Here is a 57,671-nt window from a genome sequence, read left to right on the forward strand (position 1 = left end):
CTCAGCGAGGAGTTGATTGGCAGATGAAAGTTGATGATGCCAGAAGCAAGTTGACCTCTGTCTACCCTAAAATCAAGCTTTGACGCTGCACTAGGAGCAATAGTTATCTGGAGTTGTGGATGTTGCTCTGGCGATCGCTGACAACTGCGCCTTAACCTAGTTGCGGCTTTTAATAACTAGCCGATAGCCTCCTGCCGAATAAAGGTTTGAGCGACTTCGAGCAATAGTCGTACGCCTAAAAATAGTAGGAATATGGCAAAAGCGCGCTTGAGTTTGGGAGCGGCGATTTGATGGCAAAGTTGAGTTCCGAGGGGGGCGCCGAGCATCGTGAAGGGAGCGACTAACCCCACAGCGGGCCAGTAGATGGTGCCGGTTGCCAAGGGAATGCTCAAATCTTGAATGGTCAAAGTCAGGCAACTCAGGGTGCCAACGAGGGCGATCGGCAAGGTGAAAGAGGCGGAGGTGCCGCTGGCCTGACTCATCGGCAAACCAGAATAGAGCAGAAACGGCACGCTAATGGCCCCGCCCCCAATTCCCAAAACGCCAGATTTGAACCCCAAAACAGTGCCCACGGCGTGGGTGAGTGGCGGGCTCGGTTCACCCGGTTGGTCTGGTTTGGGCAGCCAATTAAACAAGATTTTGAGGGCAATGAAGACGAGGAAAAGGCCAAACACGCATTCTAAGCACTCGGAGTTCAAGTGATTGGCGACTAGCTTGCCGGCAACGACCCCGATCGCGATCGCGGGCAAGATGCGGCGAAAGAGGGACCATTGCACATCTCCCCGTTGATGATGCGACCAGGCCGAAGACGCCGAGGTAAAGACCATGATGCACATGGCACTGCCAGCCGCTAGGTGCATCACCCACTCATGGGGCAAATCCAGCAGTCGAAACAGATAAAACAAGCCGGGCACAATCACCATGCCGCCCCCGATGCCAAACAAACCCGACAAAATTCCTGCGGTCAGCCCCAACCCGGCAAACAACGTCATGTCTCCACCAGATAGCATCTTGAGTATGGCCACTCCTTTCGAGAGGTGTTTGGTGATGTCACCGCGATCGCCCCTGAGTCTTCATGCTCGTTTCATCGGTTGACTAGGGGAACCGACGTCTCGGTGACGATAGTTTCATTATTGCTTAACTTTTTGCCACTGTTTCAGCCAATTCACTGGCTCTGCTAGGAATGGTAAGTCGCGATCGCAATTCAGCGGTGTGATGACAAATCAACTGTAGTCAATCATTCGCAGGAAACTGCAAGGGTTGCTGTCATAAACATTGACGATATCACTCAGCGGCATCACTGTTCGGATTGGGCTTGCTCCATCACGGCACGAGCGACCGTGGCCACTCCACATACAGAAATGCCACAACGCCGCAGTTCCTGAGCCGCGATTTGAACCGTTGTGCCTGTCGTGTAGATATCATCCAACAATAAAACAGGCTGTTGTGGTCGCTGTTGAAACGCTTTTCCCATAGAGAATGCGCCTGCCAAATTTTGCCGTCGGGCCTCCATTCCCAGGCCAAATTGAGGCGCAGTGGCCCGTTGTCGCACTAAGCCCTGGCGTACCAGCGTCAAGCCCGTTTGATGGCAAAACGCTTTGGCGATTAGCTCGGCTTGGTTATAACCCCGCTCGCGCTGCTTTGCCGCAAACATCGGGATGGGTACGACCAGGGGCGATCTCCGAGTAAGGGGAGATTGCTGCCAACGCTGCCCCAGGGCCGAGCCGAGCGGCAACGCCAACTCAGGATGCTGATCATATTTGAGGGCTGCGATCGCCCGCTTTAAGGCTCCCTGATAAGTTGCCCAAGTCAATACGGGCAGGGCTTGGGGGGCAGTCTGAGATGGCTGCGATGGGGCGGTGCGACTAACCTGAGCCCAGCAATTAGGGCAAAGCGCCTGGGGAGAAGGGCGATCGCACAGCGGGCAGGGCTGCTGAAGAAAAAGATTAGTAAATGATCTTAAAGACTGGGTCAACATGATTGAGGAATTTAATAGAAGCGTGTCACGTTGCCTTTACTCACTGCTGCGGTATTTACCATTGTCTTGACACGAGAGTGTTTGCGCCTAGGGTAAAACTAACGATCTCAGACATCGATTGACTGAACGGTACAGATGCTTCAGCGTCTTTGCGGGTTGATACAAGCACCCGTGATTTACTGCCATTAAGTGAGAGCGCCCCTACACTGTTGGGCAGGGGCGCTGGGGTTGTCTTTGTGTAGACTCAGTTGCCGGCTATATGTCCTGTTTTTTGCCAATTACCCCCACGACTGATGTGCAGGCACCGCAAGTTGGGGAATCAGCCAGTCTGCTGCAGCGTGCTCAGCAGGCTGGGCACGCTGTGCCGCCAAGTTGGGTGATTCCGGCAGCGTATTTTCACCAGACCTTGCAGAAGCTCGAAGCGCGGGAGCCCTTGCTAACCGATTGGCCCCAGTTGTTGTGGCAAACCACCGAGCCCACCGGATATGCCGTGCAGCAAGTAGCAAAACGTCTGCGCCAACCGCTCCTCAATCTCCCACTGGACTTGTCCTGGGCCGAGCTACTGGCAGCCATTAATACGCCTGCCGTGCGTTTGTTGCCATCCCTATGGCTCGGCGAGCAAGTTGCTACTGTGCCCTGGGGACAAATGCTGGCGGCGCCCGTTTGTTGGGCCGACCCAGAAGCGTTGGAAGCCGCTCTCAAACAAGTTTGGCTTTCGGCCCTCGATGCTAAAAGCCTGACCTTTTGGCGGTTTTGGCGAGCAACTCAGGCCGACACAGAGGCGCATTATCCCGCCATGGTGAACTTGGCCGTGATCGTGCAGGCCGTGGAACCGGCGACTTTTTCCGGCACGTTGACCGTCCGCCCCGCTACGATCGCGATCGCCGCTGTGGAAGGTTTGCCTCAGGCCTTAGCGGAATGCTGTCCGGCAACCTTCTCTGGCAAATTGCCGCAGTTGCCCCATTTTCCCTGGCAAGTAGGCTTTCAAGAAACGTTCTACCGTCCGCCTAATCGCCCCGACGACAACGTTCCGGCGTTAATCGAGTCTGGGTTGACTAAAGTGGAGCGATCGCGCCTCCAGTTAACGGTGCCAGACCCAGTTGAGCAACCGTTGTGGAGTTTGGCACAGGAGCTGACCCAGTGGTCAGAGCAGCCGCTGCATCTGGAATGGCTGCAGCATGCCGAAAGTGGCACCCTGCAAATTTCGCAGCTGTATGCCTGGCCGCTGCAACCTTATGAAGCTCAGACCACATTATCAAAATCTGACAGCAGCGAGGCGCTGGCTGGGCGGGGTGCCGCCCCTGGCACTGCCCAAGGTCACGCCTTAATTTTGGCCCCCGATCAGCCCGCCCCCATGTCGGCCCATCGACAAATCATCATTGCGTCAGAAATCGCACCCGACCAACTTCCCCTGCTGAAAACGGCTAGTGGGGTGGTGGCTGAGCGCGGGGGGCTGACCTGCCATGCCGCTGTGTTGGCCCGCGAACTGGGGCTGCCAGCGATTGTGGGGTTGTCCCATGCCACCACTCGCCTGCAACCCGGTGAAGCCATCGAAATTGACGGCGATCGCGGACTCATTACCCGATTGCCCAATTTGCCCAGTGTGCCCCCGGCCCCAGCGTTGCCCACCGTGGAGTTAGCCCCGACCCAGACGGAAATTTGGGTTAACCTGAGCCAACCAGAGATTGCCGTTGCGATCGCGGCCCTGCCGGTCACCGGAGTTGGTTTACTCCGGTCAGAATGGCTGATGATGCCCGTCCTCGAACGCCAGCATCCCTATCACTGGCTAGCTACCGGCCAAAAAGAACTCTTGCTAAAACGACTGGAGCAGCAGTTACGCCCCATTCTCGAAGCGTTTCATCCCCGCCCTGTGCGATATCGCAGCCTCGATATTCGCACCAGCGAATTTGCCCAATTAGCCGGTGCCCCAGCGGTAGAACCCAATCCCATGCTGGGGGTGCGGGGGGCCTTTAGCTATCACCATCACCCCCAATTCTTTGGTTTAGAGTTAACGTTGCTCAAACGGTTGCAAGACCAGGGTTATGACAACCTGCAGCTAATCCTGCCCTTCGTGCGCACGGTAGAAGAAGTCCAATACTGCCAAACTGCGATCGCCGCGATGGGGCTACACCAGCAGCCTGACTTTGCCCTGTGGATGATGGCGGAAGTGCCGTCGGTGCTGTTTCAACTACCGCAGTATGTCGCAGCGGGCATCCAAGGCATCGCCATCGGCACCCACGACCTGACTCAACTACTATTGGGCATCGATCGCGACCAAACCGTGTTTACGGCTCCCTACGATGAAACGCACCCCGCCGTGCAACAAGCGATCGCGCAATTAATTCACACCGCTCAGCAGGCGGGCATTTCCTGCTGCCTCTGCGGGAGTTCACCCACCCATCATCCAGAATTTGTCGCGGCGGCGGTGCGCCAACAGGTGACGGGCCTTTCCGTCGATGTTTCAGCCCTCGCCCTCGCTGCCCAAATTGTCCAGCAGGCCGAAACCAACCGTTGATTGACAGGGCCAATTTCCCTCCCTGCGCACAGTCCCCAGAGCCGCGATCGCAGTTCTATAATCGTGATTGTGGCGCGGGGCAACCATTCCAGCTAAGTCATCTCGCCCCGAATGGCTGGGGCCGTGGCGAGATGCTCAGCCCCAGCTTGCATTGACGCAATATCCGCTTCTGACCAAAGACGCACTGATTGACAGTGATGGGCCACGAGCAACCCCCAAAGACCAGTCGGGATTAGTACCGGCACGACTAAATTCGCCCGTACTTGCAACTCACACAGAAAGTCGCGATGACAGTCGGCAATCGGTTCAGCTTCGATATCCGCGATCGCTCGCACTCGTCCGGCTAGATAAAGCTCTGCATATTCATCGTTAAAGCATTCATCGGGGCCGGTTGACCCAAAGATTGAATAGCGCGGGTCACTCAAGGCTTCAAAGGTGACCTGACCTTCCCATTGCCGATAAAAGTAATACAGCACCACCCGATCCACCTGTAGTTGATGCTGCAGGTCAGTCGTGACTTGCTCGACCATCGCATCTCGCTCTAGACTTTGCGCTAGGCGAATGAGGGTGTGGCGCAATCCGGGATCAGCGTCCGACCAGCTATGACGGGTAGACCTTTCAGGCATTGTTATGGATAAACCGAAGCGAACGTTATGATTACAGCTCAGTTCCACTTTAATCGGTCCAGTACCAGAGACCCGGTTTTGCTTAGAGCAGCTTCATAACTTTAGGCAAAGCTGTGATGTGTGTCAGCTTCATCGTTTTAGAGGGAGCCGAGGTTAGGAGCTAGATCCTAGAGCTGTGGGTCATCAGTCCCGAACGGTCATCCCCCCAATCGGCCCATCGTCCCGTGTTTACGGTCATCCCCCCAATCGGCCCATCGTCCCGTGTTTGAGGAACCTGAGCGGCTGCGCCAAATCATTGAGCAGGATGTGCTGGCAGGACAACCCGCCTCGCTGATTAGCATTAAGGAGCGACCTGCAATCCCCACGATCGCCCCGTTCCGCAAACCATCAGGGCGGTTCTATCGAGGCTCCAATCGATATCGGAGAAGTGATATGAATCCGGCAAATGATGGACGATTTCTCAACCTGTTGGGCTGCCTGGGCTTTCTGGCCCAGGGACTATCGGCCCAATGTCACTTTGTCCCCTCGGGCGAGGGCGCTGTGCACATCGAGTTCCAATCGACAGAAAAGCGCATCACCCCCCTGTTCAAAGCGATCCCACACCGTCAATGCACCCGTGCCGAGTACGACGGTACCCCCCTTACGCCTGAAGAGTTGCACCAGCTAGAGATGGCCGGGATGGGGGACGGTGTGCGGGTGCTCATGCTGACGTCACCCCCAGCGATGGAAACCGTGCTGGACTATGTGGTGCAGGGCAACACCGCCCAGTTCAATAACCCGGCGTTTATGGAGGAGCTGAAATATTGGATCCGCTTCAATGACCAGGAGGCAATCCGCACTGGCGATGGCCTGTCAGGACGGGCCACGGGCAATCCGCCGATTCCGCGCTGGCTCGGGGCTCTGTTGTCCAAAGTCTTATTTCGGGTGCAGCCAGAGAACGAAAAAATCGCCCGCTATATCCGCAGTTCCTCAGGCATTGCCGTCTTTGTCTCCGAGGTGGATGACCCGCCCCATTGGGTAGAAGCAGGTCGCTGTTACGAACGGTTTGCCCTGCAGGCAACAGCCCTGGGGATTCGCAATGCCTTTATCAACCAGCCCGTGGAGGAAGTGAATCTGCGACCCGCGTTTGCCAGGGCGTTGGGGTTGACTGCTGGTCGCCCTGATCTCGTGGTGCGGTTTGGACGGGGGGCCGAGATGCCCCGCTCCCTCCGGCGATCGCTGGATGCCGTGATCGGGGGTTGAGTAGTTTTTGAGCGCAAGTCTTTGGTCAGCAGTTCCAAAATCGCCAGCGCATCATCCTGAGCGGTTGCCTCCACATCCCTAGCAAAAGCCAGCAGGGTTGCTATCCGCCGGGACTGGGGCATCCGCTCAATCGTTTGGACACGCGAGGTGAATGCCTTCCGTTAAAGGACTATTAGCCGACTGGGTGGGACACTGGGGAGTACCCACTGACCAACCCCGATGGCGCGTATCCGCCGCAGCCGGTGAAGTGCCGAGACTACCGCCGGGGCACTGCGCCGTGTAGGAGAGCGTCTCAACTGGTCGAGACCAGTCGCTCTGGTATTCTTATCCAGCTTGAGCAACTTCTCTAACTGACGGCATTGCTCTACATTCAGCAAGCACGATAACAGTTTCCAAATCCGCTGTGAAACCCGCTCCCGCACAGTAGCGACCCAGCGCTCTAACCTGCTTACTCCCGGCAGCAAGGTCTTCTCAAACCCCTATACTGTTAAGCATTAATCAATCACCTCACTTAATCCTCATTTATTCCGCTCTATGACAGCTCAACTCACCGCGCCCGCCCCCCTGGAACCGTTGACCTGGAATTGGCAAGGCCATCGCATCTGTTACACCATCCAGGGCCAGGGCCAACCGCTGGTGCTCATCCACGGGTTTGGTGCGTCCATCGGTCACTGGCGTAAAAATATACCTGCCCTGGCTGCCGCTGGCTATCAGGTACACGCGATCGACCTGCTGGGGTTTGGCGCTTCTGATAAGCCCCCCCTGAGCTACACCCTAGAGCTGTGGGAAACCCTGCTGCAAGACTACTGGCGCGCCCATATCAACCGCCCGGCAATATTTGTAGGCAACTCGATCGGCGGCCTGATGACCCTGATGATGTTGGCCCACGCCCCCGAGATGGCCCAGGCCGGAGTGCTGCTCAACTGTGCTGGCGGGTTAAATCATCGACCCGAAGAGCTGAATTTACCATTGCGCATGGTGATGGGTGCCTTCAGCAAAGTTGTGAACTCCAATTTGCTCGGGCCGTTCGTCTTTAACGAAGTGCGCCGCAAGTTTCGCATTCGTGGGTCGCTGCAGCAGGTGTATGGCAATCGTGAGGCCATCACCGATGAGCTTGTCGAGATTTTATATCGCCCGTCTTGCGATCCGGGGGCACAAAAAGTGTTTGCCTCCATTTTGGCGGCACCCCCCGGCCCCAAACCTGAGGAGCTATTGCCCCAGATTCAGCAACCACTCTTAGTCCTCTGGGGCGAAGATGACCCTTGGACGCCGATCAAAGGGGCCGATATTTATCGCGAATTGAGTGAGGCGAATGACGAGAACGCTCCAGCCGTCACGTTTCATGCCATTGCGAATACAGGCCATTGTCCCCACGATGAACGCCCCGAGGTCGTGAATCCGCTCATCCTTGACTGGTTACAGACTCTGACTCCTGCGGCTTAGCGATCGCGGTCCATCTGCCCGGAACTTTTTCTAGCAAGAGCGTCATTCTACTTTGCGATGGTTGGCCTTGTCCCTGATGGCAAACCCGACCATCGCTTCTAGCAGCTTGATGATCAGCGCTCTCAGGCAAATTGCGTGTGTCAAACCTGATTGAGCCTTCAATAGGGTGTTCCAGTCGCCTGTGCATCTGGATTGGAATCGACTGGAAGCCGCTAGTGTGACTGTCACCAACTCCGAGTGTCACTGTCTTAAACCGGAATTAAACTCAATAAGGACTTCTGTTAATCTTTGACATAAGGTCTTTCGTTATTCTGACTGACAGGATGAGGCATCAGACTCTGCTGGATTAAAGCCCGCTTTGATTGCCAGAGTGACTCGTAAATTCCGCTTTCACTAGAGCCTATATGACGACTGTATTTGATTTTTTGGCGAGGGGTGGCCCCGTAATGGTGCCCATTTTGGGCTGCTCGGTCTTAACGATCGCCACTGCTTTAGAACGCACCTGGTTTTGGACAAGTTTGCTCAAACGCGAAAGCCAGGTCGTTAATGAAGTGTTGGAAGCCGCGCGGCAGGACTTGGATGAAGCGGCCGCGATCGCGGCCCGGGCTAACGATACCCCCGTCGGGCGCTTTCTATCGGCCCCCCTGCGGCTCAAAAATCCCTCCCCCGAGACCTTTCGGCTTGCCCTCGAAAATGCGGGCGACAAAGAATTTGTGCAGATGCGACGGGGTGACAAACTGCTCGAAACTATCGTTGCCGTGGCCCCGTTGTTGGGCTTATTGGGCACAGTGACGGGCCTCATCGCCACGTTTAATAATCTCAATATTGGCGGCGGCGGCAACACCGACACCTCCCAGGCCGCCGCCGGCATCGGGGAAGCGCTCATCACCACAGCGGCCGGCATGGTCGTGGCCATTCTAGCCCTGTTAGTGTTTCGCATTATGGTGACATTTCAAGGGCAACAGATGGACTATTTCTCCGAAGCGGGCAACGAACTAGAGCTCATTTATCGACAATATTGGTACGAACCGGCCCTCTCTGCCGTCGATCATCCCGCTCAGCCCCCGCGCTCCGAGCCCTTCGTGGCTGAGCGCTATTAACGCTTAATCCATTCGCCGCTATGCGCTTTCGCGAAACCCGAGACACTGCTCCCCCCCAAATTGACCTGATTCCGATGCTGACGGTCATGATGGGAGTGCTAGCCTTTTTTGTTGTCGTTACCCTCACCCTCGGCAGCGAAGAAGCCATTGACATGCAGCTACCGGCGGCTCAGCCCGAAGAGTCTCCCCCCACGCCATCCACCACCAATCCTTTCATTGTTGAAATGCAGGCTGATGGTGGCTTCACAGTCAATACAAATCCCATTGACAAAGAAACCCTCAAAGTCGAAATGGAGGCCTACTTGGCTGAAAATGCGGACCATGTGGTCTATCTACTGCCCGCTCGCGACTTACCCTATGAACAGGTGATTCAGTTTTTGGGCGAAATGCGCGCCATCGGGGGCGATCGCGTGTCGCTCGCGATCGAAGAATAACTGGCTCATCGACATCTCATGCACTTCTTAGCCGAGCCAGCCCAACTGCCCCCTTCCTTACATTCTCCCTGCCTGCCATGCGTCGTCCTCGCTCGTCCGCCTCTAAGATCCCTGAAGTCAACCTCGTGCCCATGATGGACGTGTTGATGACCGTGCTGACCTTTTTTATCATCATTTCCATGACCTTGACGGGCAGACAGTTGATCGGCATTGAAATTCCTGAAAATGTCGAAGGCACTGATGCCGAAGTGGATTCCGCCGTCCAGGCCGAAGCCCTCATCATCGGTCTCGAGCGCGATGGCAACATTATTTTGGAGGACGAACAGATAAGTTTTCAGCAGCTAACTCAGCGCATTCGCGCCCATTTTGCTGAAAATCCAGACGGTACCCTGCTCCTGAAAGCAGATAAAAACTTACCCTACGACGACGTTGCTGTGTTCTTGACCGATTTGCGCGACATTGGCGGTAACCGTGTCTCCCTCGCGGTGGAATAGACCGTGCAGCTGTGATGCCTTACCGAGAACTCGCCAAGGCATGAAAACGCCACCGGGGTGACCTTTATGCCCAGTGAGCCAAATCGGGCGAGCGGGCAGTAGCCTTGCTCGGCGGGTCAACTTGGGTGGGGAGGAAGATTTCGAACTCGGTGCCTGGCATAGACGGGGATGCCGTGTGGTCTGAACTCGGGATGGGCGATCGCAAAATTAAGTGACCGCCATGCTTTTCGGTCACAATCTGTCGGGTAATCGGCAAGCCGAGTCCGGTGCCATCGCCCGCTGGCTTGGTGGTAAAAAAGTCGTCAAATACCTTGCTTTGAATCGCGGCGGGAATGCCTGGCCCGTTGTCCCGAATGCGAATCGAGATCCAAGCGGTGTCTGTGAGAGGGGGCTCCTGCATATTACGAGTAATCTCTGCCGGAAGGCGATCGCACTGGTGAGTGGTCAGCGTGATGCACGGTTGCCACGTATCGGCGACCCGCGATAACGGCGAAGCTGACTCACGATTAGTGGACCCATCAGCTGACTGTGATAAGGCCGCCTGGTGCGCTAACAATGCATCAATGGCGTTGCTAATAATATTCATAAAGACCTGACCCATCTGACCGCTAAAGCAAGACACCTCGGGGAGGCTATCAGCATATTGTTTGTGAACAGTAACGCCTTCTTTTAGGCGATTATTTAAAATTTGCAGCGTACTATCTAAACTCTGATGAATATCGATCAAGTCTCGCTGCAATTCATCCATCCGGGCAAATGTTCGCAGACTCGTCACTAAATTGCGAAGGCGGTCCGTTCCGGTTTTCATACTTTGCAAAAGCTGGGGCAAATCACGCAAAATATAGTCTAAGTCAATGCTTTTCTTGATCTTTCTAAGTGAGTCACTTTGAGATATACTCTCCTCTTCATAGGCCTGAATCAAAGTAATTAAATCTTCGGTATACTCCTCAAAATAGTTGAGATTTCCCCAAATAAAGTTGACGGGGTTGCGAATCTCGTGGGCCACTCCCGCCATCATTTTGCCTAGCGCCGCCATCTTCTCGCTCTGCATCCGCTCCGCGCGAGTTTTTTCCGCCAGCAGATTAGTGGTCAGCTGATGCACTGTCGATTGTGCTTGCAACAAGTCATGCACATCTAATAGATAAAACGGTTGAGTCGGTGACCGCTGCGATTCAACGACAATGGGTTCATACAACAGGTCTGAAGGACGAGCGATCGCGTGTTGGGCAGCCTCGGTAATCTTTGTGGTTCCCGATAGTCGCAAATAATTGTGCGTAATAAATCGATGCAATGTTGCCACTGATCGCTGCAAAAAAAGCTCGCGACCATAGGGTTGGCTGATCACCTCAAGGAAATGTCGACGAGAGATGACGCCCTGCAAACGACCATCCCGAGCCAACAAAATTACGCCTGGCAACACAGGGTCGCGCTCTAAAGCTTGAAAAATTACACTTCCGAGAGTGGCTGGCTTGACCCCAAAATGATGCAGCTGCAGGTTCTCTAAGGTTGAGTCAATCCGGAGATCGTCCATAACATTCAAGTAGCAAACGAATCATCACGATGACGCAGACGCCCTGACTATAAACCTCAGCGTTTGAGGTATTTAAAATTACGTACCCACCCCCAACTTACCACTCAGATCCACCTGCACAGGGTGATTCCAGGTTTACGTATGGCTAAGGTCAGGTTAAGCTTTGAGCCCGTTCAACTCAGCAGAATACTCACCAAGAATCAGCCAGACCATATAGCAGTCCGCAGTAAGGTACCAACAGGCAAGGAGCTTAAGCCCCTTGTTCCGCAGCCTGGGGATGTACGGAGCTATCTACGCGGCGCTATACCAACCATATTGGGCACCGCCGACAGGTTTATCGATGGCCATGGAGACTTGAGCCATCGCAAGATTTCAGGACTTGCCAAACGACTCTGTCAACGCAGAAAGCTCGCGTAGAACACGGAATTTGAGTCGCTCAAATCAAATGCCTGCGACGTTAGCGGCTGACAATTGACCCCGTTGTAGGCGGTCTGCACAACAACGACATAAGCCTGAGGCGTGGCTGCTGTGGGAAACTCAAAATCTTCCACCAGCGCTTTGGCGCGATCGTCAAACACGGCATAGCCAGTAGAACGTAGTAGTTGGGGCTCGCCTTGCAAGTGGCCATCGGTATTCACCATCACTCCCCAGCGGGCTTCTTCCGGTTCGATGGGCAGGCAAATGTTATCGGGATAAGTAACGCGGTCTGCCAAGTCCTCTAAAACATTTTCTGCGGCCACTTCTGCACTCGCGATCGCCTCGTCTCTAGCCAGTGAATTCAGCCACTCTGCCTGATTGTGCCGCGCTTCAGACAGAGTGGTTGATGTGGGGCCAACATAACTTTCTAACACCGCAAAATAGTCGTCTGGCAAGTCCGTACCTGCAGGCGGCCATTGGCACCCTGCTGGGTCATAATCGACCATGATTTGAACCAAGTAGGCCTGAGGTAGATCCTGGCTGGGGTAGGTATGCTGCTCTGCCATGGCTCGGGCCGCCTGATTAAATTGACGATACCCAGACGATCGCAGAGTCATGATATCGCTGTTGACGGTGCCATCTGCTTCAACCAAAACCAGCAGTTCCGCCATCTCAGGGGCATTGGGTAGACAAATCTTGGCCTCATAGGGGATGGGCTCGATCTCGGTCAACGGTTGAATCTTTAAGTTGCTGTAGGGGTTGCCCTGCTCGGTAAAACTGCTGAGCCAAATTGATTGCCGCTCAGCGGTTTCTTCTGCGGTCAACGGATTTAGCCCTTGATAAGTGGCAAACACGTCAGCATAGCTAAGGAATTGTCGCCGCCCTGCCACCGCGCCTGCATTGGGGGCCGGTGGCGGCGGATTGGGATTATTGAGCGGGGGCACGACTGGAGACGAGTTAGTGCGATCGCTTCTCGCCGACGCATTCTGAGGCGAGTTACGGCGTTGATTAGCCGCAGGTCGCGTCTCCCTACGTCGCGCATTGCTAGTGGTGGCGCGGCGGTTATTCGCCCGTAAATTACCACTGGTCTCTCTTGACCGTGCTGCCCCCGATGCCTGAACCGAATTGCCGCTAGGCGTCGCCGTCCTTGCTGATTGATTGGCCCTTGGTCTGGCATCTGTGGTGCTCGTGGTCTCAGGGTTGTTCGTCGATCGCTGAGAAGTAGGTGGCGCAGTTTTGGTCACCGTAATCCCCTCCTCCTCAGGGTCAGGAGGGGGTAACAATTCATCCTCATCTGGTGCGGTCGGCACGAATAAAATCATGCCGTGCAATCCTAACGAGAACAGCAACATGAATGGTAAAAGATATCGCTTCAGCGATCGCTTAACAGTTGATAGAGCAGAGGGCTTTGACATTATTCGGGCTGAGGGAAAGAATTTCTATAAATTAAGCGATTCAAGAAAGTCAATATCCTCACTACTTTGGGCTCAGAATGACGCTTGCGATGCAGAATCAATACTGATACATCATAAAAGTAGAGAGCTGATCTCAGCTTAAATCTTCAATCAGATATCACCATTGACTAGAAATACTTAACCGCGAGGATCGGCAGTCCAAAAAATCAAAACGATACTGGCTGGAGGATTACCCGGACCAATCTTGATCGTCGAGACATATAAAGTCGGCACCCCATTATCTTGAATTTCAAATAACTGTTCACCACAATATCCGTCAGGAACTTCGACTAATGTCTGGTTGGCAAATGTGAGCGGTAAATCTTCGGAGACAACCAGACCATAATTTCGGCGAAAAAACTTTAATTGGTTGGCTTGAGCCAGTAATCGATATCCGTTCGGAGTGATTTCGGCAAAGAAGCAATCTAAATTCAGGTTTTGCAAATAACCCAGCGCCCAAATATTTTGAGGAAAGTCAGCAGTGCCATCAAATTCGACATTAATACTTCCGGTCTGACCAAGCAGAGTTGACTGTCGAGTGGGGTCAAACTGAGGGTTGCCCTCGTTATCTAGAGGATTTTCTTCCAGGGCTGTTTCCTCATCTAACATTGGCTCATCAATGACTTCATCTGATACGATAGGCCGCTCTAAATCAGGAGGAATTAACGAGTTTTGAATTGGAGGATCAGGGGTTTGAGGCTGTTCAGGCAGTGTTTCTGTTGTAGGCTCCTCTAGTGCGGGAAGATCACTAATACTTAAAATGTCAATGGCTTCTTCCTCCTCGGTTAATGTTTCTTCCTCAGTAACCTCTGGTTCACGCTCTTGATCAGGAATCGGCATCAACATAAGAGCCATATGCAGCAGTAATGAAAGCCCCATTAGAGGGAAAAGTAACCATTGCCACTGCTTCTTGCGGTGTAATGAAGAAGCCTCAGTGTTAGGAAGTATCAAAGTTCTTAAAGAGTCAAGCCAAAATATCCGACAAGTTTTTCGTCACTGCAGTCCAGTTAAGTGACGGAACCATCAAAGCAGCTTTGCGAGTCTTAAGCTTTCTCATCTCTAAAAGCAATCTCTAAAAGCAACCCCAAGACTGAAGTTGTCTTGGGGTTGTAGATTGCGATCGCCAAACCAGCAAAAGTTGAACGGTGTTATCCCCCCAATTAAGGAAAGTGATTAGCCTTAATCAACCAAAGAGTTTGAGAGTCAGCAAAACTTAAAACAGGCAAGAATCATTATCTGGACTGACTTACAGGCCGGCCAAAGCATCATCCAGCTGCGCCAACGCCTCATCATAGTCGCTGCTATCTACCGCAATGTATCCAACTTCTTCAAGCAGGTCGGTATCCCGAGCAGTTTCCAGATAGTAGCGGACATAAGCCTCAACTTCAGGTCTTTCTAGGGCGTCGGTGCTGATGTAAATGAATAGTGGGCGAGACAATGGGTAAGAGCCATCTTTACCGGTTTCAAAGCTCGCTGCTACACCTTCGACAGCAACACCGTTCAAGATGTCTTGGTTTTCTAGATAGTAAGCCAGGCCAAAGTACCCCAAGGCATTCTCATCACCGGAAACCCCGACTACTAGAATGTTGTCGTCTTCACTGGCAACGTAGTCAGCGCGACTAGCACCAGACTCACCCACAACCTCTTCTGTGAAGAAGTCAAATGTACCGGAATCTGTTCCGGGGCCATACAAGCGGATAGGGGCATTAGGCCAGCTGGAATTAACCTGACTCCAGCGAGTAATCGTCCCCTCAGCCTCGGGGGCCCAGAGTGTATTCAATTCTTCAAAGGTAATATTGGTGAGCCAATCATTCTCAGGATGAGCGACCAGAGCCAGAGCGTCCAACCCAACTAAGACTTCAATGTATTCAATCCCAGCAGCAGCGCAGGCCTCGACCTCTTCGGGCTTGATCGGGCGGGAAGCGTTGGAGATGACCGTTTCACCAGCGCAGAATTTGCTGAAGCCCCCCCCGGTGCCAGAAACACCAACGGCAACATTGACCCCAGGGTTAACCTCCATAAAGGTTTCTGCCACCGCTTCTGAAATTGGAAACACAGTGCTGGAGCCATCAAGGACGATGATCTCTTGAGCCTGAGCTGAGGGGGCGATCGCTAGACCAACAGCAGTGGCTGCAACTACTGCACTGACTGTTGTGAATCGATTAGCAAACATAAGTTATTACACTCCGTGGGTGTATCAGACATCACCAGACCAAAAGAAAAAATATCAACCGAAGATTATCGAGACCTTTACTAAAGCCCAAGGGGATATTGGGGTTGAATTAAGCTTTGATTAACTGTCAGCAAATGGATTCAGTGAATCGGCCGAGATATGAAGTGCATCTTTGCCGAGGACTGATCGGTAGCTCATTACAGTGAAAACAAGCAGGCACTTAATTTCAGTGGCGCTTTAAACCTGAGGACGATGGCATCGGTTCACGGCAAAATTCGGGATATGGCCGTGCTCCTAGACCCCACTTCACAATCGATAGAACTGGCCCTGACCGATTCTTTTGGGTAGCGCCCATCAATATGAGATTCCAGCAGCCACATCATTGCAGGATTGTTCTCTGCCCCGCAGCCAAAGTAGTCTTGGGTGATTTTAGGAGACTTTCCCGATAGAACTCCCAGACAAATTTGCCCCACTCTAGACATCCTTTTAGGACACAGCTTGTTTTTAGAAGATGAGATCAAGGCCGAGGGCTTGCAGATCAATATGATGTAAACAGGTATCTTGCCCTTGTTGGCTAACGATCCAGAGCCCATGAGGAGGGTGAAAGCAGACCGCTTCAGGAATGGGTAAATCGTTGATCTGGCCAATAAGTTGTCCGTAATAGTTGATGAGGCGCATTTCGCCTTTCTGGCTGATGGCTACATAACCAGTGACCAGTTCACCAAACCAATGAGGCACGATATCGAGACGGCAGCGCATGATGCGATAGGGCTTAATTCGGATGACCAAGAAATCTTGTTGCTTAGTACCTGCCAGGGCAATACAGCTACCTGGCTTTTGGCTGGCAAACAGGTGATGAATATTAGTCTGAACGCTGACCTTGCCCAGTGACTGCCCTTTGCGGCTTAAGACATGCAGATGAGACTGTTTGTCCTGCTGACTCGCGATCGCATAATGGCGATCGTCTAACATGGCGGCAGTTGTGGGTACCTGCTCGTCCTCAGTCGGTAACTCACGGATGATAGGAGATGAATGGTGAGTATTCACCGCCCACAGCCGGCGGGGCGATGCTAGAGACTGGACAATCGCCCATTGTTGGCCGCCCGGTAATACTGCGATCGCTGTGTTAAAAGTTGCCAGCGTGACGAGGCTACTGGTTGTCAGCAAATGTAATTGGTTTTGAGTGACCACCAGCACGCCTGATGGCACCTGACAGAGTTGTGTAATCGGGGCATCAAAGTCCCAAGTTGCGGCTGGGCGCTCAGAGTCAAGAGTCTGAGTATTTGTTAGTGACCAGCCATATAGCTGATGACCATGAGCCGTCAACAGTTGGGGCAGAGCATCGGTCGCGTTCAATAACGCAAGAGCTGAACAACGGTCAGGTAATTGGACAGGCTCTTGAGGCGCGAAGGAGCCCACCGTTTTCAGCGCGGCAATCTTGGGAAACCGTTCGCGTAAGTCTCCGGCGGTCAAGGTTTTCCGCACCTTTAAAATCGCGGCTTTCATGTCTGTGGCGCTGCGATAGCGACGAGGCGTGAGTTTTTCGGTCGCCTTCTTTAAGATTGCTTGAATGCTGACGGGCAAACTGTCTGGCAGTTTCACTGCATGGTTGAGATGGCACACCATGAGCTGGTTATAGTTGCCAGAAAAGGGGCGATCGCCCAGCAGCAACTCATACAACATAATGCCCACAGCATACAAATCTGAGGCCGCCGAAAACTGGAAATAGAACCGCTCAGGGGCCATATAAGCAGGTGACCCAGTCGCCCCTTTATCCTTGCCTTGGTACTCTTGGCTCAGTCGAGCAATGCCAAAATCGGAGACCTTGGCTCGCCACCCATGGGGCGATAAGCTGAGCAAAATATTTTCGGGTTTGATATCGCAGTGAATTAACCCTTTGGCATGGGCATGTTCCAGAGCGGACAAGATTTCGGTCGTGAGCGTCAAAATCTCCGCCAAGGTTAGCTGCGTGCCCTGCTCCATCAGATCGCGCAGAGTGCCCCCTTCGCAATAGTCCAACACCAATTGCCGACCACTGCCGGATTGGTCTAGGGCAAGGCAATTAGCAATGTGTGGGTGGTCGAGGCTGAGTAAAAAGCGGAATTCTCGGAGGAACTGGTGGGTCGGAAAGCGATCGCGGTTTAAATTTTTAAGCGCCACCAATCGCCCACTTTTGCGATGGATGGCGCAGTAAACTTGCCCAAATTGCCCTTGTCCCACTAACCCTAGAGACCGATATTTAGCACTTTGATAGGTTTTCAGCACAGTGATCGTAGACGCGAGGGGAAGTTAAGATGACGGGTTACTGAGTCAACATTTGCATGATTGCAGTGTGGGGCTGACCTTCTTGGACTAAGGCTTCTGCGGCTTCGAGACGGTTTTCTAAACCCAGAACGAAACGGTTGCGATCGGCCCCCATCGACTCACAGCTGATTTGGACACAGGTTAAATCACGCCCCGTCAGTTGACTAAAGAATGCTTGCAAAACGCCACATTCTAAAGCTCCCGAAGGCTGATTCGGCTGAATTGCATGGGCCGTAAAGGGCGAATTCTGCACTTCAATCACCAAAAACCCCTTCATTTGGTAATCGGTGTTGACCGTGAGTACTCCCCAGCCGTGGGTGCGCCAGCATTCCTGCAAAGCTTTGACAAATTCCACCATTGACAAGTCGGCAACACCCTTTTGGTAATAGTCGCTGAGCTCCTCGCAAAAGCGCGCATAAAAGTTTTTGCCCCACCACAGGCCACAGTTGCGCAGCACGTAGCGGGTCGCCTGCCCAGTTTCCTGGTTCAAACCTGCCACAATCGACTTCATCAAGGCATCAGGCAACGCCAGCAGGCGATCGCCACGTCGATTTTCCAGCAGTCCCAGTTCTAGGGTGCCTCGGATATAGACATCGCTCGCAAAATAGTTACTGGGTAAGCGATCGTCAACAAGTAAATCAGCAACCGAAATCATAACGTCCTCTTTCTGCAAATGAGATTAAAACAAGCCAATCAAAGATTCACTGGTGATCGCTTCTGCGGACTCGTCGTTTAATTGTCCCCCAGCAATCAAACGCTCAGCCGCATCTAAGCCAGGAGTCAACAGCGCCATTTGAGCCGGCGAAAACCGTCCCGCAAACTGAGTTTTGATGAGCTGATAAAGCGCAATATCAATCGCTTGAGTGTTGTAAGCTTCAACAATTTCAGGCAGCCAACCTTCTAAGCGCTTCGTCACCATGTCAATGTCATCAGTCAGCATCGCCATAGCCGCATAACGCACCATCAAGATGCCATTTTGCAGACTGCGCTTGAGTTTTTCTTCCGACTCTTGGGGAAACTGCTTTTGTAGGGCGTCAGCCACCGACTGCATCAGAGTGACTTCTTCATTGCGCAAGCGTTGGTAAAAGTTGATGCGCTCTGGCAAAGAACTCACAAATTGACTCAGGGCATTTAATTCGTCAGCTTGTAGATACCCTTTTTCGGGTTCGTCAAACAAAGCTTCGAGTTTGGGATTCATCAGGGGTGCTCCAAATTAATGAGTACAAGCAGCGGCATCAAGCTGTGAGAGGAATGCAGGGACAGCCATCTCAGAACAGATCCGCAAATCCATCTAAAGTAATGTCGTCTTCCATCGGCAAATCAGGCTGAATGTCGAGGGGAGCGACTGGCACGGCAATATTTGGTTTGCCATCCCAAGGGAAAAGGTTGAAATATTCACCCACGCTGAGGGTGAGGCTCAGGCCATTAGCGCCAGTAGCATCCGCTGACGAACTGCCAGCAGTCGGGCTGGGGCGATTGACCGGCATCCCTGTCCAGGGCATCTGCTCAAAGAATTCGCGGACTGACAAGGTTGACCAGCTGTTGGCCGGGGTCTGATGACCATTGCGATGACCGTTCATAAGTGCGGTACTCATCCTTGAACCTCCCCGGCACGTAGACGTTTCTCGATGTCGCGAGCGGTGGCGCCTTCATTCATCCAGAAGGCAGCCGCATCAATCCGTTCTTTGCCGCCGAGCAGGAATTTACAGTAAGTCTCGCCCATGGAGTAGCACTGAATTTCAATGCAGCTCAGTTGTTTGCGCACCATTTCGGTGAAGAAGCCTGCGAACAAACCGGCGTAAATATGGCAGACGGGCTTGCCGACATCGCCCAGGGTGCGCGCCACTGCTGAGTCAAACACGTTGATGAACATGAACCCTTGCTTGCGATCGCTCATGTCCACTTCCCAGCGGCCCCAGCCTTGAGAGGTGAAAGGCCACCACCAGGTTTCTAACAAAAACATGAGGTTAGCCTTACGGGCACTCATGCCAAATTCTTTCTCAAACCAACTTTCAAAGAATAAGGAATCTTGTTTGCCCCATTCCAAACCAATGGAGTACATGATGGCAGCAGAGGCTTCACCGACTTCCTCCTCTAAGCCTTCAAGCAAGCCGATAATAAAGTCTTCACTGGAGAAAAAGTTGCGACTGCCGTTCCAATCAACCACACTGCCAGCGTTGGGATTGAATTGAAAAAAGTCCTTGAAGCTGTAGTGATTGTGCTTCTTAGGGTGGCGGTCATGAAGCTGGTGATTGCTGGTTAATAAACTGGTTGACATAGTTTCCTGCCCGAGAAGCTCGTTTTATGAACTGTTAGGTGTAATGTGCCCACGGCAGAAGCAACATCAACGATTCCAGGAAAAAGTTGAAAAATCTTAAGCTAATACGGCCCTGGTGAGTCGCAGCGATCGCCCCAGGTCACCCATATTGAGGCATTAAAGCCCGTAATTATGCGGTGACCTAAACAAAGAAAGTTTTCTGAGCGCTGAGTGCTCCTTAGGGATTTGAGCTAGATAAGTCAGGCGTAAATGGCCAACTAATGCGGCATCATGATGGCGTTTCCGATTTTTATTCGATAATTAAAGCAGTCAAAACATTAATGGGGATAAATGAATCACGCTGCCAACCGCAGGATTGATTCATGTTCTAATCCTTTCTAGCAATGTCGGTATCGATGCTATTCACAAAAACCACTTTCGCAGACTTTGATTTCGCATTAGGATGACATCGCACGTTAGGGGATAGGCTGATGGCAAAATCCACTAAATCGGAAAAAGTCCCAAAGGCAATGCAGGCCAAGTTTGACAGCATTACTGCCCTTACCGACGAGTTTGCTGCACAACACCTTAACGATGAATATGCCACCTTGATGCATCAGGCAACGGCGGCCCTTTGTCGTAAGCGCCCCTCGCCATTAAATAGTGGGCGCGATCGCAGTTGGGCCTGTGGCATCAGTCATGCGATCGGCATGGTGAATTTTTTGTTTGACCCGTCGCAATCGCCGCATGTCAGTGCCACCGATTTATATGCCTGGTTTGGTGTGAGCAACAGCACCGGGCAAGGCAAATCAAAACAGGTGCGTGACATCCTTGATATGGGCCAACTCGACCCAGAGTGGTGCCTGCCCAGTCTGTTAGGTGACAATCCCTTAGCGTGGATGATCTCGGTCAATGGCATGATTTTGGATGCGCGATCGGCCCCGCCCGAAGTGCAGGAACAACTGGCGGCAGCGGGTATCATTCCATATGTCCCTGAGACCATTGGGGATACGGTGACTTCAGCACCTCCCAGACCGAAATTACCAAAACGAGTGATCGAGCGATCGGGGGAGGCACTCTACATTTTGGAAGTTGATTTGGTGGATGGGCCAATTACCGAAAGCTTTGCTCAAACGAATCCCCGCGTTATGCGGATCGTTCTGATCAAAGGTGAGCAGTCGCTTCAAGACTTACACCAAATCCTCTTTGAGGCGTTCGATCGCGAAGAAGCACACATGTATGAGTTTGCGGTCGGTGGCACCGGCCCCGATGATCCGGACTGTCAGCGCTATGGGCTGACGGCCAGTGGCCTGGAATATGACGGTGACGTGGCCCAGACCACTATTAACGATCTCAACCTCGAAGAGGGCGAAATTTTTGGCTATACCTTCGACTTTGGCGATAACTGGTGGCACGTTTTGGAAGTGAAGAATGTGCGAAAAAAAGCGCCTAAGGGTCAGGAATATCCCAAAATTACTAGCCGTGAGGGACAAAGCCCGCCACAATATGCTGATTTTGACTGAATGGGAAGGCGCGATGACCCAAGAAATCTCTTCCTGTACAAAACAGTTTCTCCAGTCATTTAGCCGCAATATTTGGGCAGCTCTGTCGCCCGACAGAGTAACTAGTTCCGCACCATGAGGGATGTAAAAGAGAAGGTGTCTCGGTACTGTTGTACCGTTAGCACGTGAAGGAACATATATGCACTCACTTATTTATATGCCTCTTATGCAAGTAGAGACGGCCAGTGCTTCTTACTTATCAACAGTGACCATCTTGGGGATCGTTGGTTTTATTGCAGCGGTCAGCATTGGCTCGATTGCCTGGTATAACTCTAAGCGACCCACAGGTTGGGAAGGTAAAGAACGCCCAGACATTGTGCCAGAAGTAGAAAAGTAAATTGGTTTGCTAAGCCTTCTGACTAATTAACAAGTTCATTTAAGGCTTTTACATCAAATAAAGATTTCGACAGGTGGCCACACTCAGAAGTTGTGTGACCACCTTTTTGCTAGCCTTCAATTCGTTTTAGATGAGTCTTTTGAGCGCAGCGCAGGTTCGATTCAAATAAGTTCGAGTCAAGGGCATTGATTAAGTGCAGTTGGCACCAATATCGAAGGAAAGCGGCGAGGGGAATGTTGCTAGCGTGGGGCGATCGCTAATAACTTCCTCTGAAGTTAAAGTACAGCGTACAGCGAAACACTCCGTAACTTAGTAGGGCGTTCCCTCTAATAGGGATGCTAAGGAGTCTGCCTGCCATGGCAGGGAGAGGAATTTCAGTCAGGAACTTGAAATCAAGGAAATTTATCTAAGGCAGTCGTTTTCCTCGATTTTCATAATCAGACTTGCATTGCCCAATCGCATATTGGACTAATTAGTTGAAAAAGCCCACCGAAATGTCTAACTCACATTCCTTCATGGCAGCTTAATATTTTCTTGAACAAGTTTCAGTGCCCAAATGAAGTAATGTTGAAATATGTCAGACCTATGCTGAACAAATGGCTTCATAATAGTTGCCTCTTGGTCAATCTATGGTTCTTGAAGATTTCATAGAAACCATGCCTTGACACTTGTTAACCTTGAGCCCCACGGTTAGCAATAGGAATCTGTTAGGAGCTGTTTGACAGCATTACTCACCTGTCAGAATTAAGGAGTTCACCAAAACATGTCTGGTTTAATTATCAGTTTTTTAATTACCGTAGTTGTCCTAGCCATCAGCCTATGGTTGGTTTCTTTATTGCCCACTGGCGTAGAAGTTGACAGCCCCGTTAAAGCATTGCTAGGCGGAGCGATTATTGGTGCCCTCAATGGGCTTTACCACTTTTTGCCACAAGGCCTGCGAACTTTTGGTGCGATCATTAGCCTGGGCTTGATTCCGCTCATCATTAGTATTGTGGTGTTTGGTTTGGCGGCGATGCTGGTCGATGGTTTTCGACTTAAATGGGGGGTTATGAGTGCAATTTTGGGCGCTTTTGCCTTGACCATTGTGAACAGCATTTTGACCTGGATTTTGACTTCGATTGGTCTGCTGGCCTAGTCAACAGCACAAGCTAAACGCGATCGCTAAACTGCCTGAATATCCTTGATTCTTTAGGATTTCAGGCAGTTTTTTGCCGGGAAAGCAGCAGAGCCCGACTCACGACGCTGGGTTCAGGGGGCTCCCAAACCGATCAGGTGACTTATGGGACGCTGGCAAGTTCTTCTTGCAGCATTTGTTGATAAATCTCTTGCAGGTAGGGCGTAACCACATTATCTTCAGTGCCGTAGCCCAAACTGGTCCAAGTGCCGGAGAGCAAATAGAACACATCTTCGATTTGCCCTTGGCGTAGCAGTTCGGCAATGTCAGCATTCCAGGCGTTGACATCGTTTAACCAACGATAAACGACAGCATCTTGATAAGTGGGCTCGAAGCTGTAGTCTGCCCACCAGGAATACCACTGGGGGGGATCGGGATGATACTGTCTAGCTTTTTCGAGCCAAGTGGTGCTCAGAAATTGATACCGTCCGGCGGCGGTGGTGCAATCCCCCGTGTTGGGGCCAGCCACAATCTCAATACAAAGGTCAGGATGTTGGGTCAAATCGTTGATGCGCTGCCCGCCATAGAGAGTGTGATAGGGATCTGCAGTGTGCGATTCGGCCACCGAGATGGTGCGCATCAGGGCGCGGATGTAGGGATCGCCCGTTTCCATCGCCAGGGGCACTGAGTCGACGTCCCCGACAAACGGTAACTGGTGCAGCGATCGTCCAAAAATGAGTGGACTTTCCGTGGATATCAGCCAGGCGACCGCGAGGAGGAAGAAGGCCGTCCCCAAGATTGGCCCGCGATTGTTGGATGTTGCAGGCGACAAATTCTGGTGCGAATGTGGCTGGGCAGGGGGTAAAGCGTCCACGGGTAATCAGTTGTGAAAATCACTGAGCAGGTTGTTGTCGCTAATAGTAGCTTACGAAAGTAAAAAGCCTGCAAGCTAAAGTTTGTCAGTCTTTACGTTTACAGTTTGCAATCTGAAGTGGGTGGGGGCCTCTGGGCATTTGAAGTAATGAAGTATGAACGGTGCAGGCGATCGCTGCGCTAGCAGCAGGGATGGATGATATCAGGCCGCTTCGATAAGTTTTGACGCAGGGGCGATCGCATCCCCAAAGCAACTTTTAAGATGAGAGTAACCGACGTCGGCCGGTCATTGCAGACAAGAACGAGGTGCTGGCATCACTTTCGGCAGCCTAGCAGCGATTCCGAGCGAAGATGCGGATCTTCACCGCGCATTGCTAAGCAGTCGAACATGGCCTGATTGCCTAGTTTTACTGCGATATCATCGACAACGGCGAAGAACCCTGGGGGAGTTAGCATGAGCACACTGAATGATGTTTCTCAAGAGTCGGTCTTGGCGATGACTCGCGAGTCAGTTGCCGAGCTTGCTAAACGACTAGAGCAAGATGCCTACGACAGCGCCTTTGATGGCCTCAAAGATTGGCATTTGCTGAGAGCAATAGCCTTTCAACGGCCCGAGCTAGTGCAGAACTATACCTATTTGCTCGATAATGAGCCCTTCGATGAAGAGTAGATAGTTCACTTTGGGCACCCATTCATGAGGGCAGCGACGACGCATCGAGTCATTTTGGGAATCGGGGGCGGCATTGCTGCTTACAAAATCTGCGAAGTCGCGTCAAGTCTGGCGAAGATCGGCGTTGATGTGGTTCCGGTTATGACAGCGGGGGCACAGGAATTTGTGACGCCGCTGTCGCTTGCGACTCTGTGTCGCCATCCGGCCTATACCGATCGCGACTTTTGGGCGGCGACCCATTCCCGACCCTTGCACATTGACTTGGGGGAATCGGCGGATTTGCTGGTGATTGCGCCGTTAACGGCCAACACGCTGGGCAAGCTGGCCCACGGTCTGGCCGACAACTTGCTGACGAATACGGTGCTGGCATCGACTTGTCCGGTGTTGTTGGTGCCCGCAATGAACACCGACATGTGGCAGCAGCACAGTGTGCAGCGCAACTGGCAGCAGCTTTTGGCTGATCCGCGCTATCACGCGATCGCGCCAGGGGCGGGACGGCTGGCCTGCGATCGCGTCGGCCAGGGGCGCCTGGCCGAACCGCAGGAAATTTTAGCGGTGATTGACTCGTTGTTGCTCACGCGAGGGCAGCGCGATTTAGCGGGCAAACATCTACTGATCAGTGCCGGTAGCACCCAGGAATATCTTGATCCAGTGCGGTTTATCGGCAATCCCTCTACAGGGAAAATGGGAGTGGCCCTGGCGCAAGCTGCGGCCCATCGGGGCGCGGCGGTGACCCTGGTGCATGGGCCGATGGCGGTGGAACATCGGCAAGCGCTGACCGGGGTACAGCAAATTGCCGTCACGACCGCTGCCGAAATGCAGCAAGCCCTGGTAGCGCAATTGCCCCAAGCGGATTGGATCATCATGGCGGCGGCGGTGGCGGATGTGAGGCCCCGCGATCGCGCTCCGCAAAAATTGCCCAAAGCGGCCCTGCCAGACCAGTTGCCCTTGGCTCCCGTACCGGACATCGCGGCTCATTTGGCCAGCCTGAAAAAAGATCACCAGCGACTCATTGGCTTTGCGGCCCAAACGGGCGAGATTGAGTCTCCTGCCCGCCAAAAGTTGCAAAGGAAAGGATTGGATGCGATTGTAGCCAACCCCATTGATCGGGCTAACAGCGGCTTTGGCAGCGACTCGAACCAAGCAATTCTATTGGGGCGCTCAGGACAGCGACATGAGGTGCCCGCCTGTGCCAAACGCCATTTGGCCCACCAGATCTACGATTTTGTGAACGCTTTAGGCGATCGCTGACAAAGTATCTCCCGTTCGTCGGGGGGAGGGGGGGAGATGCTGGCAAATAGCATTCCCCCGTCGTAGGGGTAGGGCAGTGCCCTACCCCTACGACGGGGCTGATCTGAGGAGGTTTTTTCAGCGCAACGCCCTTACCGCCGGGTTATGCACCCCAGTCGGTATTTGGGTTCCAGGAGTTCTGCCGGACCTCACAGTGTCTGAGGTCGGTAGAGCAGGGCATGCTCCTAGCTACTTCATAAATTTGCTGGCCATGCCGATCATCCCGGCCATTTGTCCAAGATCAACTTCGCCCGACAGCACCTTTTCCAGGAGCCCTTCGCCCTGATTGTTCGAACCCTTGACGATAAATTGCGCAATCAGCGGGGTCACGCTTTTTACCATGGCCGGTTCGACGCCGACGTGTTGAGCGATCGCCATCACCTGCTCGGACGCCAGCAGCTTTTCGACCGCTCCCGTAGCGGCAACGGATTGCAAGCTCCCAATGAGGGAACTAGCATCGCCGCGCTTTTGTAATTCCGTTTGCAGATCGTGGGCGACATCACCAATTTTGCTGTTGTCAACCGGGGCGTTGTTCAGGGCGCCCAACACCGTGCCCATCAGGTCATTGCTGGCGTCGGTGTCAGAGCGGGCGATCGCTTGTCCCACCAGATTCATCAAATCCATCGTGTCTTCACCATGCTTACAACATCACATTACAGATAACACGGGTTGTCTCGAAGCCGCAGTATTCCTAACTGGCAAACGCTCGGATTGCCCCGCCTGAATGGACTGCTGCGCCCGGGCTGCTTATAATCAGGGACTTCGTCGTGCCCCGGAAATGACGCCGCCCTTAATCGCTGAGTTGCGCTTGCAAAATGGGATAGAGCGATCGCGATAAATGCCGCCGCCGCGCCGGGGTGTCATCCAGCGAAAACAGCGGGACTGTGATGGAGGGCGGCAGCAACGGCTGAATGACCTGCCAGAGTTGGCGTTTGGTCAAGACTTTGCTGGGGGCAAAGGTGGTGTCGGCTTCTGGCGTGAGGGTGTGATTCGCGATCGCCGTTTGAATGGCGGATTTAGCCCAGTGATTCGCGGACACATCTGCCAGAGGGGCCTTCGCGTCTGGGGAGGGCATGGGGGACTGGGGCAAGCGGGCCAGGGCTGAAGCAAGCACCGCTTTGGTGATGGGCGTGGTGGGCCGAAAACTTAAGTCGCGGCGGCGCATGGTGCGCACCACATCGGCGATCGCCACCATTTGAATCGCCTCAAAATCCGGATCGTCCAACGCCACATCATCAAAGGCAAAAATGGGAATGCCCTGGCGCACCAGCGTTTGCTGTAACCGCCAGGCCCAATGGGGCGATTGCCGGAGGGCTTGCAAACTGCCTAATTGGGCCGCCCGAGCCGCAATTTGTCCGGCGGCTTCGCCTAAGGCCCACTGGGCGCGGGGATGGGCAAATAGTGGCCGCAACTGAGGCTCACACCCCGGCATACTGACGTTGAGAAAGCCTTCTGTATTTTGCAAAATCAGCGATCGCAACGGCACTGAAACCGGATGCGGTTTGGCCCCCGACGATGTCCCGGTCGCCATGACCAGCGCCACGCTATCCGTAAAAAAGACACCCCGCGCCTCATGCCGCTGGGGAGCGATCGCCTCATCGACCGTGATTTCATGTTCGGGAATGAGGGTGGCCGCTGAAGCGACGGCTAAATCTTGTTGCAAACGCGCCCCTGCCGTGGCGTCGAGAATGAGCCGCGCATGCACCTGAAACTGCTGCTGCGTCGTCACGTCATAAAACACCACCTGATGCACTCGGCGCTGCTGTCGCTGCTGCGAGTAAAGCACGCGAATGGGCCGCCCTTGGGGAATCAGCATGAGCTGCTGGTTTTGCAGGTAAGGGGCGATCGCCTGCCGAAACTGACTGTCTCGTGTGTGGGGCGGCGAGGGTGCAGAGGTCGCCTCAAAGTTGTCTGAAGCGACCTCTGGAGGCGTCGCCCTTAAGGCGGGGCGCGATCGCCCCTGCGTCCAAAAAGTCTGCTGACTTTGGGACATGACAGTCCCCTCTTCCCAGGGCGAAATGCGTCGACCTAAACGCCAGCTAAAGTACGACGTGGCTGGTTGCAATCGCAATTGCTCGGGCCAAGTTGCGCCCCCATTTGATTTGCCTGCCTGGGCCCAACAAACCTGTCCCCCCGCTTGCAAAATCGCCAAGGTGGCCGTGTATGCCGCCACCGAATTGCCCACGACGAGGGTTTGGCAAAAGACCGTCTCGCGATGGGCGGGCCGCAGTATCCCCAGTTGTCTCACGGTTAGGCTGCTAGCCACGGTCATCCCCGCCTCCTGGTAATTGGCATCACCATATCTCATCCCGCAATCGCCCGCATAGCCTTGACCAGCAGGGGTTTAAAAAACTTCGATAGCGGGGATCCCAGGGCCTCATTCGACGAATAAATGATCGGCAGCAATCAGTCATTTTTCCCGCTCTATTTTGCCGCTTTGCCATTCATCAGGTGCGATCGAAGGACAACAATTTCAGCCTCAACGTTTCTGCGGCTTCCTATCAGCGACCTCTAAATGTTTCATAAGATCAAATATCCTAAAGATCGCCTGTACTTTAGGTCGAGTGTACTGCTATTTTAAAACTATCCCTTAGTCGTGACGGGCATGATTCCCAAGCAGCTAACGCTCCGCAACTTTCTGAGTTATCGAGCGACTACCCTCAACTTTGACGGGTTGCAAGTTGCCTGTGTGTCTGGCCCGAACGGGTCTGGCAAATCGTCACTATTAGAAGCGATCGCCTGGGCGGTATGGGGGCATAGCCGCACGGTCGCTGAGGACGACGTCATTCATCTCGGCACCTTAGAAGCGCAGGTCGATTTCACGTTTGAGCACCAACAACAGTTGTATCGCGTGGTGCGATCGCGACGACGCCATCAGGGCGGTTCGCTGGAATTTCAAGTGCAGACCGAGCAGGGCTGGCGACCTCTGACCCAGCGGGGTATGCGGGCCACTCAACAGTTAATTTGCCAAACCCTGCGGCTGGACTATGAGACGTTTGTCAACTCCGCCTATTTGCGGCAGGGGCGAGCGGATGAGTTTATGCTCAAGCGGCCCAGCGAGCGCAAACAGATTCTCGCGGATTTGCTGAAGCTCGGGCAATACGACGACCTGGCGAACAAAGCCAAAGACCGGGCGCGGGAAGCCAAAGCCACCGTGTCGCTGCTGGAAACCTCCGTCGCAAATCTGGAAGTGCAAGTGCAGCAGCGCGGCGCGATCGCTCAGCAGGCCAAAGCGCTCGAAGCCCATTTGACGACTCTGCAACAGACCGATGAGGCAGATCAGACCCGCCATCAACAGCTAGCCCAGCAGCAGCAACAGCGACAAACTCTGGTGCAATCACAAAGCTTGCTAGAACAGCAACTCAGCCATAACCGGACGGAAACCGAGCGGCTCGCGGCAGAGATGGCGAAGGTGACAACCCAATGGCAAGCGGTCACGGCGATTTTAGAGCAGGCGGAGGAGATTGCCGCTGGCCTGGCGCAACTCCAAGACTTAGAAACCGAGGATGAAGCCTTTTCAGCTAAATTTCAGCAGCAGCAAACCTTGCAGGCGGAGCGCGATCGCCATTACCAGGCCCATCAAATTCAGGCTCAGCAGTTGCAAACCCAGCGCCAACAGCAACAGCAGGAGCGCGATCGCATCATCCAGCAGTTGGCCGACCTGGAGCCCATTTTGCAAAAGCGCGCAGCGGTGCAAGAGGCTCTGGTAGCCCTGACCCAAGCCCGCGATCGCCTACAACACCTCGATCAGGTGCAGCTCCAAGTGAGTCCCCTCCGGCAGCGGCAGCAAATGCTGCAACGACAGCTCGACCAAACCCAGGCCGAACTCACCGCCCGGCTCACCGCCCTCGCCAATTCGGAATATCAGCTCCAGCAACAGCAAGCCCAGCAGCCCCAGTTGCAGCAGGCCGTGCTCGCCGTCGGCCACACGCTAGAAGACCTGACCGCCAAACGCGCCTATCAAGAAAAAGTGCGTGAAAAGGGCATCGAGCGCCGCCACTTTATGGAACGCTTGCAGGCAGAGCAGCGCAGCTATGAAACGCAACTCGGTCACATTGAGCAAAAGTTGCAGCTCTTGCAGCAGCCCGATGCTGCCTGCCCCGTCTGCGATCGCCCCCTCGACCAGCACAACTGGGACGATGTCCTGCAAAAACATCAGACTGAGCGGGAGGAATTGCAGCGGGAGATTTGGGTGATTCGCGAGCAGTTGGCCGTCTCCGAGCGAGAAATTCAGGTCTTGCGCCAGGAATATCGCGAACTGGAGGAGGAAATCGCCAGCTACGGTCACATTCTCGAGCAGCGGGGCAGTTTAATGGCCCAATTAAACTCCAACGCGTCCGTCGCTCAGCAGCTTGCGGCCCTGGGGCAAGAGCGATCGCATTTGGAACGGTGCTTGCAAGAGCGCAACTACGCCCAAGATTTGCAGGCAGAGCTGCAGCAGATCGAAGCGCAACTCGTCCAGCTTGCCTACGATGAGCGCGATCACGCCCTGGCGCGGGGACAGGTGGATCGCCTGCGGTGGGCTGAGATTCGTCAGGCCGAGATTCGCCAGGCGGAACGTCAGCAGACCCAGTTGCTAGAACGGCAGCCGCAACTCGAAGCAGCGATCGCCACTTTAGAGACCGAAATCACGGCCCTCAAAGAGTCCGACACCGTAAAAGCGATCGTCCAGCGAGATGAGCAACTCGCCGCGCTAGGTTACAGCCTCGACCAGCATCAAGCCCTGAGAGCCCAACTCAAAACGGCCCAAGCTTGGCGACTACGTCATCAACAATTGCAGCAGGCCCAGCAGCAACAGCCCCAGCTACAGCAACAACTGGCCGCTTTAGCCGACCAGCAGCAACAGGTAGCCGACCAGCAGACCGAGCTCACGACCCAACGCCAAACCCTTGCCGCGCAGCTGGCACAATGCCCGGATGTGCAATCAGAGCTGCAGCAAGTGCAGCAGCGCCAGCGCGATCGCCAACAGCAACGCGAACAACACCTCTCGCAACTGGGAGCCCTGCGCCAGCAGCTCGTCCAGTTTGATCAACTGCAAGATCAACTCACCCAACAGCAGCAAGACTTACACCAGGCCCGTCGCGGCTACCGCGTCCATCAAGAACTCGCCACCGCCTTTGGCCGCAACGGCCTCCAGGCATTGCTGATCGAGCATCTGCTGCCCCAGCTCGAAGCTGAAACCAATCACCTCTTGGGTCGCCTCAGCGCTCACCAACTGCATGTGCAATTTGTCACCCAGCGGGCCGGTCGCAGCCGCCAGGGCAAACTCATCGACACGCTGGATATCGTGATTGCCGACGCCCAGGGTACCCGCCCCTACGAAACCTACTCCGGTGGGGAAGCCTTTCGGGTGAACTTTGCCATTCGCCTCGCCTTGGCGCGACTACTGGCCCAGCGCTCGGGCACCCCCCTACGCACGCTGATTATTGACGAAGGATTTGGCACCCAAGATCGCGAAGGGTGCGATCGCCTCATTGGCGCGATTAACGCGATCGCTGCCGACTTTGCCTGCATTCTCGCCGTCACCCACATTCCCCATTTCCGCGAAGCCTTTGAGACCCGCATCGATGTCTGCAAAACTCCCGATGGCTCTCAACTCCTCCTCTCCAGGTAAGTTTCACCCCTCCAGCCCCGCCCCACCTATGAGATCTCCGATCTCGACACCCGGCGCAGAGGGCGATCAATGTGTCCGCTTCTTCATTCGTCGCCATTGGTTTCTGGCATCTTGTCCTGTTACAGCTACATCACTTACTGGGCTGCCACTGTTTTCGAAATCGCTTTTGCCTTCTCCAATGCCTCCATTAGCCGAGATTGTGGCTCTTCGCGGACATAGCGCACGAGGTAGTCATGGACGAGTTGATAGCGGTCTTCCGGTTCTTCAGGGATCTCGAAGACGAGGCCCGACCCGACGAGGATATTCAGCACCATGGTGAGCTGATCCACCGCGAAAGGCATTTCCAGCAGCTTCAGTTCGTATTCCAGTTCCTCTCGCGTTTTCAGCGGGCGATAGAGGCGCTGTTCGCGGTCTTCGTCCGTCAGTAAATAGAGAACGAGCCAGGCCAGCTTTTCGTTGGGGGGGCCGCAGTCGCGGACGACGTAGGCGAGGTAGTCCTGCACCAGCTTTTCTTTCGGGGTGGGGCCGATCGCATCATACTGATCCAGCGTGTGAATCTCCTCGCGCTGGAGCTGCGCCCCCACCACCTGCAATTCAATCGGGCGCACATCGCCGGTTTCGGCGGCGAGGTCATTAACGAGACGATGAATCAGGTCATTCGGCAGGGGATATTGGGCGGCACTGGTGAGCTGGCGGATCACATCTTCCGCTGCTGCGGGGCTAAAGTTCGCCAGGGGATAGCGCTGGTCGCGGCTGAGCAGGTCTTGATCCTGCATTTGGCTGGCGGCGTTGATGATGCATTCCGCTTCGAGCAAGTGGTGCAGGTAGTCCTCCCGCAGGGCCAGCACCACCTTCACAAAGGGCTGGTCGATGCACAGGCCGAGAAATTCGTAAAACTGGCGACGATCGCGGGGATCATCTTTATCAAAAAAGAACTCCTCAAACTGGTCAAAAATCAGCACAAAGGCGCGATTTTTATCGATGCCCCGGCGCAGTTTGGCCATCAGCGTTGCCCCGGTGATGGGGGTGTCGGCTGCGTCCGGGAGGATGGGAAACCAGGGCTTGAGGGCGTCATTCAGCGCCGTGTTGAGGGTTTGCTCCCAGTTGCCATAGGTTTGAATCAGCAGCGGGATCGTGGGGTTGCCTTCGATTGAACTGCCCTGCCGCCGCAACATCGGCACCAGTCCGGCGGTGAGGATAGAGCTTTTGCCCACCCCCGAGGGGCCGTGGACGATCACGATCGCGTGGGGATTGCCTTGGAGTCGGGTAGCCAGTCGCTCCACATCGAATAGGCGACCCGAGGCGCGAATTTCCGCCGCCACTGCCGCTTCGGTGATGCCGTCAAACTGCTTCACCGTGCCCAAGTGCCGATGGGGCTGCACTGCTCCCGCCCCGATAAAGGCCCGCAGGTTATAGCGATATTCGACCTGGCGCAGGTCTTGCTTGATGCAAAAGGCGTCCCAGTATTGCCCCAGCTCAAAGTAATGGTGAATCAACTCTTCCAGCACTTTGATGTGCAGCGTGAGATCCACCTCGGGGTCAGTTTCCCGGCGGGCATCTTCTAAATAGTGAATGGCGGCGCGGGGATCGCTGAGGTGCATCTGTGCTTCCCCCAGCAAAAAGCGATACCAGCCCCGCTGAAACCGTTTCGCCACGATCAAAGCCTGGGCCAGGTCGCGATCGCTTGTTTCCCCGTCTTCCAGATCCGCTTCGGCGGTATCGAGAATGTCGAGGGCCTGGGCAGCTTCGCTTTGAGCGGTGAGCCAGTCTTCTTTGATCAGGGCCACTTCGGCGAGAAAGCCGTGGTCGCGGGCGAGACGCACCGGGTCAGCGGTTTCCTGATGCAGCGAAATGCCTTCGTTGGCGAGGATTTCCAGCGCCACCCAATCCCGCTGTTTTTGCAGCACCTCCGCCAGGACGTGGATGAAGCGGGCGAGATGGGGCGTCTGGTCGCGATCGCGAAACTGCTCCAATAACGGCTCAAAATAGCCGCGAGCCTGCCGCAGCGACGCCTCGTAGGTAGCCCGTTGAACAGCCGCATAAGTACGCCACCATAGCCCAAGATGCAGCCACAGCACCGCCCGACAATCCGCCGCCGTGAGCCCTGCGGTCTCCAGCGCGGGGGACGATTCGGGGTCGGCGTGGGCATCCCAAAAGGCCAGACTGCGTTCGTACCGTTCTCGTGCGGTGTCCATCTCCAGGCGACTGTGGGCTTCGCGGCCTTGCAAAAAGTCGAGGCTCGCTTGTAAGCAGGCGTCCGGGGTGACGCCCTGGGCCGCGAGGTCTTCCACCGCAAATTCCAGCTCGCTGCGGAGAGCATCACTGCCAATCAGGCGAATGGAGGTGGTGGACGGTTCGCGATCGCCCCCCCGCGCCAGGATGGTGTTGAAGAGCTGCTGCGTTCCCACTTTGAGGGAATGAATCAGCTCCCCGGCGGGCAATTTGAAGGCGATCGCGGCGGGGGAAAAACTGCGGGAGTCGGGAGCCTGCTGCAAAAACTGCTGCCGCACCCGGCGATTCATCCAAATCGCGATGGGAAAGGGGAACTGCTGCCGAAAGTCGTCGCGTCCCATATTGGTCGCCCGCAGCACCGCCTGCAAATCCGCCGGGGTGAGGTAATCCAGTCCCACAATCAGCAGGCCGGGGGGCAGGCGATCGCCCGTTGCATGTTGAATGATTTCCCGCAGATTTTGAAACTGTTGCGGTAGTTGCAGCACTTCCGCCAGTCCCGCATTCACCAACTCTTGATTCACCAGGTAGCGCAGCCGATGGTAGTCGCACCCCAGGGCAATCAGGGAAAATTCGCCCTGGGCAAGTTGCAGCGCGTTGCGCAACTCCGCCAACGCTGTCTGGTTGTGGCGGAGCAGTTCCGCGTCGGTATAGGCGCGTCCGGTATTGTCGTTTAGGTCGCCAGCCACTGTTGGTAGACCTCGTTGTTGGCTAGGACGGGATTGATATCGACCCAACGCCCGCGATCATCCCGATACTCATACAAAAAGAGCCCCATTAGCAGACTATTGTACTCATCATTGCCCTGGAAGGTGCGCGCCTTCACTGCCTGAGCGAGTAGCTGCCATTCCGTCGCGTCAATGATGCCCACCAGCTCGTTTTGTTCGTCCCGTAGCTCTTGTGCCAGCGTCTCAGTGGTGATGGGCAACCCCTGTTTGCGCAGGCAGCCCGTGACGTAGCGCAACACATTGCGCACATGGCCCCCACTGGCGAGGCAGAGGCGATCGAGCGTGGCCGGATCGTCAAAAATCTCGGTAACGCGGTTGAGGCGATCGCCCGCACTCAAATCAGGAAAGGCCCGCGCCATCACCATCTGCCGCAGCTTCGCCATGCTGGTGGGATTGATCTCGCCGTCAATGGTTTTCACGGGCACCATGGTCAGCACCCGTGGCCGCAGCCCAAACCGATTCATCAGCATGGGCAAATCGTTGGAAAATACCAGTTCTAAAGGAATGGTGTAGATCACGTGACAGTCCAGTCGCTTCAGCTGATCCCCGCGATCCACAAACAGATATTCTGGCTGCGATCGCCCGTTGGGTTTCGCATTCCGCAGCATTTTTTCTAGATTGTCGGCGATCGCCACCAATCCCTGCTTTCCCTGCGCTTTGAGTTGGGCAATCCCCGGAGTCAGCAACTCCCCATTGATGGCATCCAAAATGTTCTTCGTGCGCGGTTCGAGGTACTGGTGGAGCTGCGATCGTAGATTGGTACTCTCTTTGGACTGGGCGGTGATTTCCGCAATGCCCACCGACAGCGTCACATCCGACAGCTCGATCGGCATCTGCAACGTCTCCACAATGCTGCGAAACAGCCGCTGGAAATAGGGTGGCTGCAATTTGATCCCCACCGCTTCTAAACTGGCGCTGATCTGCCGCGCCATCACCAGCAAAATATCCGTCACCTCCACATCCGCCAACTCTAAATCTTGGCCCGAGTCAAAGTAGACGACATGGAAGCCCGCCTGCTGAAGCCGCTGCCGCAGTTGCAGCAGTTCCGTCGATTTGCCCGATCCCACATGCCCCGTGAGTAGCTGGGTCGTGGCCTCATCCGGCGACAGGTCAACAATGGTGCGGGCCAGCTCGCGCACCATGTCGCCCCCCCGCACATCGGAAAAATCAATGTAATAGCGTGGGTCCGAGACCGGATTGCCCGGATTCGACGCTTTGAAAAAATTGCGGAGGAAAGCGGGGTCCATCGCGACTCAACTCCTGACGGCACGCCCTTTATAGCACGTCGATTTCAGCAGCAAGAACGAAATCGACAGGCATCAGCCAAAACCGCTCAGGAGACAGGTCCCTTGAATCACACAGGGGACGGGTCCCTGTCAAATTAACCAGTACAGTCAGGTTTAATTCAAGGGACCCGTCCCCTTAGGTTATTCGCGATCGCCGCCTTCCCTTTTCATCCTTCGAGGTAAGGCAACAGAATCCCGGTTTTGTGAATTAAAGGAACCTGAGTTTCCCGATGGGCACTTATGCCTTAAGGACACTCTGCCAGGTCTTCAAGAATCACGGTGTTGTTTGGGCGTTGCCGGGGCACCCAGGCCTTACTGCCGTCATAAATGCTGACTGCGATAAAGGTATTGCCATCCCAGGTGCCATCGCTTAAAGGCACATCAGGCGTAAAGTCACTGGATCTGTAAGCCGTATCGCCAACTCCATAACGCCCCCTAACAGCCGAATTGAAGGATGGTTCTGAGTACACATTCGTTGGGACTTTGACACCAAAACAAGCAATCTGTTGAGGATCACCAGTTATAGGAAATGTCGCCGCATTCAAACCAGGATTAGGGCAGTCCTCCGGCGGATACTCTTCCAGTACCTGAGTGCCGTCTGGGTTGTAAAGCGGCACCCAAGCAGTATTGCCATCATAAATAGCGACGGCAACAAAATTAGTGCCGACGCTATTATTCCAGGCGAATGTTGGCGGAATGGTCGTTGCATAGGCTCTGTCCCCCGCTGCGAACCTGGCTCCCGCCTCTGCAGCAAACGACGGGGTCGTATAAAGGTTGGTAGAGGCTCTGACGTAATAACAGAAACCATTCGCACCCGATGGAGATTGGGCTTTCGATGGGGTTTGGGCACTAGGCGAGAGCATCGCGAGAGAACTTGCGAAAACGCCTAGCCCCAATAAGGCAGCAGTTTTTCTCCAAAGTCTGGAAGCACTTAGGCGAGTAGATGGTGATTTAGAGGCGTGTTGTTGTTTCATGACGGTAGTCTTTCCCTGGTTGTTGAACGGGGAAAGACAAACACCGATCGCGGGTTGTGAGTTTTAACATTGCGGTCGCAACTCACAGCTCGGCTCAATGTGAGCGGGCCACAGTTGGCGAGTCGGGTTGCCTTTCCCCGTGGGGGTCAATTCCAAGATGCCTGACTTTTTTTAGTACGTCGATAGGGAAAAGTTCAGGACTCTTTTGGGAATTCAGCACAAAAACTCATCTATATTCAGGCTTATAGAGCTTGCGTACTATTTAAACAGAGACGAGGACGGACTGAAAAACCTTGCTGAGAGATCGCTCTCCCATCACCAACAATTCACCGTCGGGAGGAAGGACAGCTCTATTGAGATCACTCATCCATCGCAACCTGCAACCCCTGGCAAAACTCCAAGAGCGTCTGAAGCTGCTTTTGCATCTGGGCCTGACGTTTTTGAAGGGTCAGAGAATTTTTGGCAGACTGAAGAAAAGCCACATCCATCCCTAAAAGTCGCAACGCTCGATTGATTTCGGTCTGGTAAGATAACAGCCTTTCAGCGGAGGGAGTCGCCATGAGCGTCGGCAGTAATTGTGTTTGATACAGCTGTTGGGCTTGCAGAAATTGCTGCTGGAGCGATCGCCCATCCACCTGAGCAGCTTGAGCACAGTGTTGTACCCCGGTCAGCAGTTCGACGAATTGTGTTAACAGCTCAACCGCTGTCGGGTCATTGTTCGCGTCAGTCATCGTCGCCCCCTGTATTCCCGATAATTTGCGAGTCCCATGACATCGACCCGGCAAAAATTTTCAAATAATTGCGATTAACCCCAACCAGAGTCAACTCGGTATAGAATTCCTCAACTTTGTTTATAGTAATGAGATAAACCTGTAACAATTGTGACTTTCAAATAGTAGATCCGTTCTGCTTTTAGCCCTGCTTAAGGCTTTTCTACTCAGTCAAAAATCCTCATCCATCGGCTCATACCTTCCCCTAGTGGAGAGCTTTTCCGGCGTTTCAGTAGAGTCACGATCGCTAGCATTTTGAGGCTAGAATTCGTGACTCTCGCTGTTTCATTAATGCCTACACCATACGTAGGTTTTTCAGCTAGTGCATCACTAGCGACCCTGTCGTTTATTCTCGTTCCCCGTGATGGCCCATTCAATTGCGACCCTTCCGCAAGACTGCACCGTTCCTGATTGGCTGGCTAACTGCTTGTTGGCCCATGACGAGGTGCCTGCTAACGGCCACCACCATGGCAATGGTCATCACTCGGCGGCCGCGATCGCGCCACCAAGTGCCGATAAAGGGGCCACTCCCCTAACCCTGGACGATGTCGGATGTGATTTGGTGAGTCGGGCCTTTCAGTTTGCCTACAAGCTCCACGAAGGGCAGAAGCGGGCCTCGGGCGAAGCCTACATTTGTCACCCCATCGAAGTCGCCTGCTTGCTGCGAGACCTGGGCGGCGACAGTGCCATGATTGCTGCCGGATTTTTGCATGACGTGGTCGAGGATACTGACGTCACCGCCGATGAAATCGAGAGCCACTTTGGCGAAGAAGTTCGCCGCTTGGTGGAAGGGGTCACCAAGCTCTCGAAGTTCAACTTTCACAGTAAAACGGAACGACAAGCCGAAAACTTTCGCCGCATGTTTTTGGCGATGGCCCAGGATGTGCGGGTGATTGTGGTCAAGCTGGCCGATCGCCTCCACAACATGCGCACACTAGAGCATCTCAAACCCGAAAAACAGCGCCGCATTGCCGCCGAAACCTTAGAAATTTTTGCGCCCCTGGCAAATCGATTGGGGATCGGTCGCTTCAAATGGGAATTGGAGGATCTGTCCTTTAAGTACCTGGAGCCGGATGCCTATCGCATGATGCAGACCCATGTGGCAGGCAAGCGCACCGATCGCGAAGCTCGCTTACAGACCGTGGCCTCAATCCTGCGAGATCGCATGGAACAGTCAGGCATCGGCATTGTGGATGTGAGTAGCCGTCCCAAACACCTCTACGGCATCTTTCGCAAAATGGAGCGCCAGCAAAAGGATTTCAACGAAATCTATGACGTCGCAGCCATTCGCCTGATTGTGAATACCAATGAGGAATGTTACCGCGCCTTAGCGATCGCCCACGATGCCTTTCGCCCCATTCCTGGCCGCTTTAAAGACTACATTGGCTTGCCCAAACCAAACCGTTACCAGTCCCTACACACGGTCGTGATTGGCAGCTATGGCCGCCCGATCGAAGTGCAAATTCGCACGTTAGAAATGCACCACATCGCCGAATACGGGATCGCCGCCCACTGGAAATATAAGGAGTCGGGTGGGGCAAGCACGACGCCCGTTTCCGCCGACGAAGAACGCTTCACCTGGTTGCGACAGCTGCTGGAATGGCAGAGCGACCTCAAAGATGCCCAAGAGTTTATGGACAACGTCAAGGGCAATCTGTTTGACGAAGACGTCTATGTCTTCACCCCAGACGGCGATGTCATTTCCCTGACGCGGGGGGCGACGCCGATCGACTTTGCCTATCGCATCCATACTGAGGTGGGCAATCATTGCGCCGGAGCCCGGGTCAATGGCCGCATGGTGCAACTCGATACGCCGTTAGAAAATGGCGACATCGTCGAAATCATTACCCAAAAGAACAGTCACCCCAGCCTGGATTGGCTGAATTATGTTGTGACCGCTGGCGCGCGTAACCGCATTCGGCAATGGTATAAGCGATCGCACCGCGATGAAAACGTCGCCCGTGGTCGCGACATGCTTGAAAAAGAAATGGGCAAGAGCGGGCTGGATGCCATGCTCAAATCTGACCCGGCTCAGGCCGTGGCGGAACGCTGCAACTATCCCAGTGCAGAAGACTTGTTGGCAGGCTTGGGCTACGGCGAGGTGACCTTGAATCTGGTGGTCAACCGTCTGCGCGAAGCCGTCAAAGAGCACCAACCGCTCCAGTCGCGCCAGCCCAAGACCGAGCAAGAAGACGCCGAAACGCTGCTAGCAGAAGCCATCAGCACCCCGACACGCCCGGCCAAGCCCCAGTCTGACTCCCCCATTTTTGGGGTCGAAGGGTTGCTTTATCACATGGCCGGCTGCTGTAATCCCCTGCCAGGAGAATCCATCATCGGCGCGGTGTCGATGGGCTCACGGGGCATTGCCATCCATCGCCAAAACTGCCCGAATGTCGAGCGCATTCCCGGCGATCGCCTCATCCCCACCAGTTGGAACCTGGAAGAAGCCACCGCCAAACGCACCTCCACCTATCCCGTCCAGGTGCGCATTCAAGTCATCGATCGCGTCGGCGTGCTCAAAGATATTCTCAGTCACCTGTCCGATCTCGATATCAACGTCCACAAGGCCCAGGTCAAAACCTTCCCCGGCCAGACGGCGGAAATCGAACTGGGCTTAGATGTGCGCGACCACAACCATCTGGAGCAAACCTTCACCCAGGTGCGCAAAATGACTGACGTGCTCTCCCTCCACCGAGTCAGCGAATCAGCGTAGGTTTGAGCTGGCTTGAGACTGTTGGCGATCGCTGTCTTCGGCAAGCGCAAGTCTCATGAAATGGTTGCCAAGGCTGACTTCCAGCCCGACGCTCTGGGGATTGGCCTCGACGCACTTCTGAGCTCAGCGCATGACGCTGAGCCGATGTGGTTACTCCACCGATTCGATTTCGCTCTCCGTCGGTGGGGCCGACAATTGCCCGGCAATCCACCAACCAAAGACCCCCGCAAAGAAGAGAATGCCGATCGCCACTACCGCAATCCACCACTGAGGTATCGTCGCCGTCGGGCCACCCCCCGTCTGCTCAGCCGTAGTGGCGGCTGCGTCCTCCTCACCGTAAAGCAACGCTTTAGAGGCATCCGTGAGATCTTCTGCCGTGGGCTCATCGTCTTCAGCAGGCATTTCAGGCGTAGCTCCAAAGGCATTCGCCAGCAAAGGCTTGACGTGCATCAGCGCCACGGCGACGTTGTCGTGACCGTTTTTCTGATTTGCCAGTTGAATCCAAGAGTCCACAGCGGACTGGAGCGAAATGATGTCTTTGGTGATGAGGCCGATGTAGTTGGCCCAGGCGTTTTCGATTTGATAGTTGTCGCTGAGCCCGTCCGTACACAGCAGCAGCACGCCCTCCTCATCCAGCGTCAGCCTTTGCACATGGGGGGTGAGGTATTGACTATTGCGGGTGCCGATCGCCTGCGTCAGGGAACTGGCCTCGGGGCGATCGCGCAGCGTACTGTAAAAAGCTCGTCCGGCCAGGGTTTCCCGTCCGGCAATATCGTCATCCACCGTGAGCTGATGGCAGTAGTCCGGGGTAATCCAGTAAGCGCGGCTATCGCCAACCTGGGCGATATACACCTCATCTACCTGAATCCAGCCGTTTGGTGTTTTGATGCGTTGGGGCACCACCAGCGCCATCACCAACGTCGTGCCCATGCGTTGCCGCTCACTGCGGCCCTGCAAATCATTTTGGGCATTGACCAGATCATTCACCACCCGAATAGCCGCTTCGATCTGTTGGGCCACCACCTGCGGCGGCACGGCGATTTCCTCCCGTCCACACTCCGCCAAGAGCCCTTGCAGCTGGGGATGCAGCGATCGCACCACAATCTGACTGGCCACCTCCCCCGCTTCATGCCCCCCGACGCCATCACACACAATTGCAATGCGCGGCGTCGGCATTTCTGACTGCTCACCCACGGGGAAACAGGCATCTTCGTTGCGGGCTTGATTGGGGCCAGGGTCAGTGTTGCCCGCCACTCGGAATCGCGGGCGATACGTCGCCGACTCCCGCAGTAATAAATAGTTGAGATCAACTGACAGTTGCTCTGCCGCCAACTCAGTGGTGGTCATCGACTGTACGAGGTTGCGCAGGGAGGCCGCGATCGCCCCTTGCGCTGAGTCCACTAACCCGGTCCAGCTGGCCCCCAAGTCTTGAAGAGTCGGGGGTTGCTCATCGGGAATGAGCCGCAACAGCCGCACGCGCCAGCCTTCCACGCGAATGTTTTCTGGCTCTAGCAAACTGCTTGCCACCTTGAGCGGTTCTAACTCCTGCCAGAGCTGCCAAATTTGCCACAGCCAAGATAATTGCCGCACCGCCGTCACTTGCGGCCACCGCTCCGTCAGGGGCGGAAACAACTCGCCAGAACGGGCATTAACCGGCGCATTTTCAAGCAAAATCCAGGGCTCTTTTTTCCCTTTTTGCGGCAGCACGTCATACACCCCTGGCACATGCAGCCGTTGACGATGGGCGTGCAGATATCGCGGCACTGACGGCGGCCACGCATCAGGCTTGGCCGGGGGCGTCTCGGGTTTGAGGTCTTGCCAAATGTGGGGGGCAATCACCTCATAGCGATCGCCAATCGTGTCACCCACCGCCACCGCCTCCGTCCCGGCTCCGATGGCCCAGAGACATACTCGCGTTTGGGTTCCGACTCGCTCTGCACTTACTGTCATTTGCTCAGATGGTCTGCGTCCATCACAACACTACTGATCGCCTGTCCTGACCCTGGGGCCAAGAAGTTAGGTTTAATCCTAGTGGATCTTTTCGTTTTTGGTCCCTCGGGTTGCAGCATATTTAGCGTCGCGCCCCAAACCTAAACGAATTGTGCTGATTGTATGTAACTCCTGAGAAACAGCGCCATCATATTGATGAAGCGTTACCCATTGCAGGTTTGGCTCATGTGGGTGCAAACTCCATGCCCCCGTGAGATGACGCCCAGGGGTGACCGCTTCACGTCAGCAAATGCCGTCAATGTTTCAGGTAACCCAGTCCAAAAGCGGGAAGTTTTCGCTTTTTTCAGGAACATAGCACCGCAATCGTGTAGTTCCTGATGAATTGCCAGCAGGATCTTGCTAGAACGACCGTTTTCTCACATGGGCAGGGCCTTTGGGTCAATGGACGAGGGGACATCTCACACGATGTCGATATTGCCATTGTTCTAACGTCACTCCGTTGGAGCGCGGTCATAGATTTGTTGAATGGTTGACTCCTTGAGTCACAGTTGATGATTGGGTTGATTTGGGTTCTTGGGCAGGCTATGAGTCTTCCGCTGTTTTGGTTAATTATTGGTGGTGTGCTCTGTTTGATGGAGCTAGTTCTGCCAACCGCATTCATTGAGGCCACGCTTGGGGTGAGTGCGCTCATCGTTTCGGTCGTGGCGCTAGTGGTGCCTCAGTTTTCGATCCAGGTGGCGATTTGGATGGTGCTGTCGGTATTGGCCAACTGGGCCCTCAAGCGCTTTGTGCCCAAACGCACGCCCTACACCCTGGCCGACTCGACCGAAGCCCGGACTCTGACCGCGATCGCCGCCGGCCAAACGGGCCGCGTGTTGTATGAAGGCAACTCTTGGCAGGCTCAGTGTGACGACCAAGAAGCCGCGATCGGGGCTGATGAACCCGTGATCGTGGTGGGCCGCAAAGGCAACACGCTACTGATCATGCCCGAACACAGTATTCGTTAGTGACCGTCTGTGCGACTCGTTCTGAACCTGTTTGCATTCACCGTTTTTGAGGAAGATTTAAGTATGAATCCCATTGTTTTCTTGATCGTTCTGGCGTTGGGCGGAGGTGTTGCGTCCAGCGCCGTCAAAATCGTCAACCAAAGTGACGAAGCGTTGGTCGAAACGCTAGGTCGCTACAACGGGAAAAAGCTCACGCCAGGGCTTAACTTCATCACCCCCGTCCTCGATAAAGTTGTGTTTAAGCAGACCGTGCGGGAACGGGTGCTCGATGTGCCGCCCCAGTCTTGCATCACCCGCGACAACGTCTCGATATCGGTGGATGCCGTCGTCTACTGGCGCATCGTGGACATGGAAAAGGCTTACTACAAAGTTGAAAACCTGCAAGCCGCAATGGTCAATCTAGTGCTGACCCAGATTCGCTCTGAGATGGGCAAGCTAGAACTCGACGAAACCTTTACCGCTCGTTCTGAAATTAATGAGTCCCTGCTGCGGGAACTGGATATCTCCACGGACCCCTGGGGCGTCAAGGTGACGCGGGTCGAACTGCGGGACATCATGCCCTCCAAAGCCGTGCAAGATTCCATGGAACTGCAAATGGCAGCAGAGCGGCGCAAGCGGGCCGCCGTCCTGACTTCAGAAGGGGAACGCGAGTCAGCCGTAAACTCGGCCAAAGGTCAGGCAGAGTCAGAAGTATTGGCTGCAGAATCGGGCAAAAAAGCTGCCATTTTAGACGCCGAAGCCCAGCAAAAGGCGATCGTTTTGAAAGCTCAAGCGTTCCGTCAAGAAGCGGTGCTTAAGGCCCAGGCCACTTCGGAAGCCATGGCCATTATTGCCGATAAGCTGCGCTCCGATCCCGAAGCGAAAGAGGCATTACAGTTCCTCTTGGCGCAAGGCTATTTGGAAATGGGTCAGCAAATTGGCGGCAGCGACAGCAGCAAGGTCATGTTTATGGACCCGCGCAGCATTCCCGCCACCTTGGAAGGGATGAAGGCGATCGTGGGCGATGGCAACATTGGTTAGCCATTGTCCTAGACCATTTTCAGAGGGCGCGCTTTGGGTGTTCAAACGGATGTCCAGTGGTTCACACCTTCCCAAAACTTGCCCTCCCAAGACTTAAACAGTTATGCAGTCACATTCGACTAAGCCAAATTGCTCGCAACGACAGAATGCTGTGAGCGATCGCCCTGTTGCAGATGTTGCCCAACGGCAAGTGTTGGTCTGCCAGCACAAAACCTGCCTCAAGGATGGCGCTGCCCCTGTACTGCAAGCTGGCCAAGGGCAACAAACTCCAATAATGGCAACGGTCATAGCCTCCGGCTGCCTAGGCAACTGCGGTAACGGACCATCAGTATTGGTGTTACCAGAGCAGACGTTATACAGCCACGTGCGATCGCAGGAGTTAGCCGCAATTTTGAGTCGTCATCGGCAAGAATTGCCCACATCGCGATCGCCATCAGAAAGTTCACCCCAACCGCCAGCCAGTCGTGCAGAGCGACGGGTAGCCATTATCGGGCTTAGTATTGCCGTGCTGCTGATTATGGGTTGCCTAGCCTGGATGCTCTACTCCCTAGTTTGAGTAATTCGCGGTCAAACATTTCCCCGCTAAGACACGAGCAAAATACCAAGTCTTCAGCTGCCTGCCCAGAACGTCGTCGGTCGCCAAACCAGTATCTTTTCAATCGTAATCATTGATTTATTCGATGGTTAATGCTGGGAGCGATTATTGGGTTTGAGTCTTACCAAATCTCTGATTGCCAAACCATGAGGGAAGTGGCGAAGTCGCGTCGACTTATCCTGTCTGGACACTGGGGAGTAAACGGCCATCCTGCCAGGATAGTAAGGCTTTCTGCAAAACTGATGCGGGCGCTGTTGGGGCTGAATCAGGATGAATCGCTAGCTTTGTAGTTGCGGTAATTATGCCACTCAGTTTTTTCGCTTGCAGGGCATTCCGGTTGACAGGCCAAAGGCTGAGCGTGTCGAATTTAACAGCAAAATAATAATAAACCGACAAATATCTCTGTATGCTGTGCCGTAATCGAGCCACCGCGTCGCCATTGGGGCTAACTTGATCCCTTATTTTTGATTGAGTTAGGGACTAGTCGGCAGTTGTTGCTTAGCTAGGCTTTCGCGGCTGAGTGTGTTTCAGCAGACAGGTTTAGAAAGTTGACAGTTTGTCATCTTTCTTGAATCCCAGTGGACTATCCGCCGTTTCTTAAGTGGGTGACGAGTCACTCGCACAAGTGACGCTCACAGTTGTTGTGTGGATAGAGATTTCTGTTTAATCCTCAATTCGGTTTAGCCAGCCCCAAAAAGGAAGCCAATCATTGCATGATTTGAAGTTTCCAAGGGTCGGTCTTATATCCTTAATTATTCATTGAGGTCAGGCAGTTTTGGGCGGTGAAATCGCTGTGCTGAATGTTTGATATTTGTTTACGAGAGATTCTCATGAGTTATGTAAAACGACATCCTGACTCGGAGGCAGAGGCTGCCTTGTCGAGACAATTGTCTAAGCTGTCAAACCCCCGGAATCCCCTGCTGATAATTTCCTTGGCAGGCATTTTTCTGGCTTTGTTAGCTCGACCTGGTCTAGCCCAAGACGAGGCATTGACAGGGGTAGACGCGATTTTCGCCCCCATTGTCAACGTCATGGCCACTCTCCTATTTTTCAAAATTGGTGGAGAAAATGGCTTTCCCTTTATTGTGCTGTGGTTGTTTATCGCGGCACTGTTTTTTACGCTGCGCATGGGCTTCATCAACCTGCGCGGCTTTAAGCATGCCATCGATGTGGTGCGCGGTAAGTATGACGACCCCCATGACGAAGGTGAGGTGTCGCACTTCCAAGCCCTGGCAACGGCAGTCTCTGGGACGGTCGGCTTGGGGAATATCGCCGGGGTGGCGGTGGCAATTCAGTTGGGTGGTCCCGGTGCCATGTTCTGGCTGACGTTGGCTGGGTTCCTCGGCATGGTGACCAAGTTTGTTGAATGTTCGCTCGCGGTGAAATACCGTCGCGTACTGGACGATGGCACAGTGCTGGGCGGTCCGATGTATTACCTCACTCGCGGCCTTTCTAACAAAGGGATGCGACCTTTGGGGCAAGGCTTGGCAGTGCTATTTTGCATCCTTTGTATCGGTGGTAGCTTGGGTGGAGCAAATATGTTCCAGTCAAACCAGGCTTATGCGGCGATTAGCGGGTTGATTCCTGGCTTGCCCGCGTGGATTTTTGGTTTGATTCTCGCTGGGTTGTCAGCCTTTGTGATTATTGGCGGCATTCGTCGTATTGGCGCTGTGGCTGAGAAGCTCGTTCCGGCGATGGCGGCAATTTATGCGATCGCCTGTCTCTTTGTCATCATCGTGAATATTGCTGAGGTCCCAGCAGCAATCGGCACCATCATCAGTGAAGCGTTTGCTCCCACAGCGGTAGCCGGTGGTCTGGTCGGTGTCATTGTGCAGGGAATTCGCCGGAGTTCCTTCTCGAATGAAGCGGGTGTGGGGTCGGCGGCGATCGCGCACTCGGCGGCTCGTACCGATGAGCACATTCGCGAAGGCATTGTGGCCTTGCTAGAGCCCTTCATTGACACCATCGTGATCTGTAACATGACCGCGATCGCGATCGTGTTAACCGGGGTTTATCAAGACACTGGCGAGGGTTTGAGCGGCGTCGCCATGACCTCCAGCGCCTTTGAATCCGTCATTGGCTGGTTTCCCATCATCTTGAGTATTGCGGTTTGCCTGTTCGCCTTCTCCACCATTATTTCTTGGAGCTACTACGGCATCCAAGCGTGGACGTATCTGTTTGGCGAGCGCAGCACGCTGCTGTTCAAGCTGATTTATGTCACCTGCACCTTCTTGGGCACTCTGACTAGCCTGGGCCTCATCATCGACTTTAGCGACTTGATGCTGTTGGGCATGGCCTTTCCCAACTTGGTCGGTTGCTACATCTTGTCGAACGAGTTGGCGGGCGACCTAAAGGACTACTGGCAACGGTTAACCTCCGGACAGATGCCAACCTATGACGAAATGGCGACAGCGAGTACGCCCTCTGAATAAATGTGAGCATTTGGCGGCATAAGGTGTTCGCTAGCCGCCAAGTTTTGCGAGGAGAAGCATCCGGCTGATCCGTTTTTATCCGGTGGCCGGATGCTTTGCTTTCATCAAAAAGCGGTCATTGCTGGGCAAATTGCCGCCTAAAGGTTTGCCTAGTAGCAAGAATCTACTTCTTGATAAGCTTCTTGCTCAATGATGAAGCGACGTCGTTGACTCGGGGGCAGCGACTGATATTCACCATACGTTTGGCAAAACTGCCAGAAAGCTTGCAACAAGCTCCATGGAGAAGTCTTGGAATTTAAGCCTCGGAGTTCTGGAGCATGGGTAGAAATTGAAAGCCAAAACATGATTTGCTCCTTGCATCTTGGGTTGTTTTACTTGCTTGCCTTGATCTTAAAAAGCCCTGATTTTTAGAACAAACACTACGGTCGATAGCAACTATGCAAAAGCTACATACTTACGTCATGACTTAGTGATATGGGTACAGCGATCGCATTGATGTCGGCCAGTTTGGCTCACTCATATGCCATCGGTTGTCAGGAGTTGAGCAGGTTAAGGTGTCCTGAAGGGGGGCATCGAACCTCAGTACATCAAGCCAACAAGTCGATCTTCAGCGATCGGACAAGGTACGCACAGAGGCAATCTCAACCAATTGTTTCGGATACAATCAAGGTTTTTGCAACTGTACTGGTTTGCAGAAATGTGGATTGTTCAGGTGGCTCGATGACAGAGCTTCGATATGGGTACCAGTAACCTGAAGATGACTTCAACTGAACGAAGCGGCGGCGACCTGAAACAGGTCCCATGGCTGACCCATTCCCACTCTGGCTTCAGTGAGTCTGTCGCAGAGTTCTCGACATCACCATCAGGCTAAAGCCGTCGCCTCGATTGGTTTATCACTAGAAGTCATAGCTGGACTTTCCATCTGGCTCAGGCATGAAAGATGCCGCTAGCAAATTGGCCAGGCAGTAAGCAAAACATTTCGCGTTAGGCAAAACACATCAATACAAGTATCAATACAAAAATCGCGAGACCCAGTAGTGCTACTAGATCTCGCTGGCGACAAAACCGAAGATTTTACTCAGTAATCAGGATTTGATAAATTCCAAACCTTTTGAAGAGACATCTTGCCCGCTCTGGCACGGTCGAGACGACTGACCACTCTTAACTAAATTCCTACTCCTCAGTAAGATTTCAGCCCCAAAAGTACGGCTAAATACTCCGCCCAAAGCCTGTAAATGGGGACAAGCCTTCAAACTGTGAAAGCCCTGAAAAAATCAGCCGAGCTTGGCTAAAAATGGCGATACGGGTTAGCCAAGCTCGTGATCAAACTCTCCGTTTCAAGACCCGCTGAGCCAATTCACGAATTAGTGGCGAATGACCAATACCGGGCAGTGGGAAAAGCGCACAACTTTTTCGGAGACTGACCCCATGAAAAATCTCGACAACCCCGTCTTGCCGCTAGAAGGAATCACAATTAAGTCCACGCCGTTGCTCTGGGCATAGTCAATAATCTCAGAGCTGGGGTTTCCCACTTCAACTGTAAATTTAATTTTCTGATAGACCTCTTCTGGGAAATGTTTGGCGTACATCTCGCGAATTTTAGCAATGCGAGTATCGTCATCAACGGTTTGCCAAACAACGCCAGGGTCAGTGGCTTCGAGAGGAGACAACACATACAGCGCATGAACTTTGGCAGGATCTTTGACAAATTCCAAAGTATCTTTGAGCGCCTTCATGGCTTCATCGGAGAAGTCAATGGGAACTAGGACGTTTTCACTAGAAAACAGGGGCATTATGTAATCCTCTCATAACTATTTGAACACTGATATTGAGCGGCTCGGGCTCGATGAAGTAATTTTTGATTTTGTAGTTAAGCAAACATTAAGCTAACTGCGCCTCTACTCTTTTATTTTAAGGCGGAACCAGGATCTATCATGTATCGATTGTTAACAAAATCCTCGTCAAAGTAATCGTCTTCAGCAAATAGCAGAACCAATCTCTGGTTAGATGATTTTCCAGAATTATGCTGCCTATACTTTTGCAACGGTAACGATGCCGTTGATTGGCGGCGACTTCTTAAAACTTATGAATCGCTCAAGCTGTGATCTGATTATTCAGACGTTAGGCTGTAATCAGTTTCAACCAGATCTGTAATTGAGATTTCCACATAGAAAATATGGTTACCCAACTGCAAAAGCCCGATTACGAAACTAAAACCTTAGCGATCGCCAACGGCCTGCTGATGGCGACCCGTGAAAAGAAAAACTTCCTGGCCCAGATGCGCGACCAAATGCGGTGGGACGACAAGATCATGGACTTTGCCATGGGCAATCCGGGGTTGAAAGTGCAGCTCTTTCGCTTCATTGACGCGCTGCCCGCCCTGCGGAGTAAGCCGGAAATTGCCCGTCACTTGCAAGAGTATCTGTCTGCCGAAGCGGTGGAATTGCCCGGGGCGCTCAAGAATCTGATGAACTTCACCAATCCGGATTCGATGCCGGGACAGCTAGCGGCGACGACTGTGGCCCCAGCGGTGGAAACCCTCGCCTATCGCTACATCTCGGGAGAAAACATCGATAAGGCGGTCAAGGTAATCGAGCGGATGCGGAAGGATAAGCTCACCTTCACGATGGATCTGTTAGGGGAAGCGGTGATTACCGAGGCCGAAGCGGAAGCCTATCTATATCGCTACTTAGACTTGATGACGCAGCTCTCGGCTGCGGCTAAAAATTGGAAAACCGTGGACGCGATCGACCGGGCGGGTGACCAAACCCTTTCAAAAGTGCAGGTGTCGGTCAAACTCACAGCATTCTATTCTCAATTTGATCCGCTCGATGCGGAAGGCAGTCGGCAGGCGGTGAGCCAGCACATTCGCACCTTGCTCCGGCGGTCTGCCGAGCTGGGGGTGATGGTGCATTTCGACATGGAGCAGTACGAGTATAAAGACCTGACGCTAGCGATTTTGAAAGATCTGTTGATGGAGCCGGAATTTCGCGATCGCGATGATCTGGGCGTCACCATGCAGGCCTATTTGCGCGACAGCTATGAGGATTTGGAAGGACTGGTGGCCTGGGCCAAAGAGCGCGGCACCCCCGTCACCGTGCGCCTGGTCAAAGGGGCCTATTGGGATCAGGAAACCATCACCGCCCGGCAGAATAATTGGCCGACGCCGGTCTATAGCGAAAAGGTGTCGACCGATGCCAACTTTGAGCGCATGACGCGCCTGCTGCTAGAAAACCATCAATATCTATATGCGGCGATTGGCAGTCACAATGTGCGATCGCAAGCCTATGCCATGGCGATCGCCGAAGAGCTGAACATTCCCAAGCGCAACATTGAGCTGCAAGTGCTGTATGGCATGGCGGACAAGCTGGCGAAAACCCTGGCCGATAAGGGCTACCGCGTGCGGGTCTACACGCCCTTTGGGGAACTGATTCCCGGCATGTCGTACCTGATTCGCCGCCTGCTCGAAAACACCGCGAACAGCTCCTTTTTGCGCCAAAACCTGGAAGACGCTTCGGTGGAAGATTTGCTGGCCGCCCCGCAGTTTGCGCCAGCCGATCAGGCCGTCGCAGCGGGTGAACCGGAAGACTGGGGCGAATGGTCGCCGCCGTTTGAGAACGCAGCGGACACCGATTATGCGATCGCCGCCGAGCGCGATGCCGCAACCGAAGCGATGGAGACGGTGCGCCAGCAACTCGGTCAGCGCTACCGCCCCATCATTAATGGTGAGGCGGTGAATACTGACACCAGTTTGGATTCGGTGAATCCCTCCAACCCTTCACAGTTGATTGGTAAGGTGGGCTTGACCAGTCAGGCCCAGGCTGATGCGGCGATCTCGGGTGCGAAAGCCGCCTTTGCCGATTGGGCCGCCACGCCGCCAGCAGAACGCGCCGCCATGCTGCGCCGCGCCGCCGACCTGATGGAATCGCGCCGTGCCGAACTCAATGCCTGGATTGTGTTAGAGGTGGGCAAACCGCTAGGACAGGCCGATCCAGAGGTGTCGGAAGCGATCGACTTTTGCCGCTTCTACGCCGATGAGATGGAGCGACTCGATGCGGGCTACGCCTATGACTATCCGGGCGAAACCAACCGTTATCGCTACTTCCCACGGGGGCTGACGGTCGTCATTTCCCCCTGGAATTTTCCGTTTGCCATTACCACGGGCATGACGGTGGCGTCGCTGGTCGCGGGTAACTGCACCCTGCTGAAGCCCGCCGAAAACTCGTCGGTGATTGCCGCCAAAATCGTTGAAATCCTGTATGAAGCAGGCATTCCCCACGGGGCACTGCAATTTTTGCCCGCAATCGGCTCTACGGTGGGGGCGCATCTGGTGCAGCATCCCGATGTTCACATGATTGCCTTCACTGGCTCCCGCGCAGTGGGGTGTGAAATCTATGCCAAAGCGGCGCAGTGGCAACCGGGGCAAAAGCATCTGAAGCGGGTGGTCGCGGAGATGGGCGGTAAAAACGGCATCATCGTCGATGAAAGTGCCGATCTGGATCAGGCCGTGCAGGGGGTCGTGTACTCGGCGTTTGGCTTTAGCGGCCAAAAGTGCTCGGCGTGCTCTCGCGTCATTGTCGTGGAGTCAATCTACGACACCTTTTTGAATCGGCTGCTCGAAGCGACGCGATCGCTGAACGTCGGCGATGCGGCGGCGGCGAGTACCAAAGTTGGCCCCGTTATCGACGCTAAAGCCCAGGAAAAAATCCTGAGCTACATCGAGACGGGCAAGCAAGAAGCGACGTTGGCCCTGTCGCTGTCGGCTCCTGACCAGGGCTACTTCATTCCGCCGACGGTGTTTACCGATGTGGCCCCCGATGCCGTCATCGCTCAAGAGGAAATCTTTGGCCCGGTCTTGGCGGTGATTAAAGCCCCAGATTTTGACACCGCGTTAGCGATCGCCAACAACACCGATTACGGTCTCACAGGCGGTCTCTATTCCCGCACGCCGTCCCATATCGACCGGGTGCAGACTAATTTTGCGGTGGGTAATCTGTACATCAATCGCAGCATTACGGGCGCGATCGTCTCGCGACATCCCTTTGGGGGTCTCAAGATGTCTGGCGTCGGCTCCAAAGCGGGCGGGCCGGACTATCTCTTACAGTTCCTCGAACCCCGCCATGTCAGCGAAAACGTTCAGCGCCAAGGCTTTGCGCCGATCGCAGGCGTTGATGACTAGCACCGTTCGGCGTCAATTTGCTCACCTGTTGGCCCTCACCCTAAATCCCTCGCCCAAAATGGGCGAGGGACTTGTCCGGCTCCTTCTTCCCGTGTGGGGAGAAGGAGCTGAGAGGGGTCGAGCTTTACTCTTCCCGCAGGGGCAGGTGCTTGGTACGCGAAATAGATGCCTGTATCGCTGAAGGAGTATTTTCTTGCCCATCCCTTACGGTACGGTGAATCCTTCTGGCAAGGTAGCGCCCTCTAAAGTGGCCCCATCCAACACGGCTTCTTCTAAATTGGTGCTGGCGAGGTTGGCGCCGGTCAAGTTGGCATCGGTGAAATCCGTGCCGGACAAATTAGCCCCCCGCAGATATGCGCCGCTCAAATCGGCTCCTTTGAGGTTGGCATCGGTGAGGTTGGCGGATGTCAACGCCGCTTGCGTCAAATTCGCGTTCGACAAATCCGCATTTTGCAAATCAACGCTGTCCATCAGCGCGTTACTCAGGTCAGTGCCGTTGAGCTTGGCATTGCTCAGGTTGGAGCGGTTGAACTTGGCTTCCTTCAAACTTTGACCCGCCAAATCAGCCCCCAACAGATCGCAATCCAAGCACTCTCCGGCTTGGGCTTGGGCGATCGCATCGGCGGCATCGCCCCCCGCCTCAGGCCGGGAGCACCCGATCATCACAACACTGGCAGCGGCTAAAACAACCCCAAAACCTCGGCAATAGGTGGAAATCACGCTCATGTAATATCGTCGTCGCTAAAGTCTTCAACAGTGTAACGTTAGCGAATTCAATTCATGACTCCGTATCACCGCGAACACGGAGCCATGACAATCGCCGCCAGAACCGCTAAACTGCATAACAACTCATATCTGAACATTCACTCAGATATTCAGTCGTTTATCGGCCCACTCAGATGTCAGATACCCACGATCGCGATTGCTGCCGTCCCGCGCCTCAGGGTGAGGCTCACCAACATAGCCGCGATGCCGCCCCCCGTGTAACCCACCCAACTCACGACGGCTGTAGCGTTTCCCCCTCCTCAGCGCCTCCTGATCGCTGCTGTGGCGACAGCACAGAAGCGTTTAACCTCTGGCGAGAACTGGCCCCAATCCTGATCTCGGTGCCGCTGTTGGTGATTGGCCTGGTCTTTAACGAGGCGCTGCAAGCCACGCCGGGCGGCATCGCGGAGTATGTCGTGCTGCTGCCTGCGTATCTGCTCTGCGGCTGGAGTGTGTTGACCAGCGCCGGACGCAACGTGCTACGGGGCCGCTGGTTTGACGAAAACTTTTTGATGACCATTGCCACGGTGGGGGCGATCGCCATTCAAGAGCTGCCCGAAGCGGTCGGTGTCATGCTGTTCTTTCAAGTAGGGGAGCTGGTGCAGGGGCTGGCGGTGGGGCGATCGCGGTGCTCCATCCAATCCCTGCTAGCAGTGCGGCCCGACACGGCCAATTTGCAGACGGGGGACACTGTCACGACCGTTGCACCGTCAACGGTGCAGGTGGGCGACGTGATTCTCGTGCGGCCAGGTGAAAAGGTGCCGTTGGATGGTGCGGTCTTGACGGGCACGTCGCGACTCGACACCTCGGCCCTGACCGGGGAATCGGTACCGCGATCGGTGGTGGTGGGTGAGCCCGTACTGGCGGGCATGGTGAACCAGTCCGGTGCTCTGACGGTGCGTGTGACACGGCCCTTTGGCGAGTCGTCCATCAGCCGCATTTTGGATCTGGTGGAAAACGCCCGCAGCAAAAAGGCCCATACCGAAAAGTTCATCACCCGCTTTGCCCGCATTTATACCCCTGCCGTGGTGTTCATTTCCCTGGCGGTGGCGCTGCTGCCGCCGCTGCTGATTCCCGGCGCGACGGCGGCGACGTGGAGCTATCGGGCGCTGGTCATTCTCGTGATTTCCTGTCCCTGCGGCTTGGTGATCAGCGTGCCGTTGGGCTTCTTTGGGGGCATTGGGGCGGCAGCCAAGCAGGGCATTTTGGTGAAGGGGGCGGCGTATTTAGATGCGCTCACCCAGGTCAAGACGGTGGTATTTGATAAGACGGGGACGCTGACGCAAGGCAATTTTCAGGTGACGGACATCATCGCCCACAATGGGATGAGCGATCGCCAACTCCTGGCCCTCGCCGCCCATGCGGAATCCCAGTCCACCCATCCCGTCGCCCAGTCCATTCAGCGGGCCTACGACGGGGCGATCAATCACTCCGGCGTGCAGGACTATGAAGAAATTGCCGGACACGGGGTTCGCGCTCGGGTAAACGGGCAAACGGTCTTGGCGGGGAGCGATCGCCTGCTGCACCGGGAGGCCATTCCCCATGACGAATGCTTCACTGACGGCACGATCGCTCACCTGGCGGTGGATGGCGAATATCAGGGCCGCATTCACATTGCGGATGAACTGAAGCCGGATGCGGCGGCGGCGATTCGTCGCTTGCACCAGCAGGGCATCACGACCCACCTGCTGACGGGAGACAGTGCCTTTGTGGCAAAGGCGATCGCGGCACAACTGGGCATCGACCAGGTGCAGGCGGAGCTACTGCCCGAAGACAAAGTGACTGCTCTGGAAACCATCCTGGCGCAGCGCGCTGACCCGCAACACAAGGTGGCCTTTGTGGGGGATGGCATCAATGATGCCCCGGTGATTGCCCGCGCCGATGTGGGCATTGCCATGGGCGGTCTCGGCTCCGATGCGGCGATCGAGACGGCGGATGTGGTGATCATGACGGATGCCCCGTCGAAGGTGGGGGACGCGATCGCGATCGCCCGCCGCACCCACCGCATCGTCTGGCAAAATATCGCCTTTGCCCTGGGGGTGAAAGGGCTGTTTATTGCGTTGGGGGCGATCGGGGTGGCGACTCTGTGGGAGGCGGTGTTTGCCGATGTGGGGGTGGCGCTGCTCGCCATTCTCAACGCCAGCCGCGTATTGCGGTCTGGCGCGACCCAATGAAGTAAACATGCGGACCGCAACGTTCCAGTTTTGTACACCTTAGGGCGCGTCATCAATTAATTCCAGAGACCTTGCGGGATAAGCATTACCGCGCCCGCACTCCTGAAACAAACTAGGGCCTGTCGACCTTGTGCCGCCAGGATTTGACGACTAAATGATGACAGGCCCTAGAATGTCGGTAGTGGCCATCTGTGACAGTCCACTCAACCACCATGACAACTTCTCAAATCTCGATTTCAGTAGACGATGAGACGGCTCAAGCGTATGCGGCGATGAGTCCAGAGGCCCAGCAAAAGGTGCAAATGGTGTTGCGGTTGCAAATGCAAGCATTACTCAATCAGCCGCCGCGATCGCTACAAGCGATTATGGACGATATTGGCGCCAAGGCAGAGGCTCGTGGCCTGACCCCCCAGATATTGGAGACGCTGTTGAGTGACGACTGAGGGACGCTACGGGTTCGACACCAGCGTCATTGTGAGTGCCTTGCTGCGACCGGGATCAGTCCCCAGACAAGCGTTTGATTTAGCGACTGAGCGCGGGGTGATGCTGGCATCTGTCGCAACCCTGAGTGAACTGAGAGAGGTCTTATTTCGGCCCAAGTTTGATCGATACATTACGCTTCAGGAACGGCTGCAGTTTTTGGCCGCATTGATGGAGTCAGTGGTGCTGATCGACGTTGATGTGACGATTGCCGCGAGTCGTGATGCCAAAGACAACAAGTTCTTAGAACTAGCGGTCAGTGGCCAAGCCACTTGTCTGGTGAGCGGAGATGAAGACTTATTGATCCTGCATCCGTTTCGAGGCATTGAGATATTGTCCCCGGCGGCCTTTTTGCAGCGAAAGGGATGAGATGGGTGGCGATATCGGGATGGATCGCCCCCAAAATCACCCATCAGGGGACGGGTCCCTCGGTCAATTCCTGACTATCCTGCTTGAGCCAACCGGGCCCCGTCCCCTCGCGCCCCACCGATCGCTTCAGGCACCCGGTCCCTGCCGGGTCACTCGATACCCTGAGGTTACGCCTCAGGGACCGGGTGCCTCCGGTGAGCTTTAAGACTGCTGAAGCTGCTGGAGCAGGGATTGGGTGAGGGGATGGTCGGAGAGGAGATCGCTTTGCCCCGCCTCTACAACTTTTGCCACCAAGCCGAAAAACCCTTGCCAGGTGGCCTGGATGTAGGGATGATCTTCGCCCAATTTTTGAACAAATACGCTCAGCGCCATGATGTAAAACCCCTCTGCATCGGTATAGCGATCTAACGTAGTGAACAAACCCGCCAGGTTGGCAAAATCTATCGCCGTATCAGGGTGGTCTTCGCCCAGTGCCGCAACATCAATTTGCATGGCTTGCAGATACAACGGTTCGGCGGCCTCGTAACGGCCCTGCGATCGATACAGTCCGGCGAGATTGTTGAGGCTGGTGGCGACCGATGGATGGGCCTCGCCCAACAGCGCTTTCATCATCGCCAGCGCCTCTTGATACAGCGGTTCGGCGGCCTCGTAACGGCCCTGCGATTCGTACAGTCCGGCGAGATTGTTGAGGCTGGTGGCGACCGATGGATGGGTCTCGCCCAACAGCGCTTTCATCATCGCCAGCGCCTCTTGATACAGCGGTTCGGCGGCCTCGTAACGGCCCTGGGATTCGTACAGTCCGGCGAGATTGTTGAGGCTGGTGGCGACCAATGGATGGGCCTCGCCCAACAGCGCTTTCATCATCGCCAGCGCCTCTTGATACAGCGGTTCGGCGGCCTCGTAACGGCCCTGCGATTGGTACAGTGCGGCGAGATTGTTGAGGCTGGTGGCGACAGCGGGATGGGTCTCGCCAAAGCGATCGCGGGTCGCGGCCAAACCATCCTGATACCAGGGTTCCGTCTGACCGTAGTCTCCCTGCCCCTCATAAAATCGGCCTAACCCGATAAACGGCCAGTCTAGCGAGTCATCGGCGAGCCACGCTTGCCAGGTGGTGGCCGCTTCCGCCAGGTGAGGTATGGCGGGCGTCAGCGCCAAAATCTGATCGCGAGTGGGGGTTTGGGGTATTTGTTCCGCCAAGCTGACCATCCTCTGACAATAGTCTCGCTTCAGCCCCTCGGCCTCAGCCCAGCCCTCCAACTTGTGCCGAAAGAACTCACGAATCAGCTGATGGAGTTGCACAGTGTCGCTACCCACCCAATTCAGCAAACTGCGATTAATCAGCCCCTCATCGCGCCAGTCTTCCAGGTCGTCAGGGTCAGTGTTGTCAGCCCACTCCACCAGCCACCCCCAGGGAATGGGGGCCAGGGCAAACAGACTCAGGCGATAGGCCAGTGCTTGCACGGGCGCGTCCAGGTCTTGCCAACTCAGTTCAAAGGCGGCGGCGACGCTTTCATGGTCGGCGGTCATGTCAGGGCGAGCTTGGCCCAGAGCACGAGCGGCCAATCTTTCGGC

The 57,671-nt window shown here is 54.6% G+C and carries 45 protein-coding genes (1 of these 45 running past the window's edge); 21 read left to right on the forward strand and 24 right to left on the reverse strand.

Features of this window, described 5'->3' with window-relative positions:
• Positions 1-176: 176 nt before the first annotated feature.
• Together DYY88_RS07135 and DYY88_RS07140 are read right to left on the reverse strand one after the other, a co-directional pair.
• Positions 177-992 (reverse strand): sulfite exporter TauE/SafE family protein, encoded by an 816-nt coding sequence (locus DYY88_RS07135; RefSeq protein WP_044151382.1) that lies wholly within the window; start codon positions 990-992, stop codon positions 177-179.
• A gap of 305 nt (positions 993-1,297) precedes the next feature.
• A complete protein-coding gene (locus tag DYY88_RS07140; RefSeq protein WP_207223311.1) occupies positions 1,298-1,813 on the reverse strand; it encodes a ComF family protein in 516 nt (171 codons plus the stop codon).
• A gap of 424 nt (positions 1,814-2,237) precedes the next feature.
• On the opposite strand from DYY88_RS07140, the gene DYY88_RS07145 reads away from it, so the two are divergent.
• A complete protein-coding gene (locus DYY88_RS07145) occupies positions 2,238-4,493 on the forward strand; it encodes a putative PEP-binding protein (protein WP_039728736.1) in 2,256 nt (751 codons plus the stop codon).
• A gap of 92 nt (positions 4,494-4,585) precedes the next feature.
• Here DYY88_RS07145 and DYY88_RS07150 read toward each other — a convergent pair whose 3' ends face one another.
• Positions 4,586-5,119: a GAF domain-containing protein gene (locus tag DYY88_RS07150; RefSeq protein WP_044151381.1), complete on the reverse strand. Its 534-nt coding sequence runs from the start codon at positions 5,117-5,119 to the stop codon at positions 4,586-4,588.
• A gap of 261 nt (positions 5,120-5,380) precedes the next feature.
• Here DYY88_RS07150 and DYY88_RS07155 point away from each other — a divergent pair, with 261 nt between their 5' ends.
• From DYY88_RS07155 to DYY88_RS07175, 5 genes are all read left to right on the forward strand, one after another.
• On the forward strand, positions 5,381-6,361 hold the full coding sequence (locus DYY88_RS07155; protein WP_052288613.1) for a nitroreductase family protein: 981 nt from the start codon (positions 5,381-5,383) through the stop codon (positions 6,359-6,361).
• Positions 6,362-6,895: 534 nt separating this feature from the next.
• Positions 6,896-7,804, forward strand: coding sequence for an alpha/beta fold hydrolase (locus DYY88_RS07160; protein WP_039728732.1), 909 nt, complete (start codon positions 6,896-6,898; stop codon positions 7,802-7,804).
• 404 nt (positions 7,805-8,208) lie between these two features.
• Positions 8,209-8,904, forward strand: a complete 696-nt coding sequence (locus DYY88_RS07165) for a MotA/TolQ/ExbB proton channel family protein (protein ID WP_039728731.1) — start codon at positions 8,209-8,211, stop codon at positions 8,902-8,904.
• A 20-nt stretch (positions 8,905-8,924) separates the two neighbouring features.
• On the forward strand, positions 8,925-9,338 hold the full coding sequence (locus tag DYY88_RS07170; RefSeq protein ID WP_039728730.1) for an ExbD/TolR family protein: 414 nt from the start codon (positions 8,925-8,927) through the stop codon (positions 9,336-9,338).
• A 77-nt stretch (positions 9,339-9,415) separates the two neighbouring features.
• Entirely contained in the window at positions 9,416-9,832 is a 417-nt protein-coding gene (locus tag DYY88_RS07175; protein WP_039728729.1) for an ExbD/TolR family protein, read from the forward strand.
• Between the two features lie 64 nt (positions 9,833-9,896).
• Here the strand turns inward: DYY88_RS07175 and DYY88_RS07180 are convergent, their stop codons facing one another.
• The 9 genes from DYY88_RS07180 to DYY88_RS07220 all read right to left on the reverse strand — a co-directional run bounded on the left by DYY88_RS07180 (position 9,897) and on the right by DYY88_RS07220 (position 19,989).
• On the reverse strand, positions 9,897-11,363 hold the full coding sequence (locus DYY88_RS07180; protein WP_052288612.1) for a sensor histidine kinase: 1,467 nt from the start codon (positions 11,361-11,363) through the stop codon (positions 9,897-9,899).
• A gap of 395 nt (positions 11,364-11,758) precedes the next feature.
• Entirely contained in the window at positions 11,759-13,132 is a 1,374-nt protein-coding gene (locus DYY88_RS07185; protein WP_130199359.1) for a hypothetical protein, read from the reverse strand.
• Between the two features lie 240 nt (positions 13,133-13,372).
• On the reverse strand, positions 13,373-14,185 hold the full coding sequence (locus tag DYY88_RS07190; RefSeq protein ID WP_130199360.1) for a hypothetical protein: 813 nt from the start codon (positions 14,183-14,185) through the stop codon (positions 13,373-13,375).
• A gap of 295 nt (positions 14,186-14,480) precedes the next feature.
• On the reverse strand, positions 14,481-15,407 hold the full coding sequence (locus tag DYY88_RS07195) for a PstS family phosphate ABC transporter substrate-binding protein (RefSeq protein WP_039728726.1): 927 nt from the start codon (positions 15,405-15,407) through the stop codon (positions 14,481-14,483).
• Positions 15,408-15,911: 504 nt separating this feature from the next.
• Entirely contained in the window at positions 15,912-17,672 is a 1,761-nt protein-coding gene (locus DYY88_RS07200; protein ID WP_160299599.1) for a serine/threonine-protein kinase, read from the reverse strand.
• A gap of 37 nt (positions 17,673-17,709) precedes the next feature.
• Complete coding sequence (locus tag DYY88_RS07205; protein ID WP_039728724.1) at positions 17,710-18,366, reverse strand: V4R domain-containing protein; 657 nt, start codon at positions 18,364-18,366, stop codon at positions 17,710-17,712.
• Positions 18,367-18,390: 24 nt separating this feature from the next.
• Entirely contained in the window at positions 18,391-18,909 is a 519-nt protein-coding gene (locus DYY88_RS07210) for a globin family protein (protein ID WP_039728723.1), read from the reverse strand.
• A gap of 70 nt (positions 18,910-18,979) precedes the next feature.
• The gene (locus DYY88_RS07215; RefSeq protein WP_130199361.1) at positions 18,980-19,306 is read right to left on the reverse strand and encodes a hypothetical protein; all 327 of its coding nucleotides are present in this window, start codon (positions 19,304-19,306) and stop codon (positions 18,980-18,982) included.
• Positions 19,303-19,989 carry a V4R domain-containing protein gene (locus DYY88_RS07220; RefSeq protein WP_039728720.1) on the reverse strand — a complete coding sequence of 229 codons (687 nt, stop codon included), beginning with the start codon at positions 19,987-19,989 and terminating at the stop codon, positions 19,303-19,305. The genes DYY88_RS07215 and DYY88_RS07220 overlap by 4 nt, the downstream gene beginning before the upstream one ends.
• Positions 19,990-20,459: 470 nt before the next feature.
• Between DYY88_RS07220 and DYY88_RS07225 the strand changes: the two genes are divergently transcribed.
• From DYY88_RS07225 to DYY88_RS07235, 3 genes are all read left to right on the forward strand, one after another.
• On the forward strand, positions 20,460-21,491 hold the full coding sequence (locus DYY88_RS07225; RefSeq protein ID WP_039728719.1) for a DUF6398 domain-containing protein: 1,032 nt from the start codon (positions 20,460-20,462) through the stop codon (positions 21,489-21,491).
• Positions 21,492-21,696: 205 nt separating this feature from the next.
• On the forward strand, positions 21,697-21,867 hold the full coding sequence (gene psb35 / locus DYY88_RS07230) for a photosystem II assembly protein Psb35 (RefSeq protein WP_207223312.1): 171 nt from the start codon (positions 21,697-21,699) through the stop codon (positions 21,865-21,867).
• 763 nt (positions 21,868-22,630) lie between these two features.
• The gene (locus DYY88_RS07235) at positions 22,631-23,002 is read left to right on the forward strand and encodes a phage holin family protein (protein WP_039728715.1); all 372 of its coding nucleotides are present in this window, start codon (positions 22,631-22,633) and stop codon (positions 23,000-23,002) included.
• Positions 23,003-23,144: 142 nt separating this feature from the next.
• Here the strand turns inward: DYY88_RS07235 and DYY88_RS07240 are convergent, their stop codons facing one another.
• On the reverse strand, positions 23,145-23,855 hold the full coding sequence (locus DYY88_RS07240; protein WP_084607155.1) for a glycoside hydrolase family 24 protein: 711 nt from the start codon (positions 23,853-23,855) through the stop codon (positions 23,145-23,147).
• A 453-nt stretch (positions 23,856-24,308) separates the two neighbouring features.
• On the opposite strand from DYY88_RS07240, the gene isiD reads away from it, so the two are divergent.
• The gene (isiD, locus tag DYY88_RS07245) at positions 24,309-24,524 is read left to right on the forward strand and encodes a protein IsiD (protein ID WP_039728713.1); all 216 of its coding nucleotides are present in this window, start codon (positions 24,309-24,311) and stop codon (positions 24,522-24,524) included.
• 24 nt (positions 24,525-24,548) lie between these two features.
• Positions 24,549-25,775, forward strand: a complete 1,227-nt coding sequence (coaBC, locus tag DYY88_RS07250; protein WP_039728711.1) for a bifunctional phosphopantothenoylcysteine decarboxylase/phosphopantothenate--cysteine ligase CoaBC — start codon at positions 24,549-24,551, stop codon at positions 25,773-25,775.
• Positions 25,776-26,003: 228 nt separating this feature from the next.
• On the opposite strand, the gene DYY88_RS07255 is transcribed toward coaBC, so the two are convergent.
• Together DYY88_RS07255 and DYY88_RS07260 are read right to left on the reverse strand one after the other, a co-directional pair.
• On the reverse strand, positions 26,004-26,438 hold the full coding sequence (locus DYY88_RS07255; protein WP_039728710.1) for a hypothetical protein: 435 nt from the start codon (positions 26,436-26,438) through the stop codon (positions 26,004-26,006).
• A gap of 166 nt (positions 26,439-26,604) precedes the next feature.
• The gene (locus tag DYY88_RS07260; protein WP_160299598.1) at positions 26,605-28,086 is read right to left on the reverse strand and encodes an S-layer homology domain-containing protein; all 1,482 of its coding nucleotides are present in this window, start codon (positions 28,084-28,086) and stop codon (positions 26,605-26,607) included.
• Positions 28,087-28,419: 333 nt separating this feature from the next.
• Between DYY88_RS07260 and sbcC the strand changes: the two genes are divergently transcribed.
• A complete protein-coding gene (sbcC, locus tag DYY88_RS07265) occupies positions 28,420-31,428 on the forward strand; it encodes an exonuclease subunit SbcC (protein WP_039728707.1) in 3,009 nt (1,002 codons plus the stop codon).
• A gap of 134 nt (positions 31,429-31,562) precedes the next feature.
• Here the strand turns inward: sbcC and DYY88_RS07270 are convergent, their stop codons facing one another.
• From DYY88_RS07270 to patD, 4 genes are all read right to left on the reverse strand, one after another.
• Entirely contained in the window at positions 31,563-34,346 is a 2,784-nt protein-coding gene (locus tag DYY88_RS07270) for an nSTAND1 domain-containing NTPase (RefSeq protein ID WP_039728705.1), read from the reverse strand.
• Entirely contained in the window at positions 34,331-35,632 is a 1,302-nt protein-coding gene (locus DYY88_RS07275) for a hypothetical protein (protein ID WP_039728704.1), read from the reverse strand. The genes DYY88_RS07270 and DYY88_RS07275 overlap by 16 nt, the downstream gene beginning before the upstream one ends.
• A gap of 284 nt (positions 35,633-35,916) precedes the next feature.
• Positions 35,917-36,534 (reverse strand): hypothetical protein, encoded by a 618-nt coding sequence (locus DYY88_RS07280; protein ID WP_044151380.1) that lies wholly within the window; start codon positions 36,532-36,534, stop codon positions 35,917-35,919.
• A 470-nt stretch (positions 36,535-37,004) separates the two neighbouring features.
• Positions 37,005-37,376 carry a heterocyst frequency control protein PatD gene (gene patD, locus DYY88_RS07285; protein WP_052288611.1) on the reverse strand — a complete coding sequence of 124 codons (372 nt, stop codon included), beginning with the start codon at positions 37,374-37,376 and terminating at the stop codon, positions 37,005-37,007.
• A 403-nt stretch (positions 37,377-37,779) separates the two neighbouring features.
• Between patD and DYY88_RS07290 the strand changes: the two genes are divergently transcribed.
• The gene (locus DYY88_RS07290) at positions 37,780-40,128 is read left to right on the forward strand and encodes a RelA/SpoT family protein (protein ID WP_039728702.1); all 2,349 of its coding nucleotides are present in this window, start codon (positions 37,780-37,782) and stop codon (positions 40,126-40,128) included.
• Between the two features lie 150 nt (positions 40,129-40,278).
• On the opposite strand, the gene DYY88_RS07295 is transcribed toward DYY88_RS07290, so the two are convergent.
• Positions 40,279-42,078 carry a PP2C family protein-serine/threonine phosphatase gene (locus tag DYY88_RS07295; RefSeq protein ID WP_044151379.1) on the reverse strand — a complete coding sequence of 600 codons (1,800 nt, stop codon included), beginning with the start codon at positions 42,076-42,078 and terminating at the stop codon, positions 40,279-40,281.
• A 584-nt stretch (positions 42,079-42,662) separates the two neighbouring features.
• Here DYY88_RS07295 and DYY88_RS07300 point away from each other — a divergent pair.
• From DYY88_RS07300 to DYY88_RS07315, 4 genes are all read left to right on the forward strand, one after another.
• The gene (locus DYY88_RS07300; RefSeq protein WP_039730350.1) at positions 42,663-43,085 is read left to right on the forward strand and encodes an NfeD family protein; all 423 of its coding nucleotides are present in this window, start codon (positions 42,663-42,665) and stop codon (positions 43,083-43,085) included.
• Between the two features lie 63 nt (positions 43,086-43,148).
• Entirely contained in the window at positions 43,149-44,105 is a 957-nt protein-coding gene (locus DYY88_RS07305; RefSeq protein ID WP_039728701.1) for an SPFH domain-containing protein, read from the forward strand.
• Between the two features lie 151 nt (positions 44,106-44,256).
• Positions 44,257-44,661, forward strand: a complete 405-nt coding sequence (locus DYY88_RS24440) for a (2Fe-2S) ferredoxin domain-containing protein (protein ID WP_201279067.1) — start codon at positions 44,257-44,259, stop codon at positions 44,659-44,661.
• A 971-nt stretch (positions 44,662-45,632) separates the two neighbouring features.
• Complete coding sequence (locus tag DYY88_RS07315; protein WP_242517586.1) at positions 45,633-47,132, forward strand: alanine/glycine:cation symporter family protein; 1,500 nt, start codon at positions 45,633-45,635, stop codon at positions 47,130-47,132.
• A 149-nt stretch (positions 47,133-47,281) separates the two neighbouring features.
• On the opposite strand, the gene DYY88_RS07320 is transcribed toward DYY88_RS07315, so the two are convergent.
• Together DYY88_RS07320 and DYY88_RS07325 are read right to left on the reverse strand one after the other, a co-directional pair.
• Positions 47,282-47,476: a hypothetical protein gene (locus DYY88_RS07320; RefSeq protein WP_039728698.1), complete on the reverse strand. Its 195-nt coding sequence runs from the start codon at positions 47,474-47,476 to the stop codon at positions 47,282-47,284.
• A 1,020-nt stretch (positions 47,477-48,496) separates the two neighbouring features.
• A complete protein-coding gene (locus DYY88_RS07325; RefSeq protein WP_039728696.1) occupies positions 48,497-48,925 on the reverse strand; it encodes a universal stress protein in 429 nt (142 codons plus the stop codon).
• A gap of 383 nt (positions 48,926-49,308) precedes the next feature.
• Between DYY88_RS07325 and pruA the strand changes: the two genes are divergently transcribed.
• Positions 49,309-52,311 (forward strand): L-glutamate gamma-semialdehyde dehydrogenase, encoded by a 3,003-nt coding sequence (gene pruA / locus DYY88_RS07330; protein ID WP_052288610.1) that lies wholly within the window; start codon positions 49,309-49,311, stop codon positions 52,309-52,311.
• Positions 52,312-52,515: 204 nt separating this feature from the next.
• On the opposite strand, the gene DYY88_RS07335 is transcribed toward pruA, so the two are convergent.
• A complete protein-coding gene (locus DYY88_RS07335) occupies positions 52,516-53,037 on the reverse strand; it encodes a pentapeptide repeat-containing protein (RefSeq protein ID WP_044151378.1) in 522 nt (173 codons plus the stop codon).
• 173 nt (positions 53,038-53,210) lie between these two features.
• Between DYY88_RS07335 and DYY88_RS07340 the strand changes: the two genes are divergently transcribed.
• The 3 genes from DYY88_RS07340 to DYY88_RS07350 all read left to right on the forward strand — a co-directional run bounded on the left by DYY88_RS07340 (position 53,211) and on the right by DYY88_RS07350 (position 56,099).
• Positions 53,211-55,250: a heavy metal translocating P-type ATPase gene (locus DYY88_RS07340; protein WP_084607154.1), complete on the forward strand. Its 2,040-nt coding sequence runs from the start codon at positions 53,211-53,213 to the stop codon at positions 55,248-55,250.
• Positions 55,251-55,462: 212 nt separating this feature from the next.
• Entirely contained in the window at positions 55,463-55,693 is a 231-nt protein-coding gene (locus tag DYY88_RS07345) for a hypothetical protein (protein ID WP_039728694.1), read from the forward strand.
• Complete coding sequence (locus tag DYY88_RS07350; protein ID WP_039728692.1) at positions 55,683-56,099, forward strand: putative toxin-antitoxin system toxin component, PIN family; 417 nt, start codon at positions 55,683-55,685, stop codon at positions 56,097-56,099. Before DYY88_RS07345 ends, DYY88_RS07350 begins: the two co-directional genes overlap by 11 nt.
• A 201-nt stretch (positions 56,100-56,300) precedes the next feature.
• On the opposite strand, the gene DYY88_RS07355 is transcribed toward DYY88_RS07350, so the two are convergent.
• On the reverse strand, positions 56,301-57,671 hold the 3' portion of the coding sequence (locus DYY88_RS07355; RefSeq protein ID WP_130199363.1) for a tetratricopeptide repeat protein. Its footprint extends 1,257 nt past the window's final position; the window shows 1,371 of its 2,628 coding nt (coding positions 1,258-2,628); its start codon lies beyond the right edge, outside the window; its stop codon occupies positions 56,301-56,303.

This window comes from Leptolyngbya iicbica LK (genome assembly GCF_004212215.1).
GTDB lineage: Bacteria > Cyanobacteriota > Cyanobacteriia > Phormidesmidales > Phormidesmidaceae > Halomicronema > Halomicronema iicbica.

Coding starts and splice junctions, on each gene's coding strand:
- DYY88_RS07135 (WP_044151382.1), bottom strand. CDS start 992: ATGACGTTGTTTGCCGGGTTGGGGCTGACCGCAGGAATTTTGTCGGGT.
- DYY88_RS07145 (WP_039728736.1), top strand. CDS start 2,238: ATGTCCTGTTTTTTGCCAATTACCCCCACGACTGATGTGCAGGCACCG.
- DYY88_RS07150 (WP_044151381.1), bottom strand. CDS start 5,119: ATGCCTGAAAGGTCTACCCGTCATAGCTGGTCGGACGCTGATCCCGGA.
- DYY88_RS07160 (WP_039728732.1), top strand. CDS start 6,896: ATGACAGCTCAACTCACCGCGCCCGCCCCCCTGGAACCGTTGACCTGG.
- DYY88_RS07165 (WP_039728731.1), top strand. CDS start 8,209: ATGACGACTGTATTTGATTTTTTGGCGAGGGGTGGCCCCGTAATGGTG.
- DYY88_RS07170 (WP_039728730.1), top strand. CDS start 8,925: ATGCGCTTTCGCGAAACCCGAGACACTGCTCCCCCCCAAATTGACCTG.
- DYY88_RS07175 (WP_039728729.1), top strand. CDS start 9,416: ATGCGTCGTCCTCGCTCGTCCGCCTCTAAGATCCCTGAAGTCAACCTC.
- DYY88_RS07180 (WP_052288612.1), bottom strand. CDS start 11,363: ATGGACGATCTCCGGATTGACTCAACCTTAGAGAACCTGCAGCTGCAT.
- DYY88_RS07185 (WP_130199359.1), bottom strand. CDS start 13,132: ATGTTGCTGTTCTCGTTAGGATTGCACGGCATGATTTTATTCGTGCCG.
- DYY88_RS07195 (WP_039728726.1), bottom strand. CDS start 15,407: ATGTTTGCTAATCGATTCACAACAGTCAGTGCAGTAGTTGCAGCCACT.
- DYY88_RS07205 (WP_039728724.1), bottom strand. CDS start 18,366: ATGATTTCGGTTGCTGATTTACTTGTTGACGATCGCTTACCCAGTAAC.
- DYY88_RS07210 (WP_039728723.1), bottom strand. CDS start 18,909: ATGAATCCCAAACTCGAAGCTTTGTTTGACGAACCCGAAAAAGGGTAT.
- DYY88_RS07215 (WP_130199361.1), bottom strand. CDS start 19,306: ATGAGTACCGCACTTATGAACGGTCATCGCAATGGTCATCAGACCCCG.
- DYY88_RS07220 (WP_039728720.1), bottom strand. CDS start 19,989: ATGTCAACCAGTTTATTAACCAGCAATCACCAGCTTCATGACCGCCAC.
- DYY88_RS07225 (WP_039728719.1), top strand. CDS start 20,460: ATGGCAAAATCCACTAAATCGGAAAAAGTCCCAAAGGCAATGCAGGCC.
- psb35 (WP_207223312.1), top strand. CDS start 21,697: ATGCAAGTAGAGACGGCCAGTGCTTCTTACTTATCAACAGTGACCATC.
- DYY88_RS07235 (WP_039728715.1), top strand. CDS start 22,631: ATGTCTGGTTTAATTATCAGTTTTTTAATTACCGTAGTTGTCCTAGCC.
- isiD (WP_039728713.1), top strand. CDS start 24,309: ATGAGCACACTGAATGATGTTTCTCAAGAGTCGGTCTTGGCGATGACT.
- coaBC (WP_039728711.1), top strand. CDS start 24,549: ATGAGGGCAGCGACGACGCATCGAGTCATTTTGGGAATCGGGGGCGGC.
- DYY88_RS07255 (WP_039728710.1), bottom strand. CDS start 26,438: ATGGATTTGATGAATCTGGTGGGACAAGCGATCGCCCGCTCTGACACC.
- DYY88_RS07260 (WP_160299598.1), bottom strand. CDS start 28,086: ATGACCGTGGCTAGCAGCCTAACCGTGAGACAACTGGGGATACTGCGG.
- sbcC (WP_039728707.1), top strand. CDS start 28,420: ATGATTCCCAAGCAGCTAACGCTCCGCAACTTTCTGAGTTATCGAGCG.
- DYY88_RS07275 (WP_039728704.1), bottom strand. CDS start 35,632: ATGGACCCCGCTTTCCTCCGCAATTTTTTCAAAGCGTCGAATCCGGGC.
- DYY88_RS07280 (WP_044151380.1), bottom strand. CDS start 36,534: ATGCTCTCGCCTAGTGCCCAAACCCCATCGAAAGCCCAATCTCCATCG.
- patD (WP_052288611.1), bottom strand. CDS start 37,376: ATGACTGACGCGAACAATGACCCGACAGCGGTTGAGCTGTTAACACAA.
- DYY88_RS07290 (WP_039728702.1), top strand. CDS start 37,780: ATGGCCCATTCAATTGCGACCCTTCCGCAAGACTGCACCGTTCCTGAT.
- DYY88_RS07295 (WP_044151379.1), bottom strand. CDS start 42,078: ATGACAGTAAGTGCAGAGCGAGTCGGAACCCAAACGCGAGTATGTCTC.
- DYY88_RS07300 (WP_039730350.1), top strand. CDS start 42,663: ATGAGTCTTCCGCTGTTTTGGTTAATTATTGGTGGTGTGCTCTGTTTG.
- DYY88_RS07305 (WP_039728701.1), top strand. CDS start 43,149: ATGAATCCCATTGTTTTCTTGATCGTTCTGGCGTTGGGCGGAGGTGTT.
- DYY88_RS07320 (WP_039728698.1), bottom strand. CDS start 47,476: ATGTTTTGGCTTTCAATTTCTACCCATGCTCCAGAACTCCGAGGCTTA.
- DYY88_RS07325 (WP_039728696.1), bottom strand. CDS start 48,925: ATGCCCCTGTTTTCTAGTGAAAACGTCCTAGTTCCCATTGACTTCTCC.
- pruA (WP_052288610.1), top strand. CDS start 49,309: ATGGTTACCCAACTGCAAAAGCCCGATTACGAAACTAAAACCTTAGCG.
- DYY88_RS07335 (WP_044151378.1), bottom strand. CDS start 53,037: ATGAGCGTGATTTCCACCTATTGCCGAGGTTTTGGGGTTGTTTTAGCC.
- DYY88_RS07340 (WP_084607154.1), top strand. CDS start 53,211: ATGTCAGATACCCACGATCGCGATTGCTGCCGTCCCGCGCCTCAGGGT.
- DYY88_RS07345 (WP_039728694.1), top strand. CDS start 55,463: ATGACAACTTCTCAAATCTCGATTTCAGTAGACGATGAGACGGCTCAA.